The organism is Collinsella sp. AM36-4AA, from assembly GCF_003467795.1.
Lineage (GTDB): Bacteria > Actinomycetota > Coriobacteriia > Coriobacteriales > Coriobacteriaceae > Collinsella.
The window spans coordinates 1-54,691 of record NZ_QSHS01000016.1 but is presented as its reverse complement, the minus strand read 5'-3'; the positions used below and the strand labels follow the sequence as shown (position 1 = coordinate 54,691).

The window sequence follows — 54,691 nt, the reverse complement described above, 5'->3', positions numbered from 1 at the left end:
GGATTGGGTCATAGTGTCTGTCGTTGCCAGAACATCGGGGTACTCATTGGGGACAGACATAAATGAGTAGTCGTAGGGGGACACTCCTTCTCATTGCGCGGGGTGGCGTGTGCCGTTAAGCGGAGGGGGTGTATTCCCGACCCATCGTTTGGGCATACAATGGCTATTGTCTTGCTGCGGTGAAGGCCTGTCCGCTCCGCAGCTGTTTTCTACGGTTAAAGGAGAATGTATGTCCGTTGAGGTCATGAGGTCTGTGATCGAGGCCGCCGAGGGCCGCGTGCCCGTCGACACGCTGTTTACCAATGCGCGGATCGTCGACGTGTATGGCCAGCGTGTGGCGCCCGGTAGCGTTGCCGTCAAGGACGGTGTGATCGTCGGCGTGCTCTACGATGGTCGCGACGATGCCGCTGGCACCTACGAGGCAACTGAGGTCGTCGACTGCCAGGGTCGCTATCTCGCTCCCGGTTTTATTGACGGGCATCTGCACATTGAGTCCTCGAACATCCGTCCCGCCGAGTATGCTCGCATGGCCGCGACGCGCGGTACTACCACCGCCATTGCCGACAGCCACGAGATTGCCAATGTTGCCGGTCTCGACGGCCTGCGCTTTATGATCGAGGATGGTCGTCGTGCGCCCATCTCCATCAAGTACATGATGCCTTCGTGCGTGCCCGCACTGCCCGACGAGCAAGCGGGCGCTGTGATTACCGCCGCTGACATGCAGGCGTTTTTTGCCGAGCATCCGGGCGATGTCTTTGGTCTGGGCGAAATGATGAACCTGCCGGGCGTCTTTATGGCCGACCCCGAGACCTGTGCCCGCATCGATGCTGCCAACCAGACGCCGTCCAAGCAGGTTGACGGCCACGCGCCGCTCGTTGCCGGTATGGACCTCAACGCCTATGCCGCAGCGGGCATTATCGCCGACCACGAGTCGACGATTCCCGAGGAGGCGCTCGACAAGCTGTCCCGCGGCATGTATGTGATGCTGCGTGAGGGCACGTGCAGCCACGACCTGGCCAATTTGTCTCCGATGCTGCTGGAGAACCCTGCCCGCGCCCGCCGCTGCTGCTTTGCGACCGACGACCGCGCTCCCTCCGATGCTCTTTCGACCGGCATGATCGACAATGCCTGCCGCGTGGCCATCGAGGCCGGCATCGACCCGGTGGTCGCCATCTCCATGGCGTCCCTTTCCACGGCTGAGGCATTTGGCCTGGACCACGGCTGTCGCGACCCGCATGAGCTCCGTGGCGCGATCGCCCCGGGCAAACGCGCCGACCTGCTGTTGCTCGATGACCTGACGTTTGCCAAGGCTCCGCATCGCGTATATGCCGCCGGTGCTCTGGTGGCGCAGGACGGCACCTTTGTGGGCGAGATCGCACCCGAGATGGCCGAGGTTGCGGCCCTTGCCGATGAGCTGCGCGCCTCCGTTAAGCTGCCGAAGCTTTCGCTCGACGTGTTTGACTATGCCTTTAAGCCGGGCGAGGCCGTGATTGACGTGGTGCCGGGTAAGGCCATCACGGGCATGGCTCGCCCCGAGAGCGCCGAGGGCCTGCGCCGCATTATGCTGATCGAGCGCCACGGCCGCGGCGTGTCACTGCAGGCCGAGGGCGCCGACGGTGATGGTCCTGCGGGCCTGGGTCTCGTTGGCAAGCACATTGGTCGCGGCTGGGTGCGCGGCTTTACCATCACGGGCGGTGCCATCGCCTCGACGATTGGCCACGATTCGCACAACGTGTGCGTGGTGGGCGACAACGCGGCCGACATGATGGCTGCCGTCGAGGCTGTTGGCCAGGGCGGCCACGTGCTGGTACGCGATGGCGAGGTCGTAGCGCGCATCCCGCTGGCGCTCGGTGGCCTGATGAGCGAGGGCACGGCCGAGGATGTCGCCGCGCAGCACGACGACTTTATGGTCAAGGCGCGCGCCATGGGCATCGAGCCGCCGCTCGACCCCATCATGGGCATCATCTTCCTGCCCCTGCCGGTGATCCCGACGCTCCGCATCCGCCCCGAGGGCATGTTCGACGTCACCACCTTCACCTACGCCGACTAGTCATCGGGGACGTTCTTAAACGACTAGTCGTCGGGGACACTCTTCCGTGTGTCGCCTGCCGCCGCGGTCGTGGGCTCTCTGGCACGCGTGAGCTATTTGCCAGGTCTATGTAACGTTTACGCCCGCGGAGTCTTATTTGAGCTCCCTTTGGGTACGTTGGAATCGGATACACGTTCGATTCCAACAAGCCCGAAGGGAGCTTTTCTATGTTTAAACTGATTGCATCCGATATGGACGGCACACTGCTTGACGAAAACGGCCAGGTGCCTCCCGAGACCTACGAACTGATTCTGGCGCTACACGAGCATGGCGTGCATTTCGCCGCATCGTCAGGTCGTCGCTACGATCGCCTGTGCGAGTTCTTTGCGCCCGTTCGCGACAAGATGGACTTTGTCGCCGCTAACGGCGCCCAAGTCTACGCCGACGGTAAGATGGTAGACCGTGAGGTGTATTCCCACCTGGCGATTCGAAGGCTCGCCCAAGCCGTCAGGACGTTTCCCAATCTGCATCTTGCGCTCTTTGACCGAACCAAGTCCTTCCTGCTCGATGACGAGTGCAAGTTCGTGCGTGAGGTCGATAAGGACCTTCCCAATGCCGAGCGTATTTGGGAGCTGCCCGATCCCAGCGTAAATATCATCAAAGCGAGTATCTTTTGCGACGACAGTGCGGTTATGGACAGTGCGTACGTGCTACAGCGCGAACTTGGTCAGCTCTTTACTTTTGCGCCTTCGGGCAACGCGTGGATCGATGCCATGCAGCCCGGTGTGTCGAAGGCCTCGGGTATCGCGCAGCTCGCGGAGCATTACGGCATTGGTCGCGACGAGGTCATGGCGTTTGGCGACTCGATGAACGACTACGAGATCATTCGCTTTGTCGGCACGGGCTGCGCGATGGAAAACGCGCGCCCCGCGCTTAAGGCGGTGGCCGATCGCGTGGTGGGTTGTAACCGCGACCACGCCGTCCAGCAGGAGCTCCGTCGCGTGCTGGAGAGTCTCTCCTAATCCGGCAGATGGGGACGTTCCTTTTCTGCCGACAGTGGGGGACAGTCCTTGCAGCTTTTTGCGAAGAGTGTCCCCAGTGACTAGTCGTTTAAGAACGTCCCCAATGACTGACCAATGACTAGGCGAGGGCGGCCATAATGGTGCGGGCGACGCCGTCGTGGTCGTTGTCGTATTCGGTGATGGCGTCGGCGGCCTCGCGATCTTCGGGCTCGGCGTTGATCATGGCCATGCCATGGCCCGCTGCCTGCAGCATGGGGATGTCGTTGATGTTGTCGCCGAACGCCCAGGCGTCGGCGAGACGCTCGCCCAGATGCTCACACAGCCACGTGAGGGCCGTTCCCTTGGTGGCGCCTTCGCCCATAACCTCGATATTCATGGCGTACGAACGCGTGACCTCAATGCCTCCGAGCGTGTCGAGCGCCGCCGCGATGGCGTCGCGATCGGCGGGGTCGTGCCAGTACATAGCGATGCGTTCGAGCGTCTCGACCTCGTCGATCTTGCTGTCGATATTCATGTCGATCGGCGTTCGTGTGCGCTTGAGCGAAGCCGCGATGTGGGGGTCGCCGCCACAGAACTCATCCAGACGCCCGTATAGCGAGCGGGGGAGGAAGCACTGCCCATCCGCGAAGATATCGAAGGTCACATCGTGGCCGGCGGCAATGCGATGGATGCGGTGGGCAATGCCACGGTCGAGCGGACGGCTCAAGATGCACGTGGCGCGCGAGGCGTCGGTGGGCGTATCCTCGTCGAGCTGCCAGACGCTGGCGCCGTTGGCACAGACCGCGTAATGCACGGCGGGATGGGCGAGAATGGGCTCAAAGATGCCCGACAGTGGACGTCCCGTGCAGGGAACAAACTCGATGCCACGACGTGCGAGCTCGTCGAGCATCGCCCAGGTGGCATCGCTCATTTGCTTATCGCTCGTCAGCAGCGTCCCATCCATATCGGAAAACACAATCATTTGATGCAGCCCTTTCTACTGGCATAAAAAGCGTGGCCGAGGGCTTGGGTCCCTGGCCACGCTCGAGTTCTATAACGGTTCGCGTCCTAGCGGTCGGCGAGCGGCTTGTACTCCAGCGGCTCGATCACCGGACGATAGGCCGGGCGAATAATACGGTGCGCGCAGAAGAGCTCTTCCATGCGGTGCGCCGACCAGCCGGCCATGCGGGCGACGGCGAATAGCGGCGTAAAAAGCGTCTCGGGCACGCCGAGCATCTTGTAGATAAAGCCCGTGTACAGGTCGATGTTCGCGCAGATGGGCTTGGTCATGCCGTGGTCGCGCATGACCTGGGGTGCCAGGCGCTCGATGCGCTCGATGAGTGCGAACTCTTCGCCCAAGTCCTTCTTGGCTGCCAGTGAGCGCGCGTAACGGCGGCACACCTCGGCACGCGGGTCGCTCAGCGTGTAGACGGCGTGGCCCATACCGTAGATGAGACCCGTGCCGTCGAAGGCCTGCTTGTCGAGAATCTTGCCCAGGTAGGCTGCAACCTCGTCCTCGTCCTCCCAGTTGGAGACATGCGCGCGGATGTCCTCGTGCATAGACACGACCTTGGCATTGGCACCGCCGTGGCGCGGGCCCTTGAGCGAGCCGATAGCCGCGGCGTAAGCGGAATACGGGTCGGTTGCCGAAGAGGACAGCACGCGGCAGGCGAAGGTGGAGTTGTTGCCGCCGCCGTGCTCGGCATGCAGCATGAGCATCACGTCGAGCAGCATGGCTTCGTCGCGGGTGAATGCCATGCCGCCGCGCAACACCTGCAGGATAGTCTCGGCGGTGGAGAGGCCGGGTGTGGGGTGCGGTACATGAACCTCGGAGCCGCGGCGCTTGGCGACCGAGGCCATATGCGCGAAGGCGGCGATGCGGGGGAGACGGGCGAGCATGGAGATGGCGACGTCGATTTCGTGCTCGGGTGTAATGGCGTCGGGCTCGGCGTCGAAGGCGTAGAGCAGCAGCACGGCGCGCTGAAGCACATTCATGATGCTCGACGACACCGTGGTCATGGGGAACTCGCGGACGTATTCGTCGCTCAGATGTCTAAAGGCGCCCAGGCGCTCGCAAAAGCCGTCGAGCTCTTCCTTGTTGGGTAGCGAACCCGTGATAAGCAGATAGGCGACTTCCTCGTAGCCGTAGCGATTCTCGGCCTGGGCATTGTTGACCAGATCCTCGATGCTGTAGCCGCGAAGCGTGAGCTTGCCCTGATCGGGCACGACCTTTCCGTCGACCTTGTTGTAGCCGTGCACATCCGAGATGCGAGTGAGGCCCGCGACCACGCCCGAGCCGTCGGCATTGCGCAGGCCGCGCTTGACATTGTGCTCAACAAACAGGCCCTCGTCATAAGGGTCGGTCGGCAGGCCGTGGTAGAGGTTTTCGCTCTCAGACGAAATCTGGCGGCTTGCTTCGTAATCCAAGACCAGACGGCTCAGGTGGTCGTCGAAGCGGTAGTAGATTTTCTTGGCGTCGTAGGCCATGTGCGCTCCTCTCCGGGCCATGTGGTGACGTTGCGCCTGGGCGCACGTTGGGCCGTCTCCACGCAGCCTGTTCGCTACAGGCGGTACATAAAGTTAAAGACGTCCTCGCGCTGGATGGACACGTTGACGCCCGAAAGCTCGCCGGCCTCGGCCAGGGCCTTCTGCAGCTCGGCGAAATCGAGCTTGGACTCAGCGGTGTCGGCCAGCATGGTCATGGTGAAGATGTCCTCGATAATGGACTGCGTGATGTCGCGGATGTCGACGTTGGCCTCGCCCAGGACACGGGTGACGCCGGCGACGATGCCGGGGCGGTTCTTGCCAAGGACGGTGATGACGATACGGGAGGACGAGATCTCGGCCATGGGAAACCCTTTCGCGTGGTCGCGGCGCGCGCGGGGCGCTCCGCTACGGTACAGTGTTCATCATTGTACCTGTCTGGCGCAAAAAAGGCGCGCTCGCTGCGGCGTTACATGCCTGCAACATGAGCGTAAGGGGGAAGGCCGCACGGGGAAGAGCCGTCTGGCGCGTGTCCGGCTCGTGTTGGGTTGATTTCCGATCTCAGCCGAACACATTGAGCGGACAGGCCGTTCCCGCAGTCAGCCGAACGCCTCCGACGGCTGATTCCGAACTGGAAGCGGAGGGCATCCCCGCCCTTCGGTAGGGGATACCGCTCCGCGGCGCATGCCGCGGGCGGCGCCCCTATCGGACCACCGTGACCTCAGTTGGGATGGGCCCAGCACTGCCGCGTACTCGGTGAGCTAGAGCCAACTGTTCGTCTTCACGTCGCGTATGGCGATATTTCGGTCGTCCGGCTCGGTGATGCCGTAGCCGAACGCCTGGAGCGTCTCGATGGACTCCTGGATCCTCTGTTGGAACATGGGACCCGGATCGACCCTCGGCCCGAGGTGCCCGCGCCAAAGGCACGGCGTGGCGCGCAGCATGTTATGGATTTTGGAGATGGGCTCGATGTCGGCGTAGACGTTGAGCGTCGCCATGGCGTCCTTGTGGCCGAGGATCGATTGGAGCGCCTTGATATCGCCGCCTTGGCGGATCCACTGCGTTGCGAACGTGTGGCGAAGGCCGTGGAACGTGATCAGCTCGTCGTTGGTGCCCATGAGGCCGTTGGTCTCCGAGAACGTCTTGAACGCCCTGCGGATATAGCTTGTCGTCGCGAAGGTCGCGCCCGGCTCCGACAGGATGTAGCAGTCCCCGATCTCGACCGCCCCGGTAAGGCCGCGCAAGCGCAGCTTTCCGCAGTCGATCTCGTGGGTCTCCTTCAGGAAGGGGAGTAGGCCGACCGGGTCGATGGGGATACCCCTGGCGTCATGGGTCTTGGTGTCCTTGATGAACGAACCCATTCCCTTCGCGTACGCCACCGAGTGTCTGATCGAGATCAGGCCCGTCTCGAAATCCACATCGCACCACCGAAGGCCGCAGACCTCGCCGATTCGCATCCCCGTGTGCAGGGCGAGTACGACCGCCCTCTAATCCTCGGCGGACCAATCGAGTCCGAACTCCTTTCGGGCATCCTCTTCGCTCATGACTTCGAGAAGGTCTCCGGGTTGGCAACGAAGGGCGAGGCATAGCTGCTCGAGTGTGTTGAAGCGAATGCCGCGAATATGCCCTTTTTTAATACGGGACAGGTTCACGGGCGTGGTTCCAATCCTTTCGGCAAGTTCGTTCGAGGAAATCTTTCGCTCGGCCATGATCTTGTCGAGGCGAACAATTACGGGCATGGCGTTTCCTTATGCAATCTCGTCGGAGTCGAGGTACAGCTCTCGGGCGTACAAGAAGAGCTGGGAAAGCATGAACAGGACGATGCCGAGAACCAGAGAGGTCCAATCGAATGATGAAGCGATCTCTTGGGCGCCGACGGCCCCCTCGCCGCCAAACATCGAAACGGAGGTTTTGAGTGAGCCGGCGTAGAGGCTGGTGGCAGCTTGAACAACGAAGAGAATGCCGAGCACCTTCAAGCATGTCGCAGACCCTTTCTTGAAGGGGTCTCCGCTCTTGATCGTCCACACGAGAACGGCGCTGAGGATGGTCGTAGCGATACCGATGACGGCAGGGACCAATGTCGAGATCGCAAGGGCTGGATACGCGGGGGAGTCTGCAATTACAGGGTTGTCGAGCACTTCGATTGCTGGCTTTAAGGAGAACGCCACTTGTGCGATGGCGGTGGCGCAAAGGGTCGCAGAGGCTATCGCACATGCGATGCGGAAGGAATGAAGCCGGGGAGTGCGATTGTCGGAACTCATAATAACCTCCGAAGAATTTAAAAAACTCAGGTTACTTTTTAACAGTTTATGTTAAATTGACTTTGCCGGCAAGTAATCACAGCATACTGCAACCGAAACCCCTCTAGATTGGAGAGGATTATGTTCAGTACTGTTAAGTCGTGTAAGCTCTTGGTTTTCCTCGGCCTCGCTCTTTGTCTGTTGCTGCCGGGAGCCCCCGCTTTTGCGGATACCCCGATGCCTCCTTCCCAGGAGAGCAGCCAGTGTGCCCTCGTTGAGCCCCTCGGGTATACGGACGACGTCGTCGATACCTACTGGAGCTACAGCTGTCCTCGCGGCGTAAGCGGGCACAGCATCTCGATGTTCAACATCTCTTACAAGACGATCTCCTACCGAAATGGCTATCGCCGATCCGCGCATCATAGGGAATCCCGCCTCGCTGCAATGTGCTCCTGTGGTGTTCTTGGCACAACTGATAAATGGCAATTTGTCTATAGCACCTACTAGATGCGAGGAAGGACCGAGCATTTTGTTCGGCCCCTCTGTTCCGACTGGATGAGGTTAAGGTTGGCGATGAATATGCTCAAAATCTCGAAGGCGATCTTTAGGTCGCTTCTCTCCTCCAGGTCGCTCTGTGTTGTCGTTGTTGCGTTGATGGTTCTTTGTGCTCTGCCCGTCTTCAGGAGCGCGGCTGGCATCGACGGACGGGTCGAATACCTCGAGTCGGGAATAACCCGTGTTGAGCAGGAATTGTCAGCATCCTATGCGGATGCGCTTGTGAATGCGGGGGAGGACGGTGTCTATACCTCTTCATCAAGCATGCCCGCGCTTCTGTACCCTCTTGCCGCGGGACGTCTTATCTTGGCACCGCTCTCTCCCCTACTTCCGTTTCTGCAGATATCGGATGGAGAGTACACCTATTATGACGGATCGAAGGAGTACTTGCTATGGGTCGCAACGGCCGTTGCCGTCTCGTTCCTTGCCGCGCGTCTTAACAAACGTGAAAAGCTCATCATCCAGGCACCGATGGGCGAGCTGGGTAGACTTGTTGCATCGAGCGTATGGGCGAGTGTTTTTGCAATGCTTGCCGTCCTCGCCATCAATCTTCCAGGGATAATCGCCGCGCTTGTGAAGAATGGCCCGGGCTCGCCGTTCTATCCGATAGGCTACATTCAATATGCGACTCCGGTTATCAAACCGGCTTGGCTGGTGTTCGCGCAGACGGCCATCTTGCAATTCTTGGTGGCAGCGTTCATCTCGCTTGTCGTTCACCTTGCCGTGAAGATTGCCAATAACCCTACGCTTGGAATCGTGTTCGTATGTGCCCTGATGGGGGTGACGATGGTTCCCGGGTATTACGGAAGATCCATCGCTTTACGTGAGTTCGCCCTGTTGAATCCCCTTACGTATGCGAACACTGAGTTGACCGTCGGCGCCTATAGCCCGTACCCGACAACGCAGATAGTGAATCTGCCTGGACTTTGCTTCGAGCGTGGCGCGATTGCCCTCGTATGCGCAATCGGGATCGAGGTGCTGGCAATTAGCCTGCTTTGCGTTGCTGGAAAGAGCGGCTGCGCGTGCCCGATATCCCCGATTTGTCTTGAGAGAGGTTCCTTCACTGCATCGAGAACGGCAACTCGTTCGAGCGCTTGTGCCTCCGCCGTTGCATACGTAAGAACGATGGGGGAAACTGCTCCTGCGTTCTCCTACCCTCGCCGTATGCGCGATTGCAATGTCGACGACGATGCTGGCCCCGGCTCTGGTCGAGATGTTTCCTGACGCTGATAACGTTTCCGCTGTTCGGTATAGGGATGGGGAGCTCCGTTCAATAGATCGGTATCTAGAGCAGAACGCTGCGAATATGGACGTCGAGGGCAAAGCGGCCCTGGAAGACATGCGGGATGCTCTTTCGGGTTTCGTGTACGCGCCTATGCCTGCGGAGGGGTTTCGAAGCCTTGCGACGTACGAGCGCGCTCGAGGTGAGCTGGGCGCGGCAGATGCGACTCTCCTGCAATCGATCGGAATCGAGCCGGAGACTCCTTCTCGTGCGGAGGCGCGTGCCCTTCTGCTTGAGTCGATCGCGAGCTTGCCGGACCCCAAGGTTTACGAGTTAAGTACGAAGATGCCCCCATTAATCCTCCTTTCGTATCTCCAGGCAGCGCTTCCCTCCTTATTTTTGCTGTTGCCCGTGGTTGTCACATCGCTCGCGTGCACCCACCTGCAGTGTCGTTCCCTTCTGGTTCTCCAGATCCCCGCAACAGCGCATGTGCGTTTTCTGACGGCTGTTGCGCTGGCTCTCCTGCTTGGCTTGGTGCTGCTTTTGGTGTCGATGGTTCCCGCTGTCGTTGTGTCCGTGATTAAGAACGGTGCGGGTGGATCGGAGTATCCCGTCGCTCTCATTCGGGCGGGAGCTTCGACAACGTCCATGGTGGGGGAGGCGGTGTTGTGCAGTATTCCGTTGCTGGTCATGGCATACGGCGTGATTTCCGTCGTCGCTGCGTTGACAGCAGCGATTAGCCGCAACCCCGTTGTCACCGGAATGGTTTGCGCGGTTCTCTTGGTGTTGGGTTCGTTGAGCGCTCATGTTGAAAGCGTGGGCATGGGCGTCGCGCTGCTGGCTCCATTCGCCTCGTTTGATCCCGCTTCCCAGGTGGGGACGATTGGGTTCCCTGGGCGAGGGACGAACGCGATGCCTTTTGGAGAGGTCGTCGGCGCATCGGGCGCTCTGCTAGTGGTCTTGGGCGCCGTATCTCCGTTGATGGTGCGCCTGAGTGTTCCAAAGATCGAAAGGGGATGATCTCGATGATTGACCTTCAAACGCTGACGATCTCTTATGGAAAGAAGGTGCTCGTAGATTCGGTGAACGCTGAGTTTGCCCCGGGTACGGTCTACGGTCTCGTCGCTCCGAACGGGCATGGAAAGACGACGTTGCTGCGTGCGATGGCAGGTTTGCCGGGTCCTCGCGTGGACGGGAGCATCGTTCTGGATGAGGTGCAGGGTACGGGTGCGAGAGAGGTCCGTTCTATGATCTTCTATGCACCTGGTGAGGGGACGCTGCTGTATCCCGGATTGCGTGCGGAAGATCACCTCAAGATGGTTTGCGATATGTGGCCGCATGCTCGCGATATCGAAGAGATAGTGGAACAAACGCAGATAGGCGAGTTCGCGAAGATGAGGATCCGCACTCTGAGCCAGGGCATGAAGCAGCAGCTTACCCTGGCGATTGCGTATGCGACGGGCGCGCGGTACCTTCTATTAGATGAGCCCATGAACGCGCTCGACCCCAGCAGGGTGGACTTGCATTCCGAGATTCTCAGGAAGCTGGCCGATTCTGGTACGTGCATCATCATGTCATCCCACATCTTGGATTCGGTCGATAGGCTGTGCGATGAGATTCTGTTTTTGAAGGATGGGAGGCTCATTAGAAGCATTCCGCAAGATGATGCTGCGCCGAAGTCTCCTGGATCCCATTTCGCAAAGCCTGCCGGACGCGCCGAGGGTGCGCTAAGCACGTATCGGCGACTCTACGAAAAGGGCGGGTAGAAATGCAAGTTAAAAATCTATGTGGCCAATGTGATACCGTTGAACCCGCATATCGATACCGCTCAGCCATTCGCCTCGCCCCCGTCGCACGTATCTTCATCCGGTCTGTTACTTTTAATCTAACAATTCTTTGAGGAACGTAGGTGCTTCTAAATGTACTGTCGACTTCTTCTCAAACTAATCCTAAGAGACAAGGCCGTATGGATTTGTACGCTCGTTCTCGCTGCAGCCTTTTCCGTCCCCATTGCGTTCAATTCACCCATCTACGGGCCCTTCTTTATGAAACAGGGCATGCAGAGCTTTGTCGACGCATTCAATACGCGCGCGCCCCAGGCCAGCGGCACAGACCTATCTCCAGAGCAGCAAAATGACGCGGAGCTTGCAAGATACGCGAACGCCGCCCTTGCCGCTCAAACCGACGCCGCCTTTCTCGATTCTGCCGAGAGCTACTACGCGCTCATGGGCGAAGGCTTCCAATCCGGGTCCATCGTGGGAGACCAAGAGACCAATGACGCAGCGCTCGCATATTGCCGTGCCCTGAGCAGCTCCGGCATCACGGATATCCCGGCCTCCGCAAACGACCTGCCATTCCTTTCCTTCCTGCCTTACGCCATTGCCACGGCGCCGTCTTTCCTTCCCTTCATCCCCTTCCTTCTCTCGTCGATACTCGTGCTCGGCGCCACAAGGCCCGGGACCCTGGCGGCAAAGGCGCCCGTGCCCAAATTCCGGCGCCTTATTCAGATCGTGCTTTCGATAATCGTCGCGGGGACCGCGATGCTCCTCGCCGGCCTCGCACCCGGGGGCATTTACGCCTTGGTCCTAAACGGCTTCGGGCAAATTGGGTACCCGATCGCCTTCTTCCATGACGGCGCGCTTACCACCACGACCGCGGGAAACGTCTTCACAGCCCTGCTTCTCGCGCTGCTTGCGGGCGGAACCTTGATATCCGTTTGCTCCGCCGTCATATCGACCGCAACGAGGCGCGTCCTCGCGGGCCCCCTTACCTCCGCGCTGCTTGTCGCGGCCCCGGCATTCCCGTTATTGTCCGATTCGGCACTAGGGCATAATGCCGTGCTCGGGCTCCTGCCACTGCCCGTATTCTCGCCTATCGAGGCAACGGGTTACGTAGGATGCTTCCCGACAGAATTCATTGGCTCCGGTTCAGGCAGCGCATCGATGCTTGCCGTGGCCCTGGCATACGTCGCGGTCTTTTTTACGGTCGGCGCCGTTGCGACACGTTCCCCCAAACAGCCTGGACCCGCGAAAAAGCACCATGGGCTCGAGCTTCTAGACGCGAGCGTGGGATACGGAAGCACGACGATACTTTCAATCGGGTCGCTTTTCCTGAGCCCGGGAACGGCGGCGGGCCTCGTTGCTCCCAACGGCTCGGGGAAAACCACCCTTCTTGAAGCGCTGTCGGGCCAATTTCCCACCCGCATCCGCTCGGGAAGCCTGGCGGCAGACGGAATCTGCCAACGTCGATCAGCCGAATTTGCAGAACTCGTCTACCTGAGCTCTTCGGGCAGCGCGGATCTCTATCCCACGCTATCGGCCATCGAGCACCTTGCTTTCGTTAGGGAGGCGTGGAAATCGGCCGCCGACATCGACTCGCTCTGCGACTCCCTCGGAATCTCCCCATATCTCGACAAGCCGACCCGTAAACTCTCGACAGGAATGAAGCAGCAGGTAAAGCTTGCCATGGCGATAGCGACCGATTGCCCGTACCTCATCCTCGATGAACCGCTGAACGGCCTCGATCCGGGAAAACGGAAAACCTCCTGCGACGCGATGCGCAGCGAGGTGGCGCGGGGACGCAGCGTGCTCATTTCAAGCCATCTGCTCGACGACCTGGCAGACCTTACCAACTCGTTCTACTTCATCGAAGCCGGCACGCTCGTGGAAAAGATCAAGTCGTCCTCGCAGACGCTCAAGCAGGAATACCTCGATACATACGAGAGATGAATGTGGGGGAGTGTTCGGATGAAGTTGATATTTAAGGTCCAGCTCGTGTTGTGCCGAAAAGACCGTGAACCTTTTGTGGGACGCGCGGCGCCGTGGTACCATAGCCGAGTTTGTTGTCTTGGTCGGAAACCAAGACGCCTTATGCGCTGATCGGTAACCAGCGCCTGACCAATAAGGAGTCCTACCATGAAGCAGGGTATCCATCCCCAGTATGTCGAGTGCACGGTGACGTGCTCCTGCGGCAACACCTTCAAGACGCACGCTACCGTGTCCGAGATGAAGGTCGAGCTTTGCAACGAGTGCCACCCGTTCTACACCGGCCAGCAGAAGTTCGTCGACACCGGTGGACGCGTCCAGCGCTTCGCCGACAAGTTCGGTGGCGCCGCTGCCGCCCAGCTCAAGAAGGCTGAGGAGGCCAAGGCTGCCAAGGCCGCCAAGGCTGCTGAGGCCGAGGCCGCTCGCAAGGCCGCCGCTGAGGCTAAGGCTGCCGAGAAGGCTAAGCGTGCCGCTAAGTTTGCCGAGGAGGCTGCCAAGCAGGCCGCAGAGGCTCCCGCAGAGGCTCCCGTCGAGGAGGCCGCTGCCGAGGCCGAGACCACCGAGGCTGCTGAGTAAATAGCTCGCCGCGGAATCGCTCGCATTCATGGCATAAGGGCCGTGCATCCGTTCGGGTGCGCGGCCCTTTTCTTTTTATTGGTGCAAGCTAACCTGTCCCCGTGGCACCAGGTTGGTGCGAAGGGGGCAGGTTGATTTGCACCAAATGGCAGAGAGACAGCGTTTTCCCAGATAGAAGCTGCCAAAATAAACCAGTCCCTTTTTGGCGGGCTGTCGTAGTTATTACGTGGTCGAGCGTGTCGACCGCATAGGCGGCGCCTTGTTTGGCTAAAGTACAAATATCTGTGTTTAACTCGTCCAAGGTTTCATGCCGCGGGCGATGGCCAAAAAGGAAAACCACATGGGATTCATGTCAAAGCTGCTGTCCTTTGGATCCGATAAGGACCTTAAGCGCTACTACAAGATCGTCGACCAGATCAACGGTCTTGAGCCCCAGTTTGAGAAGATGACCGAGGAAGAGCTCCGCGCCCAGACCGATAAGTTCCGTGAGCGCTACGCCAACGGCGAGTCGCTCGACGACATGCTCCCCGAGGCTTTTGCCACCGTGCGCGAGGCTTCCAAGCGCACCATGGGCATGCGCCACTTTGACGTGCAACTCATTGGCGCCATGGCACTGCACGAGGGCCACATCGCCGAGATGAAGACCGGCGAAGGTAAGACCCTCGTCTCCACGTTGGCTGGCTATCTCAACGCTATTGCCGGCAAGGGCGTGCACGTCGTTACTGTCAATGATTACCTTGCCAAGCGCGACTCCGAGTGGATGGGCCGCATCTACAAGTACCTGGGAATGACCGTCGGTCTGCTCCAGAACAACATGCCGCTCGAGCTCAAGCGTCCGGCCTACCAGGCAGACGTCACCTACGGCACCAACTCCGAGTTCGGTTTCGACTACCTGCGCGACAACATGGTTACCCGGCCCGAGCAGCGCGTACAGCGCGGCCACAACTACGCCATCGTCGACGAGGTCGACTCCATCCTGATCGATGAGGCTCGCACCCCGCTGATTATCTCGGGCGCCGGCACCAAGTCCGCCAGCACCTATAAGGACTTCGCGCGCGCCGTGCGCGGCCTGGAGCGCGGTGAGGACGTGTCGCACGACATGCTCACCGCCACCGAGGACGTCGAGCCCACGGGCGACTACGTCATGGACGAGGCCAAGCACACCATCGCCGCCACCGAGCGCGGCCTTAAGAAGATCGAGCGCCGCCTGGGCATCGATGACATCTATGCCGACCTCTCGGGCCAGCTGGTCAACCACCTGCAGCAGGCGCTGAAGGCCCAGTACATGTTCCACCGCGACAAGCAGTATGTGGTCACCAACGGCGAGGTCAAGATCGTCGACGAGTTCACCGGCCGCATTATGGAAGGCCGCCGTTACTCCGAGGGCCTGCACCAGGCCATCGAGGCCAAAGAGGGCGTGCTCGTACGCGAGGAGAACCAGACGCTGGCCACTATCACCTTGCAGAACTACTTCCGTCTGTATGACAAGCTCTCCGGCATGACCGGCACGGCACTCACCGAGGATGCCGAGTTCCGCGAGATCTACAAGCTGCCCGTCGAGGTCATCCCCTCCAACAAACCCGTTCAGCGTGTTGATCACGAGGACCTGGTGTACCGTACCATTCAGGCCAAGTACAACGCCGTCGCCGACGATGTCGAGCAGCGTCACGCCAAGGGCCAGCCGGTCCTGGTGGGCACCGTCTCCATCGAGAGCTCCGAGAAGCTGTCGGCCGCCCTTACCAAGCGCGGCATCGCGCACGAGGTCCTCAACGCCAAGCACCATGAGCGCGAGGCTCATATCGTTGCCCAGGCCGGACGCTACGGCGCCGTGACCATCGCTACCAACATGGCCGGTCGTGGTACCGACATCCTGTTGGGCGGCAACCCCGACGAGCTGGTGCGCGAGCGCCTTGAGTACGAGGGCCTGACCATGGAGGACGTGACGCCCGAGCAGCTTGAGCAGTTTAACGCCGAGGCCAAGGAGACCTGCAAGGCCGAGCGCGAGCGCGTGCTTGCCGCCGGCGGCCTGACCGTTATCGGCACCGAGCGCCACGAGTCCCGTCGTATCGACAACCAGCTGCGCGGCCGCTCCGGCCGTCAGGGCGATCCGGGCGAGACCCAGTTCTACCTGTCGCTCGAGGACGACCTCATGCGCCTGTTCGGCGGCGACAAGATGGACCGCGTCTCCAAGATGATGGTCACGGCCGACATGGGCGACGACATGCCCATCCAGCACAAGATCATCTCCAAGGCCGTCGAGAGCGCCCAGCACAAGGTCGAGAGCATCAACTTCTCCATGCGCAAGAGCGTCCTTGAGTACGACGACGTCATGAACAAGCAGCGCCAGGTCATCTACGCTGAGCGCAATAAGATTCTGGACGGCAAGGACCTGACCGACCACATCACCGAGGTCATGCACGACACCGTGTACCGCTGCGTTCAGGAGTTCTGCACCAAGGACAGTCACGATGGCGAGCGCGACCTGGAGGGCCTGCGCAAGTGGGTTGTGGAGCTCACCGGCCACATCGATACGCCGAAGTTCCCCGACGAGGATTATGAGGCTCTGGCTGCCGATGTCCTGGCTTACGTAGAGAAGTGCTACAACATGAAGGCCGAGCGCTTGGGCGAGGACCTGATGCGCGAGCTCAACACCCAGGTCATGCTGCGCGTCATTGATACCCGCTGGATGAACTACCTGCAGGAGATGGACTATCTCAAGACCGGCATCGGCCTGCGCGGCTTTGGCCAGCGCGACCCGCTGGTCGAGTACAAGACCGAGGCCTACGGCGCGTTCCAGATCCTCGTCGACACCATGTACGAGGATTACCTGCGCACGGTTCTGCGCATCGAGATCAAGGCTGCCCCGCGTGCCGTGGAGCACAAGGAAGAGCCCGCGCTCGAGGGTGCGCGCTTCTCCGGTCCTGCCGAGGTCGATGGCGACAACGGCAACTCGGTGCTGCGCAAGCAGGCGCAGGTGCAGGCCCGCACGGCTGTCCAGGGTGGTCCGGCTGCCGTCAACAACGGTGGCAAGGTGACCACCTATCGCAAGTCCGAGAGCGACGATCCGTACGTCAACGTGGGCCGCAACGACCCGTGCCCCTGCGGTAGCGGCAAGAAGTTTAAGTACTGCCACGGCAGGAATCGTTAATGGCTGAGGCTTTAGAGGTAACGCTCGCCGAGCTGGACGCGTTTGCGGACCGGCTCGGCGAGGGCGAGTCGTATCTCCACTTGGACGAAAAGCGCACGCGCGTGACCGAGCTCGAGGCCAAAAGCGTGGCCCCCGGCTTTTGGGATGACGCCGACGCCGCCCGTGCCACCATGGAGGAAATCGCGCGCACCAAGGAAGATATCGCCGCCGTGGACAACGCGCGCGGCGAGCTTTCCGATGCCCGCGCCGCGCTGGAGCTTGCCGAGGAGATGGGGGATGACCCCGATGCCGCCGCTCTTCGCGAGGAGGCTACAGCCACGGCTGAGCGCCTGGCCCGTGCCATCGATGAGCTTGAGCTTTCGAGCTGGTTTACCGGTGAGTTCGATCACGGCGATGCCATTGTGACCATCAAGCCCGGACAGGGTGGTCTGGAGGCCCAGGACTGGACCTTCATGCTCTTTAAGATGTACATGAAGTACTGCCAGCGTCGCGGCTGGAAGGTCACGATTAACGACTGCCCCGCTGCTGAGGTCATCGGCATCGACCGCGCGACCTTTACCGTCGAGGGCAAGGACGCATTTGGCATGCTGCGCGCCGAGGCCGGCGTCCACCGCTTGGTTCGCATTAGCCCCACCGACGACAAGAAGCGCCGCCAGACCACGTTTGCCGGCGTCGAGGTCATCCCCGTGCTACCCGATGATATCGACATCGAAATCAGTCCCGATGACATCCGCGTGGACGTGTACCACGCGAGCGGCCCGGGCGGTCAGGGCGTTAACACCACCGACTCCGCCGTGCGCGTGACGCATTTCCCCAGCGGCATTGTGGTCACCTGCCAAAACGAGCGCAGCCAGATCCAGAACAAGGCCGCGTGCATGCAGATCCTCAAGGCTCGCCTGTACGAGATTGAGCTCGAGAAGCGCGCCGAGGCCCTGGATGAGATTCGCGGACCCAAAACCACGATTGGTTTTGGCAACCAGATCCGCAGCTACGTGCTCTACCCGTATCAGATGGTTAAGGACCTACGCACGGGCGTTGAGACCAGCAACGTCGAGGCAGTTCTTGACGATGGCGACCTGGACCCGTTTGTTATTGGCTATCATCGCTGGGCCACCGGCAACGCCGATGCAGAAGGCTCGGAGATCTAAAACATCGGGCGGCTTCAAGCCGATGCTAAGCCCAACGGTTGGACGGGTTTGTATCCGGAATAAACCCTGCGCAGGGGTGGTTTTTGTCCGGCGAATCGGTAGAATCGAATACAGCAAGAAGTTCGAAGCGCATCCGTTTGGGTGCGCTTTTTTGAGGGAGGCAGCATGGCATATCGTCTGGACATTAAGCGTATTCTTTCGATGAACTTCTTTCACGACCTGCCCCAGATTATGTTGGGGTGCGCTCTGGCCGCTATTGCGACCGACCTGTTTTTGATTCCCAACGGCCTTGCTGCCGGTGGCGTTACGGGCCTTGCCACCATTATCCAGGCGGTCGGCGCATCGCGCGGTCTATCGCTTCCCGTTGGTATTCAGACGATCGTGATGAACGCCTTGCTGCTGCTGGTCGTTATGCGCGAGGGTGGCATGTTCTACGTGGTGCAGACGGCGACGGGCTTTGTGCTGCTGGGCTTTTTCACCGACCTGTTCGCTCCGTTTGTGGCGCCGCTGGCACATGCCGATCTGATGCTGCCCGCTATGTGGGGCGGCATCATCACGGGCATCGGTTATGGCATGGTGCTGCGCGCCGGCGCCAACACCGGCGGCTCGGACACGATTGGCCAAATCATCTCGCGTAATACCTCGCTGCCCGTGGGCTCGACCGTCATGGCGATCGATGTTGCCGTATGTGCGCTGTCGGCTCCGGTCTTTTCAATCGAAAATGCACTATATGCAGGCCTTTCGATGGTCATTAGCGGCTACGTGATCGATGCCGTGGTCGATGGTGGCAACAAACGCCGTATGGTACTCATCATCTCGGACAAGTTCCCCGATATCGCTGCCGATATCATGTATGGCCTGGGTCGTGGTTGTACCAAGTTTAAGGCGACTGGCATGTATTCGGGTGCCGAGAAGCCGGTGATCATGGTCATCGTGAGCCGTCGGGAGCTCAATACCCTCAAGACGATCGTGCGCGAGCGCGATCCTCACGCCATTGTGACGGTCGCCGACGTTACGGAAGCCTTCGGCGAGGGATTCAAGGACATTAGCGCGTAGGGCCGACCGCGTCCCATCCAAAAGACGTTCACATTGATAAACCGTTTCATCAGCGGTTCTGCCTGCTCAATTGTTCAAATAATGATAAAAACTCTGGTAAAGCCATCAGTTTCCAGCATAATGAATGACGTACGTGCATTGCGGCTGTGTTGGGATTACCTTCGGTGCCGTGCGCATTTTGTCTAATGAGGATGAAAGGAAGGCACAATGAGCGACGAAGAGCTCAAAAAGGTTGCCAACGAGGTAAGGAAGGGCATCGTCACCGGCGTGCACGCTGCCAAGTCCGGCCATCCGGGCGGTTCGCTCGGCGCTGCCGACATCATGACCTATCTGTACTTTGAGGAAATGAACGTCGACCCGTCCGATCCCCGCAAGGCCGATCGCGACCGTTTTGTGCTCTCCAAGGGCCATTGCGCTCCGGGCCTGTACGCCGTGCTCGCCGAGCGCGGGTTCTTCCCCAAGGAGGATCTTGAGACGCTGCGCCACATCGGCAGCCACCTGCAGGGTCACCCCAACATGAACGACACCCCGGGCGTCGACATGTCCACCGGCTCGCTCGGCCAGGGCATTTCCGCCGCCGTGGGCATGGCCGTTGCCGCCAAGCACTGGGGCGATACTTATCGCACGTACGCCCTGCTGGGTGATGGCGAGAGCGAGGAGGGCCAGGTCTGGGAGGCCGCCATGTTTGCCGGCAACCAGCAGCTCGATAACCTCTGCGTGATCGTCGACCACAACGGCCTTCAGATTGACGGTCCCGTCGAGGAGGTCAACGACCCCATGCCGCTCGCCGACAAGTTCCGCGCGTTCAAGTTCCACGTGGTTGAGCTCGCCGACGGCAACGACTTCGACCAGATCCGCGCCGCCTTTGCCGAGGCTCGCGCCACCAAGGGGCAGCCGACCGCCATTATCGCCGAGACCACAAAGGGCAAGGGCGTGTCCTTTATGGAGAACCAGGTTGGCTGGCACGGCAAGGCCCCCAACGATGAACAGTTTGAGCAGGCCATGGCAGAGCTCACGGCCGCCGGAGAGGAGCTCTAGGATGGCAGACGTCAAGAAAATCGCCACGCGTGTAAGCTACGGCGAGGCCCTCGTCGAGCTTGCCAACGAGCACGATGACTTTGTGGTCCTCGACGCCGACCTGGCCGCCGCCACGCAGACCGGTAAGTTTAAGGCCGCTTGCCCCGACCGCTTCTTCGATGTGGGCATTGCCGAGAGCAACCTGATGGGCGTCGCCGCCGGTATCGCGACCACTGGTCGTGTTGCCTTCGCGAGTACCTTTGCCATGTTCGCTGCCGGTCGCGCCTTTGAGCAGGTCCGCAACTCCATCGGCTACCCGCACCTCAACGTCAAGATCGGCGCCACGCACGCCGGTATTTCGGTCGGCGAGGACGGCGCCACGCATCAGTGCTGCGAGGATATCGCCCTCATGCGCGTCATCCCCGGCATGACCGTGATCGTTCCCGCCGACGACGTCGAGGCCCGCGCCGTGACGCGCGCCGCCTACGAGTGCGACGGCCCGGTGTACATGCGCTTCGCCCGTTTGGCCTCGCCGGTTATCAACGACCCCGAGACCTACAAGTTCGAGTTGGGTAAGGGCATTGTCATGCGCGAGGGCGCCGATGTGACCATCATCGCTTGCGGTCTGATGGTCGGCGAGGCCCTCGAGGCCGCCGAGCAGCTCGCTGCCGAGGGCATCGACGCCGAGGTCATCAACATGCACACCATCAAGCCCATCGACGCCGACCTGGTCGTCAAGAGCGCTACCAAGACCGGCCACGTCGTGACCGTCGAGGAGCACTCCGTGATCGGTGGTCTGGGCAGTGCCGTCGCCGACGTCCTGTGCGAGCAGTGCCCGACGCCGCTCAAGAAGATTGGCGTCAACGACACCTTCGGCGAGTCCGGCCCGGGTGCCGAGCTCCTGCACAAGTACGGCCTGGACGCCGCCAACATCGTGGCAACCACCAAGGAGTTCTTGGCATAAGGCAAGACGAGGCAAAGTATCGCGTCGACAACCGCAAACAAGCCAGAACAGGGGTGTCCTCAAAGAGGGCGCCCCTGTTTATGCTGAATTTAAATTAGAGTCCTGCCAAGCAAAGTTCCCATGGGGAAACGGGCCCATCCCAACAAAGTGCAATTCAGACCCTTCCAACTTTGTATGCGCAGCATCTCAAGTTGGTGCGTCGGCCCCATAGTAGCCGCAGGCCGGGCGCAGGGTTACCTCCCAAATCTTTCCGCAGCGCAGGCCGGCGTTTGTCCGCAGCTCCGCAGGAGCAGGACAAATGCCGGCCATGCGCGAGGACGATTTGGGAGGTAACCCTGCGCCCGGCCGGTGAGACCCAAACCCCGCCATGCTTCTTATGTGCAGTAAAGCTAATGCTGCTAAAATACAAAGCGCTCATGTAGTTTAAACGCACGACGATAAGGAGCACCAGTGGGTAACCACTTCCGTACCTCCGGTGCGGGCGACGATGCCCCCAAGACGCAGACAGGCGTCCAGGGCAGTCGTTTCGCCACTCCGGATTCAGAGGGTCAGCCTGTTGCTCAGGCCCCCGCTCAGCCGGCAGATCAGGCACAGCCGGCATCCGATCCCTTTGCCTACAATCCCACCAGCGATGTCGCGCTTTCCGGCACGGCGGGTTTTGAGCCCGTTCAGGCCGTGACCGCTCGCGTGGAGCAGCCTCAGGCTGGTGCCGCCACGCCGCAGCCTACCATGGCCGGCATTCCCGACCCCATGGCCCCTGCGACGCCGGTTCCTCAGCCTGCGCAGTCCGGTCTCTTTGCCGCTATTCCCGATCCCACGCAGCCTGCTGCCCCGGTGGTCGAGAGCGATCAGGCCGCCGAGGTCGCAAGCCTCGATAACGCGCTCAACAACCCCGATTTTACGTCGGTGTTTGCGCCCATCGATCCGCAGGCCAGCCGCAAGAAGATGGCCAAGCAGGCCGGTGTCGAGCCCGTCATCCTTATGGAGCATGTCACCAAGATCTATCCGGCACAGCCCAACAAGCCCGCACTCGACGACATCAACATCGAGATCTATCCGGGCGAGTTCGTCTTCCTGGTCGGTCACTCCGGCTCGGGTAAGACCACGCTGCTGTCGACGCTCAACCGCGACGTCAAGCCGACAAGTGGCCGCATCCTGGTTGCCGGTCAGGACCTCATGAAGATCAAGAACCGCAAGGTTCCGTTCCTTCGCCGCCAGATTGGCGCCGTGTTCCAGGACTTTAAGCTTCTGCCGCAAAAGACCGCCTACGAAAACGTGGCGTTTGCCCTGCAGTGCATCGGCAAGCCCAAGGGCGTCATTCGCAGCCAGGTGCCCGAGGTGCTGCGTCTGGTCGGTCTGGCCGATCAGATGGACTCGCTGCCCGACCAGCTTTCCGGTGGCGAGCAGCAGCGCGTCGCCGTCGCCCGCGCTATGGTCAACCGTCCGCCGCTGCTGATCTGCGACGAGCCCACGGGTAACCTCGACCCGGCGATCTCGCTGGGCATCATGAAGCTGCTCGAGCGTATTAACCGCACCGGCACCACCGTGATCGTCGCCACGCACGACCGCGAGATGGTCGATAGCATGCACCGTCGCGTGATCGCCCTCGAGGGCGGCCACGTTATCCGCGACCAGGAGAGGGGAGGTTACGGCAACTATGGCACCAACTAACGTGGGCTACTCCTTCAAAGAGGCAATCAGTCACTTCTTCCGTAACTGGACTACCTCGCTCGGCGCCGTCATCACGATCTTCCTTTCGCTGTTTATCATCGGCCTGTTCATCATGGGCTCCGCGATGCTGAACTCCGTGATCGGCACCGTCGAGGATCAGGTTGTCATCAACGCGTTCATTAGCGATGACGCCGATCAGGCCGATGTTCAGGCTTTTGAGGCCGAGCTTAAGACGTGGAATAACGTCAAGTCCGTTACCTATAAGGACAAGGACGACGCGCTGGCCGAGTATACGAGCAAGATGTCGGGCAACGCCGACGCCACCATGAGCGCGCTCGATGGCCAGAACCCGCTGCCGGCTTCGTTTGCAATTGAGATGGACGATCCGTCCAAGGTCGAGAGCACGGCAGAGAAGCTCAAGAAGAACGCCGACTTCCAGAAGATCGCGGATGACGGCGACGTCAACGCGAGCGTGCTGTACGGCCAGGAGGAAGTGAGCCGCCTGTTCCAGGTGACCAACTACATCCGCATCGCCGCCGTGGTGCTCGTTGGCCTTCTGACCTTTATCGCATTCATCTTCATCAACAACACGATTCGCCTGTCCATCACGGCGCGTCGTCGTGAGATTGCGATTATGCGTCTGGTCGGCGCCAGCAACGGCTTCATTCGTGGCCCGTTTATCACCGAGGGCGTACTGCAGGCCATTTTGGGCTCGCTGCTTTCCATCGGCGTTCTGGAGCTGCTGCGTAATCTGATGATTCCGCGTCTGCAGGAGAGCATCGGCTGGATGTCGTTTGCCCTGCCGATGCAGTACTACCTGGTGACCTATGCTGCGCTGATTCTGGTCGGCGTGATTATCGGTCTCTTTGGTTCTGCCATCGCCATGCGCCGCTACCTGCGCGTGTAGGCATGCCTGGAATTCATCCCTTCCAACGGGTCGTCTCTTATGGGGCGGCCCGTTTTTTGATCTCTAGGGGACGGCAGGAAAGCGAATCATTTGGGTAGACTCTTTGGAGTTCGTCATCGATAGCAAGGAGGCGCCATGGGGCGCAATAACAAGCATAAGCGCGGTGCTCGCAATAAGCGTGGGCCGGTGCGCAGCGAACGCCGTCCGAGCCTGACCGGGCGCGTGCAGCTCCATGAGCATGGCGCCTATGTCATAACCGAGAGCGGCGACTACAAGGTTATGGGCCGCGGTAAGCGCGAGATCATGGATGGCGATACCGTTGCCGTGAGCATTAAGAACAGCCCGCACGGTGAGCGGCGCGCCGTGATCGAAGGCGTGGTTGAGCGCGCAGCCATAAGCGTGGTGGGTACGTACCAGACCGCTGGTCCGCTCGGTGTGATCGAGCCGCTCGATTCGCGCCTGAAGGCCGACTTCTTCATTCTGCCCGAGGATACCTCGGCGGATCGTCTGGGCGTCCACCCGGGTGATGCCGTTGTCGTGCGCATTTTGACCTACCCGACGCGCCTGGAATCGGGCACCGTGACGATCGAGCGCCGCATTGGCGGAGATGACGCGCCCGATTTGGGCGTTCAATACGTGATGGCGCGTTACGGCTATACCGATAGCTATCCCGAGGCCGCGCTGGACGAGGCCGAGGGGCTTTCGCTCGATGTGTCCGCGGCGCTTAAGGACCCGCTCCGCCGCGATCTGCGCGACCGCTTTGTCATCACGATCGACCCGGTCGACGCGCGCGACTTTGACGATGCCATTTCGCTTGAGCGCACGCCCGAGGGTGGCTACAAGCTGGGTGTGCATATCGCTGACGTTTCTCACTATGTGGCTTGGGACGGGCATATCGATCTTGAGGCTCGCCATCGTACGACATCGGTGTATCTGGCCGATCGCGTGCTTCCCATGCTGCCCGAACGCCTGTCCTGTGACCTATGCTCGCTTCGCCCTGACGAGGACCGTCTTGCGTTTACCGTTGACATTGAGCTCGATGCGCAGGGTCGCGTGCGGCATTACGATCCTTACCCCAGCGTGATTCGCTCGCGTGTGCGTATGGACTATGACGGCGCCGAGGCGCTGCTGGTGCGTGCCGGCGCGGTTGAGTATTCGGTGCTGGAAGGCGCCGCTGAGGATGTTGCGGCTGCTGAGGCCTCGCGCGAGGAGGCGCTTGAGCGCGGTCTTGCGTGCGAGGAAACTGCTCGCGGCTATAACGTCGACCTCGGCGATTTCCTTGTCGCCGCCAACGAACTCGCCGAACTTCGCCGTCGTATTCGTCGTGCCCGCGGCTCAGTCGATTTTGACACGGCCGAGATTCGCGCTCTATTGGATGAGGACGGAGTACCCGTGCAGATTGTGGCGCGCGAGCGTTCGTGTGCCACGTCGCTTATCGAGGAAGCCATGCTACTCGCCAACGAGTGCGTTGCAGAGTGGCTGGCAGACCGTGATATCGAGGCCTGCTATCGCGTGCATGAGGATCCGAGCCCCGATAGCCTGCACGGTGCCGCCGTTGCGCTGGCGCAGCTAGGCATCATCGACGATCGCCGTGCTGCCGGTATCGCCCTGGGGAGTCCCGATGAGCTACAGGCTGCAGTTGATGCTGCCGCCGGTACGGCCAACGCACCGCTCGTCAACACGCTGCTTCTGCGCAGCATGCAGCGCGCACTGTACAAGCCGCGCAACGAGGGCCACTTTGCGCTCGCCGCGCCGTGCTACTGTCACTTTACGAGTCCCATCCGTCGCTACCCCGATCTGGTGGTGCACCGCGTGCTCAAACTGCAGTTGGCCTATGAGCAGCTCGGCGGCAAGGACGCCCTGGTCCGTACGCCGCGGCTGATCGGCAAGGGGCGCGAGTCGCTGCCGCGCATTCTGCCGCAGATCTGCCGCGCATGCAGCGATGCCGAGCGCGCGGCAGATGCCGCTAGCCATGCGACGCAAAAGATCAAGATTGCCCAGTACTATGAGGACCGTCTGGGCGAGCGCTATGCCGGAACCGTCTCGTGGGTTAGCAGTATGGGCCTGTTCGTACGCCTGGATTTGACGCAGGTCGAGGGCCTGGTTTCAATTAAGAGCCTGGGCAACGAGTGGTTCGAGTTCGACGAGGACGCGCTTACGCTGACGGGCGCCGACACGGGGACTCGCTATGAACTGGGCCAGCGCGTGATTATCGAGGTCTCGCGCGTCAATACCACGCGTGGACACTTGGACTTTAAGCTTATCCACTAGCTAAATCCCGACTCGTGGCGGGAGAGCGGAGGGCGGTCTTTCGGGGCCGCCCTCCGCATTTGAATCGTGGCTACCTTGCCGTCTGCTCGGCTGCCCGCTTACCTGCTATTTGAGAGGTAAAACCTACCAAAATAAACCTGTCCCTTTTTGGCAGGTTTACAAGAAAGCGGGGATGAGATGGCGACGGTGTACGGTTATGCGCGGGTGAGTTCGCGCGATCAGAACCTTAATCGGCAGCTGGATGCGCTGGGCGCCTATGGCGTGGGCTCGGCGAATATTTATGCCGACCATGCGAGCGGCAAGGACTTCGATCGACCGCGTTATCGCGAGCTGCTACACGTCCTGGGAGACGGGGACGTGCTGGTGGTGCTTTCTATCGACCGACTTGGCCGTAATTACTCCGAGATTCTTGAGGAATGGCGACGCATTACCAAGGAGCTCGGGGTTGCCATTGTGGTGTTGGACATGCCATTGCTTGACACGCGCGCTAGGGCCAGCGGCGCGCCGGATGTGACCAACGCTCTGATTGCCGATATTGTGCTGCAACTGCTGAGCTACGTGGCGCAGGTGGAGCGCGAGAATATCCATCGGCGCCAGGCGGAGGGAATTGCAGCGGCGCGGGCGCGAGGGGTTCGTTTCGGTCGACCTCGCAAGCCGTGCCCTCCTCAGTTTGAGCTGGTGCGCGATAGCTATGAGGCAGGCGATATTACCCGCAGCCAGGCAGCAAAGTGCCTGGGCGTGTGCGTAGGGACGTTCGATCGCTGGATGCGCGAGGCGGGGTAGGGGTTTGCGTCGCTTTGTCGCTTCCTGTTGCGATTCAAATTTTGATACGGTGACGATGCCATTTGGGGCTACACTCGCTGATATTCAAAAAAGGAGGCTGGCCCTTGACGCGCGTAAAACAAATAATCGGATGGACCGCGATCGTTCTGTTCGCTGCAACGCTGGCGGGCATCTGGGCGCTGACGGAGCAAAATGCGGTGGAGACGTCGTTGCTGAGCGAGTCCATCGCGCGTGTGGTGGAGGGCCGGGCTACGGGCGTTCAGGCTGTCGATGCCACGGGTGAAGCCCAGACGGAGAACGGAATGACCGGGGGCACCGATTCGGCTGCCTCGAATGTCCAGTCTGGCCGACTTGTTTCCATTCGCATGTGGGTGGGCACAAACGTCCGTCGCGTTGCCCATACCGTAGAGTTTTTCTTCGTCGGATTGTTCGCCTCGGTGGTCGTGGTTTGCTTTTCCAGGCGTCCGTGGAGCGTATGCTCCCGTTGCGTGCCCGTATTGCTCTTTTGCGCCGCCTGCTCCGTTGGCGATCAGGTACATAAGATCTTTGTTCCCGGCAGGCATTTCGACGTTATCGATTTAGGATTCGATGCTGCGGGCTATGTCACCGCCATGCTGTTGGTATTGCTGGCAGCGGCGTTGGTGCGCCATGCGACTCGGCCGATCGGCGCCCATGCGAGGCGCTAGCCTTAAGACGAGGCATCGCGACTGCCTATGCTTCGACATTGACTACAATAACGGCTGCAATCGCGAGTGGCCGTCGATGTGCAGTTTTCCAGACACCTGTTTTCTCTAAGAAAGGAAATCCCATGACCGTACTGTTTGTTGAATATCCCAAGTGCTCGACCTGTAAGAAGGCAAGGCATGGCTGGACGAACACGGGGTAGAGTATATCGACCGCGATATCGTTTTGGACAATCCCACGGCTGATGAGCTTGCGACCTGGATTGCTCGTTCGGGACTGCCGGTGCGGCGCTTCTTTAATTCGTCGGGCATGAAATATCGAGAGCTGGGCCTGAAGGCGCGTCTAGATGCGGGCATGACGGATCGGGAGTGCTACGAGCTGCTGGCGACCGACGGCATGCTGGTCAAGCGTCCGCTGTTGGTGGGCGACGACTTTGCGATTCCCGGCTTTAGGGAATCGGCTTGGGTCGAGGCGTTGCTGTAGCGGCTGCGGAAAGTGCGACCCGTTTTGAGTGCTCAGGGTGGGACGTGTTTTCCATCGGCGGGCTCGCTCGGCTCAATCATCGAGCTGTGCCCATTCGTGCGGATCGTAGACCTTTACGTGCTTGTTGGGCTTGCCGCTCCAGTACTCCTCGTCCATAAAGGGCAGATATGCCTGAACGCCGGGGCAGATAAAGGGAATCCGCTGCTGTTGCAGTCGCTCGCGCTGTCGCTGCTCCAGGTGCGCCTCGGATATGACAGTCGGCATACCGGACAGCTCGACGAGGCTTGCCTGGATTCGCTTAAGGTCGGGGAGTCCCGCGTGCCATGACATCCGCATGATCAAAAAGGATGCACGGCGGTAGTTTGCCTGCATCACCGTGATGGCGGGGCGCAGAGTGGGATGGATTTTGTCCCGTTCGGGCCAAAGGTCAGCAGTGATCTCGAGGCCCAGGGTCTCCCATAGGTAATCAAGCTCTTCGTCCATGGCGCCTCGATATCCGTGCAATGATGACGGTTCGATTGTGCCATCAGCCGTGAGTGCTGCATTGTTGTAATCTACCAGCGGTAGATGCGGGATGTTTTACGGGCTTTGGCGCCGTACGTGTCGCTGGCGCTTCACAGGTCCTTCACGTGTCGGCCGTATTTGACTGAATTTCAAAAAAGTCAAAATTGGGGCTTGCGTCACGGCCGGACTTCCCGTATATTTCTTTCTTGCGCAAAGGCACAGCCGAGCGCAGCGATGCAGTCATTGGGATGTCGTCTAATGGCAGGACAGCGGATTCTGGTTCCGTCAATGGGGGTTCGACTCCCTCCATCCCAGCCATTGCATTTGCTACATATGGCCCGTTCGTCTAGCGGTTTAGGACGCCGCCCTCTCAAGGCGGAGATCACCAGTTCGAATCTGGTACGGGCTACCAAAATTGAACGCCCGGGCCTCGTAAGAGACCCGGGTTTTGTGTATTGACCGATATTTAAGGCGCGCGTTGAGTCTGCCGCCCGGACCGAGGAGTTGTCATGGACCTGCCTATCAGCTTGGAAGACATCACGTATGCCGAGAACTATCTGGCGCAGGGCGACCTGGCTACGGCGACGCCGCTGCTTGAGCGTCTGGTGGAGCTCGCCGAGGAGTATATCGACGCTGAGTGCAAGACGGAGGAGAAGCGCCAGTACTTTAGCTTCGACAGCAAGTTTGAGCGCCTGGCCTATCGCCGTGTGGAGAAGGATCCGCGCGAGCTGGTGCAGGTCGAGGTTCCCTTTGACCGCCTGTACTCCGACATGGCGTTTGCCTACATTCGCCAGCAGGATTATGTGAGTGCTCGGAATGCCCTGATGCAGGCCGTGCGTTGGGATCCCATGAACTGCAACTATCGCTTGGACTTGGCCGAGCTGTTCCGCGCGCTCGAGGACAAGCAGGAGTGGGCATCGCTCTCGTTCTCGGTGCTGGAGCGCGCGAGCGACGGTAAGTGCGCCGCACGCGCCTACACCAACTTGGGTCAGTACTTCTTGGAGCCCGAGACCGAGAACATTTCGGCTGCCGTGGGCTGCGCGCGTCTGGCGCTGCGCCTGGCACCCAATGATGCGCATACGACGCGCCTGCTCAACAAGATCCATACCACCTATCCGGATGCCGCGGACGAGAGTGACGACCATGTGATGGGTGAGCTCGCCCTGCAGGGCGTGCCGACCTCGCCTTCGGCCGAGATCGCCATCTGCCTGATCATGTGCGCGACCGATGCTGCAAGCGACGGCGACAAGCAGGAGGCTACGCGTCTGACGGTCCGTGCCCGCGACCTGGTGGGCGAGGAGGCATGCGCGGCGATCATTAAGCTGGTGCGCGAGAGCGATGCCGAGCTTAATGCCGAGCGCAGGGCAAAGCGCGAGGCTGCGGGCTCAAACGCCAATGGCGCCAAGGAGGCCGGCGATGCCCAGTAAGCGCGAGCGCAAGCTCATTTCCAAGAATCGCTCGGCACATCACGAGTACTTTATCGATGAGACGTTTGAGTGCGGTATTGAGCTGAGCGGTACCGAGGTCAAGTCGATTCGCGAGCGCGCGTGCCAGATTACCGATACCTTTGCACTGATTCGTGGCGGGGAGTGCTGGCTCGTCGGCCTGCATATCCACCCTTATAGCCATGGTGGCGTGTGGAATCGCGATCCCGACCGTCGGCGCCGTCTGCTGCTGCACCGCAAGGAGATCGACTTTCTTGACGGCAAACTTCGCAACCGTGGTTATGCGCTGGTTCCGTTGGAGCTCTACTTTAATACCGACGGTCGCGTAAAACTGCTGCTGGGCCTGGGTCGCGGCAAGAAGCTCTACGACAAGCGCGAGGACATGGCCAAGCGTGATGTCCAACGCGAGATCGACCGCGCCCTCAAGGAACGCAACCGCTGACCGTCCTTCATAAGTTGCGGTGGAATACGGACTGTTTTGCCTGTTTGAGGGGCTATTCAGTCCTTATTTCACCGCAACTGCGGGCGTCTCATCTTGCTTATACTGTTTTGACACATATGTCTCAAAGGTGGTGTCCGTTGTGGGCGCCGCCTTTTTGTGGGTACATACATCCATGAGGTTCCAACCCGGGTTAGGGGAGTGATTGTTATGGACAAAACTGCGTTCTTTACCATGCCGAGCGGTCTGTACGTGGTGAGCGCCGCGGCAGACGGGCTGCGCGCCGGCTGCGTCATCAACACTGCGGTGCAGGTGACGTCCATGCCGCCGCGCATTTCGGTTGCCGTGAACAAGGACAACGTCACCTCGGGCGTCATCGCTTCGGCCAAAGCGTTCGCGCTGACCGTGATCGATCAGACCGCCGATATGCTCTACATCGGTAACTTTGGGTTCCGCACCAGCAGCGATTATGACAAGTTTGCCAAATACGAGACCCGCGAGACGGCTCTGGGCATGCCCTATGTGCCCGAGCACGCGGCGGCCCTGTTTAGCTGCCATTTGATCGACACTGTGGATGTTGGCACGCATCTACTGTTTATCGGCGAGGTCGAGGATGCCGAGCGCTTGAGTGACGAGACGCCGCTCACCTACGATTACTACCATAAGGTCCTGAAGGGCAAGACGCCTCCGAAGGCGTCCTCGTATCAAGGCTAGAAATGTTTTAAAAGTACTTGCATTATATTATTGAGAATCTATACTGATAAATGAAGTACATCACCAGTCGCGTTTGAGAGGAGAACATCATGGCTGAGGAGAAGAAGACGTATAAGTTCGTGTGCGTCGTTTGCGGTTACGAGGTTGAGGTCGATACGCCCGAGCTGCCCGAGGATTATGTGTGCCCGGTGTGCGGCGTCGGTCCCGATCAGTTTGAGCTCGTCGAGGAGTAGCTCGCAGACACACGGCGAAAGCCGAACATAGCTCTGTCCAAGGGCCTCGGTCGAATTCTCGGCCGGGGCCCTTTTCCTCCGCCCCCAAGGGATCACGGTTGCTGTTGGCCGATCCTGTCTGTTGTGAGTCCGGCCGACCTTTTGTCTTAACCCGCCACATCTAACGGTGGAAATTGGGCCCACTTGTTACATATCGAGACAAACCAAAACCGTCCGGCAGAAGATCTCAATCTGTAACATCTAGACATCGAAAGCGGGTCTAGATGTTGCAGATCGAGACGTTTGCCTGAGTAGGTGCCCCGCCCCATTACATCCCTGTCAACAACACGACATCGAGAATCGTCACGATGGCACCGATCCCTACGAGCAGCGCGTTGAGCGGGCGCGAATTGGCATATTTGCCCATGACGCGGCGTGAGCTGGTGAGCCGTATGAGCACAAAGACCGTAATCGGCAGCTGAAGCGACAGCAGCGCCTGACTCCAGATGAGACCTTCAAAAGGATTTGGAACGACCAGGCACGCCGCCACTGCTCCGGCGAAACAGGCCGCCACCCCGACCGAGGAATGTCGGTCGTGGATGTCGTATTCCTCGTCGAACATGCCCGCGGTGATGGTGCCCGCCGCCATGCCCGCCGTCACACTACTCGAGAGGCCCGCAAACAGCAGCGCTACCGCAAAGATGGTCGAGCTCGCCGGGCCCAAGATGGGGGAGAGCGTGGCCGCTGCGACGGCGAGGTCGTCTACGACCATGCCGTGCGCAAAGAAGGTCGTTGCGGCCAGGATGACCATGGCCGAGTTGATTGCCCAGCCCACGCCCATCGAAAAGAGCGTGTCGAAGAGCTCGTAGCGCAGACGCTCTTCGATAACCTGCTCGCCTTGGCCTTCGAAGTGCATGGATTGGATGACCTCGGAGTGCAGAAAAAGGTTGTGTGGCATAACGACCGCACCCAGAACGCTCACGATAATCGCGGCAGAGCCAGTGGGCATACTGGGCGTGATCCAGCTTGCGGCGGCTTGCGGCCAGTCGACCTTGACTAGTGCAAGCTCGGCCAAAAACGAGAGTCCTACCACGCCTACGAAGGCGATGATCCAGCGTTCGGCTCGCTTGTAGGAGTTCGTCATGAGCATCGCCATCGATACTGCCGCCACGATGACGCAGCCCGCACGCACGGGCAGCCCAAAGAGCATTTGAAGGGCAATCGCGCCGCCCAGGACTTCGGCCATGGCGGTGGCGATAGTCGCGAGATAGGCGCTGCCGAGCACCGCGCGTCCCACGATGCGGGGGAGAAAGCGGGTCGTGGCCTCGGCAAGGCAGGCGCCCGTGGCGATGCCCAAGTGCGCCGCGTTGTGCTGCAGCACGATGAGCATAATCGTGGACAGCGTGACGATCCACAGCAGCGCGTAGCCAAACTGCGAGCCCGCGGCCATATTGGAGGCCCAGTTGCCCGGGTCGATAAAGCCGACGGTCACGAGCAGCCCGGGGCCGATATGCCGCGCAATGTCTAGGCCTCCGTGACCACCGGTGCGTCGGGAGCCAAAGTGTTGTTTGAGATGGTTGAGCATGGTGCGCTCCTGCGTATGGGCGGCGTGACGTCGCATCTGGGTCGTGCGGCGCCACGCGTCGGATTTGGGTTGGGGCTACTTGTGCGCTTTGCCCTGATTGGCCACGGCGTCGATCTTGGCGGCGATGGTCGCCGGGTCGCCGATGTAGCGCTTGTCGAGGACATTGAAATCGGTATCGAAGGTGTAGACGAGCGGCACGCCGGTGGGGATGTTGACCTTGAGGATCTCCTCGGGCGTGAGGTGCTCGAGCTTCATGACGAGTGAGCGCAGGGAGTTGCCGTGTGCGGCGATGAGTACGCGCTTGCCGGCGAGCATCTGGGGGCGAATCTCGTCTTCGAAATAGGGCCAGGCGCGGGCGATCGTGTCCTTGAGGCATTCGGTATAGGGCAGCTGATCGGGCGCGACATCACGGTATTGCTCCTGGGTGTGGGGATCGCGCGCGTCGTTCGGCTCGAGTGCCGGCGGGCAGATATCGAAGGAGCGGCGCCAGATGAGCACCTGCTCGTCGCCGTGCTCCGCCGCGGCATCGGCCTTGTTGAGACCCTGCAACGCTCCGTAGTGGCGCTCGTTGAGCTTCCAGGATTTGATGACGGGCAGCCACTCGCGATCCATTTGGCCGAGCACGATGTTGAGGGTGTGGATCGCGCGCTTGAGGCGCGAAGTGTAGCAGACGTCAAAGTCGAAACCGGCTTCTTTGAGGGCTCGACCGCCTGCTGCGGCTTCTTCGCGGCCCGTGTCGGTGAGCTCAACATCGGTCCAGCCGGTGAACAGGTTGAGCTTGTTCCACTCGGACTCTCCGTGACGGATGAGGACGAGTTGCATCGTCTGCTGGTCTGCTTGGTGCGCCATAGGGGCCTCCTTGATCTGGCACGGTGTGCGTGCCGTTTGCTTGACGCCGCAAAGGATACCCGTTTTAGGCTTAAAAGTTAACCGAGACTAACAAAATTGTTGTATTTGAATGGGATGGTGAAGGGGGCTGCCGAAATGTCTCGATCTGTAACAACTAGGGATGGAAATTGGGCCTAGGTGTTACAGATCAAGACAGGAAGAAATGGTCCTATGGAAAATCTCGATCTGTAACAGCTGACCGCCAAAACCGGCCCTTCATGTTACAGATTGAGATGTTTGAAGTGGTGAGCTAACAGGCCGAACTTGGGGCCTATGTTGTCGCCCTTGAGGTCGGCGGTGTCCACTCGTAGGGCGTGCGTTACGCGATTGTTTCGAAACGGGTGGGAAACACAACGGGCCGACGATGCTCCTACTATGCCTATTCAACTGACTGTCTAAATATCTAGGGGAGGATCGCGATGCAGGCAGATTCCGCTCAGCAGCAGGGCCTTTATCGCCCCGAATTCGACCACGATGCATGTGGCATCGGCGCGCTTGCCGATATCAACGGTGAGCGCCATCACCAGATTCTGGACGACGCACTGTCCATTCTGGTCAACTTGGAGCACCGCGGCGGCACGGGACTCGAGAAGAATACCGGCGATGGCGCTGGCATCCTGTTCCAGGTTCCGCATCACTTTTTCCGTAAAGAGGCTCAAAAGTGCGGTCAGATTCTGCCGGCAGAGGGCGACTATGGCGTGGCCATGCTGTTCTTCCCGCAGGACGACAAGGGCGTAGAGGATGCCCGCCGCGTGTTTGAGGAGGGCTGTGCCGAGGCCGGCGTGCCGCTGCTCTTTTGGCGCGAGGTGCCCGTCGACCCGCACGACCTGGGCGAGACGGCCCGCGCCTGCATGCCCACTATCCTGCAGGCCTTCCTGGGCCGTCCGGACGACACGCCCGCCGGCGATGCCTTTGAGCGTCGCCTGTACGTGTGCCGCCGCACCATCGAAAAGAAGGCCGATGCCGAGTTTGCCCTGCGAGACAAGATCTTCTACGTGTGCTCCATGAGCTCGCGCACCATCGTGTACAAGGGCATGCTGGTCGCCACGCAGATGCGCCGCTTCTTCATCGACCTCAACGACGCCGCCGTCAAAACGGCCGTGGCGCTCGTCCACTCGCGCTACTCCACCAACACCACGCCCAGCTGGGAGCGTGCGCACCCCAACCGCTTTATCATCCATAACGGCGAGATCAACACCCTCAAGGGCAACGTCAACTGGATTCGCGCCCGCGAACCCAACCTGTACAGCCCCGTGCTGCAGCACGATCTTGAGCGCGTGATGCCCATCATCAACCGCGAGGGTTCCGACTCCGCGATTCTGGACAACGTGCTCGAATTCTTGGTCATGAACGGTCGCCCGCTCACGCGTGCCGCGTCCATGTTGCTGCCCGAGCCGTGGGACCACAACGATAGCCTGAGTGAGGAGCGCCGCGCCTACGACGCTTACCAGTCCATGCTCATGGAGCCCTGGGACGGCCCGGCGGCCATCGCCTTTACCGACGGTCGCACGCTGGGCGCCGCCCTCGACCGCAACGGCTTGCGCCCCGCCCGCTACTACGTGACGCGCGATGGCCGCTTTATGCTGGCAAGCGAGGTGGGCACCATCGAGGTGAGCCCCGAGAACATCCTGACGAGCGGCTGCCTGGGACCGGGCCAGATGCTCGAGGTCGATTTTGCCCGCGGCCGCGTGATCTACAACGACGAGCTGCGCGCCCGCTATGCCAAGGAGAAGCCCTACCGCGACTGGATTGCCGAGGAGACACTGACCGTCGACGCGCTCGATGAGCCCGCCGCGCCCGCGCCCGCCGAGGATGCCGAGGTGCCCGCCGCCGTGCGCATGGCCAAGCTCGGCTATCACTGGGATGATGTTGACGAGGTCGTGCGCCCCATGGCCCAGCAGGGCAAGGCCCCGCTCGCCTCGATGGGTATCGATGCGCCGTTGGCCTGCCTGTCCAAGAAGACGCGTTCGTTCTTTGACTACTTCTATCAGCTGTTCGCTCAGGTCACGAATCCTCCGATCGATGCCCTGCGCGAGCACATGGTGACTTCGACCACGCTCTACCTGGGCAACCACGGCAACCTGCTCGAGGATTCCCGCACGGCCTGTCAGCTGGTGCGCTTGGAGCGCCCATTGCTCAACGAGGAAGAGCTCGAGCATATCTGTGCCATCGACCGTGTTGGCTTTAAGACCCGTCGTTTCCGTGCCGTCTACCGCCGCGATGCCGGCGAGGGCGCGCTGCAGGCTGCGCTCAAACAGCTTGCCGAGGACGTTGAGGCTGCGGTCCGCGACGGCGTGAACATTGTGGTGTTGAGCGATCGTGCCGCTGCGGGCGAGGTGCCCGTGCCGTCGCTGCTCGCCGTGGGCTGTGTGCACAACCACCTGATTCGCGCTGGCGTGCGTACCTTTGCCGACATCGTGGTGGAGTGCGGCGATGCCGTGTCTCCGCACGACTTTGCGGCACTGGTGGGCTACTCCGCGAGCGGCATCTATCCGTACAACGCACATGCGTGCATCCGCGATCTGGCGGCACGCGGCGACCTGGACGTGACGGCCGAGCAGGGCATCGCCAACTACAACAAGGCTGCGACCGCCGGTATCGTCTCCATCATGTCCAAGATGGGCATCTCCACGGTGCAGAGCTACCATTCGGCGCAGATCTTCGAGGCCGTGGGCTTTACGCCGGAGTTCGTCAACGCGTACTTCGCCGGCACGGTGAGCCGTGTGGGCGGTATGGGTGTCGAGGACGTTGAGTGCGAGCAAAACGAGCGCTACGACGCCGCGCTCGCTATCCTTAAGAGCCCGGCTCCCGATCAGCTGCCCACACTGGGTCTGACCAAGTGGCGCCCGCTCGGCGGCGAGGATCACCTCATCGATCCGCAGACTGTCTACTTGCTGCAGACCGCCTGCCGTGAGGACAGCTACGACACCTTTAAGGAGTACAGCGCCCGCCTGCACCGCACCGGCCGCGCCGTGCGCCTGCGCGACCTGCTGGACTTTGATGCCAGCGGTCGCACTCCGGTGGCACTCGACGAGGTCGAACCCGCACTCAACATCGTCCGCCGCTTTAACACCGGCGCCATGTCGTATGGCTCCATCAGCAAAGAGGCGCACGAGTGCATGGCCATCGCCATGAACCGCCTGCACGGCCGTTCCAACTCCGGCGAGGGCGGTGAGGACCCGCGTCGCGAGACCCCGCTGGCTAACGGTGATTCCAAGAACTCCGCGATCAAGCAGGTGGCAAGTGCGCGCTTTGGCGTGACGAGCCGCTACCTGTGCAGCGCCTTCGAGATTCAGATCAAGATGGCCCAGGGCGCCAAGCCCGGCGAGGGTGGCCACCTGCCCGGCAAGAAGGTCTACCCCTGGATTGCCGAGGTCCGTCAGTCTACGCCCGGCATCGGCCTGATCTCGCCTCCGCCGCATCACGACATCTACTCCATCGAAGACCTGGCCGAGCTCGTCTTTGACCTTAAGAACGCCAACCCTGGCGCACGCGTGTCGGTCAAGCTGGTCAGCGAGGCCGGCGTCGGCACCATCGCAACCGGTGTGGCCAAGGGCGCTGCCGACAAGATCTTGATCAGCGGCCACAATGGCGGCTCGGGTGCCGCTGCTCGCGATTCGATCTGGCACGCCGGTCTGCCGCTGGAGCTTGGCCTTGCCGAGGCCCAGCAGACGCTGCTGCAAAACGGCCTGCGCTCGCGCGTGGTGCTCGAGGCCGACGGCAAGCTCATGGACGGCACCGATGTTGCCGTCGCCTGCCTGCTGGGCGCCGAGGAGTTTGGCTTTGCGACCATGCCGCTCATCTCGATGGGCTGCCTCATGCAGCGCGACTGCCAGCAGGATACCTGCCCCGCCGGCATCGCCACGCAAAACTGCCGCCTGCGTCGCGGCTTCCGCGGCAAGCCCGAACACGTCGAGCACTTTATGCTCTTTGTTGCCGAGCAACTGCGCGAGGTCATGGCGAGCCTGGGCTTCCGCACCGTCGACGAGATGGTCGGCCATCCCGAGTGCTTGCGCCAGATTGAGGTCCCGGGCAACCGTAAGGCCAACCTGCTCGATCTGTCGCCCGTGCTGGCGAGCGCGACCTGCGAGTTCGGTGCCCATATCCCGGGTGCCGACGGTCGTCACTTCCTGCCGCAGATGGCCGCGGACAGCGAGCTCGACAAGACGCTCGACTCCACGCTGTTCGTGCCCTATACGGCCGATGCCCGTGCGCACCTGCGTCCGATTCGCTTCCGCGCCGATATCGCCAACGTCAACCGTTGCGTGGGCACCATCCTGGGCAACGCGGTGACCAAGGCACATCCCGAGGGCTTGCCCGCCGGCTCCATCACCGTCGATTGCGATGGTTCGGCCGGTCAGAGCTTTGGCGCGTTCCTGCCGCGCGGCATTACGCTCAACGTGTGCGGCGACGCCAACGACTACTTTGGAAAGGGCCTTTCGGGCGGCGAGGTGTCGGTGCGCCCCAACCCGCATGCGACCTACAAGTTCGACGAGAACATCATCGTGGGCAACGTTGCGTTCTTTGGCGCCACGAGCGGCCGCGGCTTCATTAACGGTCTGGCAGGCCAGCGCTTTGGCGTGCGCAACTCCGGTGCCACCGTGGTGGTCGAGGGCTGCGGCAACCATGGCTGCGAGTACATGACGGGCGGTCTGGCGCTCATCCTGGGCGAGGTCGGGCAGAACTTCGCCGCCGGTATGACGGGTGGCGTGGCCTATGTCTTTGACCAGTACGGCACGCTCAGTGCCCGCGTGAACCACGAGAGCGTGGAGCTCAAGGCCCCGACGGCCGGCGAGCTGGCACAGATTCGCGAGCTCATCCAGGAGCACGTGGACGCGACGCAGAGCCCGCGCGGCATCAAGCTGCTCTACAGCTTTGAGACGATGAGCAAGCACTTCGTGAAGGTCATTCCGACCGAGTACGAGCGTGTGCTGGCGATTGTCGCCGCCGCCGAGGCCGTCGGCAAGACGCATGCGCAGGCAGAGGAGCTGGCGTTTGACATCGTGACCGGTCGCGCGAGCGCTGCGGATCTCGCTCGCTTCGATGCTGCGGGCGGTGCTGCGGGCGCTGCGTCCGTGGCTGCCAGCCCTGTTGCTTCGACCAAGAAGGAGGCGTAAGTGCCATGGGTAAGCCCGGTGCTTTTCTTGATATCGATCGCGTGACCCACGAGCTGCGCCCCGTGGAGGAGCGCAGCCATGATTTTGATCCGCTGTACGTTGAGCTCGATGACGATGCACGTCGCGCCCAGGCGAGCCGCTGCATGATGTGCGGCGTGGCGTTTTGCCAGATGGGCGCGAGCTTTGGCAAGGCACGTCCGAGCGGCTGCCCGCTGCACAACTTGATTCCCGAGTGGAACGAGCTGGTGTACCGCGGCCGCTGGGACGAGGCTGCCGAGCGTCTGTCGCTCACCTCGCCCATGCCCGAGTTCACGAGTCGTGTGTGCCCGGCGCTGTGCGAGGCCGCGTGCAACCTGGGTTCGGTCGATGGCCAGCCCACGACGATCCATGACAACGAACGTGCGATCAGCGACCACGAATGGGCAAATGGCGGTCCGCGTCGCTTTGAGCCGGCGGGGGAGGACGCGCCCTCGGTCGCCGTGGTTGGTTCTGGCCCGGCTGGCCTGGTGGCTGCGTGGGAGCTCGCGCGTCGCGGTGCCCGCGTGACGGTGTTTGAGCGTGACGACCGCCCGGGCGGCCTGCTCATGTACGGCATTCCCAACATGAAGCTCGAGAAGTCCGTGGTCGAGCGTCGCGTGGCGCTCATGCGCGAGCTGGGTATCGTCTTTGAGCTGAGCGCCGATGTGACGGACCCTGCGGTGGCAGCCAAGCTCAATGGCTTTGACGCCGTTGTGGTGGCTGCTGGTGCTCGTGCGCCCCGCGGTCTTTCGGCTACGAATGTGGATGCCCCGGGCGTGGTGTATGCCGTGGATTACCTGACGGCTTCGACTGTGTCGGTACTCGACGGCGGCGAGCCCGCTATTGACGCGCGCGGCCTGGACGTTGTGGTCATTGGCGGTGGCGATACGGGCAACGACTGCGTGGGTACCGCCGTACGTCAGGGCGCGCGCAGCGTGCGTCAGTTTGAGTTCTTGCCGGCGGCGCCCGATAAGCGTACGGCGAGCAACCCCTGGCCGCAGTGGCCCAATGTGAAGAAGACCGACTATGGCCAGCAAGAGGCCATTGCCGCCATGGGTGGCGAGATGCGCGCCTGGGGTGTGGATACCCTCGAGGTGTTGCTGGACAAGAAGGGCGCGGCCGCGGGTCTGCGCGTAGTCGATCTAGATTGGTCGGCCGGCAAGCCCGAACGCATTGCGGGCTCCGAGCACGAGGTGCCGGCGCAGCTGGTGCTCATCGCCTGTGGCTTTACGGGTCCCGAGCATGGCGTGTTCGATGTGGTGAGCGTGCCTGTTGCCACCGCTGGTCGTCCGCTGCCGGTGATGGCTGCCGAGGGCTCGCACCTCGCGGCCCGCGTGGATGGCGTTGCTGCGGATGCCGCGCCGGTGTATGTGGCCGGCGACGCCCGCAACGGCAGCTCGCTCGTGGTGAGTGCCATGGCCGATGCCCTCGCCTGCGCTGCCGAGGTTGCCGAGGCACTGGAACTGTAAAGTAGTCACGGAGATATTCAACAATCGAATCGGCAAGGGCTGTCCCTAACTGCCGGCACAAAAGGAACGTCCCTAAGTGCCGACAGTTAGGGACGTTCCTTTTGTGCCGGCATTCGGGGACACTCCTTGCGGATTTGCGAGCAGTTTGCTCGTTTGTCGACGTGCGGGTGTTCATTTGTCGACTTCTTGGGCTGTGGTCACCTGTTGTTTCTGTGGTGGCTGCGGGCATCTGGCTCAAAAGGGCGGGTTGGCCGTCTATGTTTGCCTGCGGTTTTGTTGCGGTGCGCATTTTCGGTCAAGCTTTTCGTCAAGTGTTTGGTCAGCATCTGGTTTGCAGCCGGAGGCCTATTTTGCCCGCGCTGGTCGTGGCTGCCCACCCTCCTCGTAAGCTCAAATTGAGGTCCATCAGTTTGAGGAGGATGCCATGACTGACCACGCTTTTGACCGAGCAGAGCTTGCTGAAGCCGTCGGCAACGATATTGCCGACATGGCTCACTTTTGGATGCTGCGGAAGTTTCAATTCCTGGAGCCGGCACGCGAACAGTTCGAGGTCATTGTCGACCCGTGGCTCAGCTATTGCGAGGGGCCTTCTCAAAACGAAATCATGGCCTACAACATGGCGTTTACCGATTGGCTGCTGTTTGAGCGCCCCTATCGCCATGGCAAAACGCTGCTCGAGCTATATGTTGACGAGCCGCCGGCATCGCTTTCGCCTGCCTCGCTCAAGCGGCTCGAGCAGGTACGCGACACGCAGTATTTCTCGCGCTTTGGCATTTTGGACAAGAATCCTGCGTCCGGCATGGTCGTGCTGAAGGACACGCGCACCGATCATCGCTTTGATGTCTACGACCCGCATATCGTGCAGAAGGAGCATTGGAACGACGGCGCGATTGCGGTGCGCCTCGCCTGCGTCGACGATGTCTGGCTTACGGCGGGACAGCTCTACCTGTATGACATCGCGCGCCTGAACGACACGGCGGTCGACGGACCGGGTGCGGTGCATCCCGAGGATCTGCAGGACGGCTTTGACACCTCGTGCATCAGCTTCTTCTTGCGTCTGGTCCGCGACATCATGGGCGCCCAGGGGCGGTACGTAAAGTCCCTCAACATCTACGAACAGGAATGGGGGTAGAGGATGGGCGGTTGTCGCCTGCCTTGCCTTCTGCCCTTTTGTCTCGATCTGTAACGTTTGGGGACAAAAACCAGTCTATCTGTTACAGATCGAGACGAATGCTTGGGCGCCGCTGGTTTGTCTAAATCTGTAACGTTTAGGGGCCTGGAGAACGTCTTACTGGTACAGATCGAGACGTTTGGCACCTGGCTGGGGGGGGATGTCTCAATCTGTAACATCTACAGTCCAAAAATCGGTCTTCCTGTTACAGGTCGAAACGTTTGTCGGCGGAGGCAACGGTGACGATGGTCCATTTGTCCGATGTGGTGGTGATGGAAGTGTCTAATACCGTTTTCAAGCACAAGCATACGACTCGCAACACGTTGGCGCGGAATAGGATGCTCGCGCGACTCACGGAGGCGACCGAGCAAGGTGCGCTGCTCGCAACGCATGACAATGCCGAGCTCATGTGGCTGCGGCGTCATGTTGGAACCGACGATATCGCGGAACCCGAGCCGTATTTGTTCTGCTTTCAACATGATTGGGGTGTGCTGACGCCGGCGGAGCGAACGCTGCGTACCATCAAAGGGCTTGCAGAGTTTCATCCCGATTGGGCGTTTTGGGGCTATGACGCGGCGCTTTTGTGGGGTCTGGAGGTGCCGAATGATCTGCTTGGGTCGCGTTTTCTTGTTAAGACGGGTTGTTCGGTGGCGTTGAGCGGCGGGTGCAGGTTGTTGCGTCCGCAGATGGCGGGCGCACTCGAGCATGTTGATGGCGTGCGGGTGACGTCGTTTTGGCGCACGGTGGAGGATTGCCTACTGCGTGCGCCGTTCTCCTACGGGTTGGCGATTGCCGATTCTGCACTGCGGGCGAAAGGCGTATCACGTGGGGATTTGTGCGAGCGCCTCCGCGCCGATTGCGAGGGCAGGCGAGGGTATCGCAGGGCACAGGTGATTGCGTCGTATGCGGACGGGCTGTTTGAAAACGGCGGCGAGTCTCGGTTCCGAGCATTCTTTATTGCGTACGGCTTTCCGGTTCCGGAGCTGCAGGTGGAGTTTCGCGACCCGCTCGATCCGAGCCAGGTGTTTCGCGTCGACTATTTTTGGCGGCTCGAGGACGGGACGTGTGTCATCGGCGAGCTCGACGGAAAGGGGAAGTACACCTTGCAGAGCGGCGAGGGTCGGGAGTCGGTTGACCCATTCGTGGCAGAGCGTCAGCGGGAATCTCATCTGACAATGCTCGGGCATAAGGTGCTTCGGTTTACGTTTAACGAACTCAAGAACCCGGGGAACCTGGCTGAAAAGATGAGACTGGCGGGAATTCCACAGCGGGCCGATCTGGCTGAGGAATGGAAGCGTCAGTGGTATGGGTGCTAAGGGGTGCAACTGACGCGAATGTGGTTGTTCCTGCCGAGTTTGTCTCGATCTGTAACAACAAGGGGCCGTTTGGCCTCGTAGCTGTTACAGATCGAGACAGAAGGTTGGCTGCCGCTAAAAGATCTCAATCTGTAACATCTAGAGGCCGAAAACCTGTCTAACTGTTACAGATTTAGACGTTTGACGACAGGGCTGGAGAATATCTTAATCTGTAACATCTAACGGCCAAAAACCGCTCTAACTGTTACAGATCGAGACAAAGGTTGGACGCGGTGCCGAAAGATCTCGATCTGTAACATCTGGCTGCTAAAACCCGGTCTACCTGTTACAGATCTAGACATTTCCCGGATGTCGCTGGGATGGGACTGCAATGCATTCCGTTCTCCGTGTCTCATCCTTTCTCCGTTAACCGATATGTCCGCAGCAACCCTGCCGCACTGGGTGATAATGGACAAATGTTCAAGTTAATCGTGAGGGAGGAGCTCGATATGGCATCTGCCGATCGTTCCACGTTGTTTATCAATGCGACCATTCTGGACGGTTCGGAGCATATGGAGCCGCAACCCGATATGGCCGTGACTGTTGAGCGCGGCGTCATCACCTGGATGGGGCCGAGTGCTGTGGCGCAGGCGCCCGCGGGGGCCGAGGTCATCGACCTGGCAGGGGCGTTTCTCATGCCGGGTCTCATCAATATGCACGTGCATCTGTGCGGCTCGGGCAGGCCGGTTTCGGCGGGCGATGCGGGCGCGCTGATGAAGAATCTCGATAATCCCGTGGGCCGCGCCATCGTGCGCCACATCCTCAAAGGCAGTGCCCAGCAACAGTTGGCAAGTGGCGTGACTACGGTGCGCGGTGCGGGCGACCCGCTGTTCGCCGACATCGCCGTGCGCAACGCCATCGACGCCGGCAAGTATCAGGGTCCGCGCCTGGTGGCGCCGGGAACGGGCGTCACGGTGCCGGGTGGTCACGGTGCGGGGCTGTTCGCGCAGGTTGCCAATACCCCCGGCGAGGCGGCCGAACAGGTGCGCGATCTGTATGCACGAGGTGCCGACGTCATCAAGCTGTTCGTGACGGGCGGCGTGTTCGACGCGACCGAAGTAGGCGAGCCGGGCGTGCTGCGCATGCCGGTCGATGTCGCCGCGGCGGCGTGCAAGGCGGCACACGAGGTTGGCCTTCCGGTCATGGCCCATGTCGAGAGCACCGAAGGTGTGAAGGCCGCGCTTCAGGCTGGCGTCGACACAATCGAGCACGGCGCTCCGATGACGCCTGAGGTTCTGGAGCTGTACCGCGGCGCCGCGGGAACACAGCTCGAGGGACGCGCGCCGAGCGTGACCTGCACGATTAGTCCGGCGCTGCCGTTTGTGTTGCTCGATCCGGAAAAGACCCATTCAACCGACACGCAAAAGAAGAACGGTGACATCGTGTGCTCGGGCATTATCGAGAGCGCCCGCGCCGCCCTGGATGCCGGCGTTAAGGTGGGCCTGGGCACGGACTCGAGTTGCCCGTTCGTGACGCAGTACGACATGTGGCGCGAGGTGGCTTACTTCGCCAAGTACGTGGGCGCGAGCAATGCCTTTGCACTGCATACAGCCACGCAGGTCAATGCCGAGCTGCTGGGGCTGGGCGGCGAGACCGGTACGATCGAGTGCGGCAAGGCCGCCGATATCCTGGTGACGCGCAAGAATCCGCTCGATGGCCTATGCGCTCTGCGTGAGCCGATGCATGTGATGTGCCGTGGCGATCTGGTGCGCAAGTTGAAGGTCAAGCGCATTCCCGAGGTGGACGCCGAGCTCGACACGATTATGGCCATGCCGGCAGAAGCCCTGGCAGAGGAGCTCGCTCGCGATGGTGTAGCGTAGGCGCTGGTGTGACGGGGCAACAGCTTTATCGAATGATGTCGCCCCATGCAAAAAGCCGGGGTCTCAACACGAGGCCTCGGCTTTTAGTATTCCTATGGTGTAGCTGCTAGGAGCGCGTTTCCATCTTGGCGTGGCACTTGGGGCAGGTGACGCGGATCTTGCCCTTGCCCTTGGGGACGGACAGCATCTGGCCGCAGTTAGGGCACTTGAGGTAGGCCGTGGTCTTGCGGCCCTTCCACATCTTCTTTGCCGTGCGCTTGGCACGCTCAAAGTCTTCCTTGCTCGTTCCAGCTGCGCGCGAGGTGCTGGCCGCTGCAGTTCCACCGCCCAGGCTGGCGACGAATTTGCCCAGGCAGGGGACGTTGGCAGTCGCGGCAACGAAGGCATCATTTTCCTTGCGGCGGGCGTCGATGTTTTTGGACAGGCCGCGCAGCACGCCGAGTACGATTACGGCGATGGCGATCCAGCTGAGCCACTGGATACGGGCCATCGATCCGACCATCGCGAAAATAATTCCTATGAAGCCCAGCACGATGGTGAGCTCGTCGGCGCCGTTACGACCCTTCATAAAGTCATTCATGCGAAGTGCCTTTCGTTCGATATGCTGCACGCCTTTATACCCCTTTTGGTGCAAACGTACCTGCCCCCCCTGCACCAATTACTTGGCGAGCTTGTCGACGACGCGCTCTATCTCGGCGAGCTTGGCGGCCTTGAGCTTCTCGTCGCCCGATTCGATGGCCGACGCGACACAGCCCTCGATATGCGCCTTGAGCACGTCGGCGTTAATGCGGGCGATGAGTGCCTGCGTGGCCATGAGTTGCGTGGAGATATCGACGCAATAGCGATCCTCCTCGACCATCCGCAAGATGCCGTCAATCTGGCCGCGCGCCGTCTTGAGCATGCGGGTTACCGATTTGTGGTCTGCCATCATGGCGGGTCCTCGTTTCTGGTCGATGGGGTCGAATGCCTCTGGTAGCTGCTACGCAGCGGTCACAGACAGGGCGTGGAACTTCTCGCCCGCGCCCTCGACGGCGTCGGCGAGCTGCTCGGCGGTCACGGTGTCGGCGCACTCTACCTGGACGGTCTGGGTCTCGTGATCGGCGTCGGCATCGGTCACGCCTGCTACGCTGAGCAGCGCGGTCTCGACAGTAGCGTCGCAGTGGCCGCACATGAGGCCGGAAGTCTTGATTGTGTATCGCATGGGTGTACTCCTTATCGATTGAGATTATCTGACAGTTTAGTCGTGAACAGCGTCATCTTAAAGGTGCGCTGAGGTGCCCGAGATTGCCCCGAAAGAGGAGCGAAGCGTACTTGGGTACGCGAGCGACGGTTTGAGGGGCAAGGTCGGGTGCATCAGCGCGCCGTCTTAGGCTTAAAGGATTTCAGGCGCAGAGCATTGCTTACGACGCAGACGCTTGACAGGCTCATGGCCGCGGCGCCAAACATCGGCGAGAGCTGCCAGCCGGTGAGGGGGAAGAACACACCCGCGGCGAGTGGAATGCCGATACCGTTGTAGAACAGCGCCCAGAACAGATCCTGCTTGATGTTGCGAATCGTGGCGCGCGACAGCTCGATGGCGTGGGCGACGTCCATGAGGTCGCTGCGCATGAGCACCACGTCGGCGCCCTCCTTGGCGATGTCGGCGCCGGTGCCGATAGCGAGGCCAACGTCGGCGCGCGCCAGGGCGGGGGAGTCGTTGATGCCGTCGCCCACCATGGCGACCTTGCTGCCCGCGTCCTGCAGTTCGCGCACGTGGCGTTCCTTGTCGGCGGGAAGAACGTCGGCGATAACCTGCTCACTGGTGAGTCCCACGCGGCGGGCGATGGCCTCGGCCGTCACGCGGTTGTCGCCGGTGAGCATGCGCACATCGACGCCGAGCGAGCGCAGCGCGGTAACGGCCTCGGCACTTGTCTCCTTAACCTCGTCGGCCACGGCGACGATACCGGCAAGCTCACCGTTTTTGGCAAAGAACAGCGGCGTCTTGCCATCGGCGGCAAATCGCCCCGCAAGTCCTGCGGGCACGGTGATACCCAGCTCGCTCATCAGGCGCACGTTGCCGGCTGCGATGACATTCTGCCCCTCGCGTGCCGTAACGCCTCGCCCGGGCACGGCGGCAAAGTCCTCGACCATGCGTGCGACGATTCCGCGCGTCTCGCACTCGGCCATAATCGCCTCGGCCAGTGGGTGTTCGCTCTGGCGTTCCAGCGCGGCGGCCAGCTTGAGCAGCGCCTTTTCGCTCATGGCGGGCGAGCCGTCAGTGCGCGTGGCCACCACGATATCGGTCACAGTCGGTTTGCCGCGGGTGACGGTGCCGGTCTTATCGAGCACCACGGTGCCCACGTTGCGCAGATTCTCCAGCGCTTCGGCGCTCTTAAACAGAATGCCCATCTCGGCGCCCTTGCCGGTGCCAACCATAATGGCGACGGGCGTGGCCAGGCCCAGCGCACACGGGCAGCTGATCACCAGCACGGCCACGGCGGAGGTGAGCGCCTCGTTTACGCTGCCGGTCAGCGCCATCCACGCCACAAAGGTCACGGCCGAGATCGCAAACGCCACGGGCACAAACACGCCGGCGACCTTATCGGCCATGCGGGCGATGGGCGCCTTGGTGGCGTTGGCGTCCTCGACGAGCTGGATGATTTTGGCGAGCGACGTGTCGGCGCCCACGCGCGTGGCACGGAAGGTAAACGATCCGGTGCGGTTGACCGTGGCGGCGTTGACGGTGTCGCCGGCGGTCTTTTCCACGGGGATGGACTCGCCGGTGAGCGCACTCTCGTCCACGGCCGATGCGCCCTCGAGTACCACGCCGTCGACAGGGATGGATTCGCCGGGGCGCACACGCAGCACCTGGCCGGGAAGGATACTGTCGACGTCAACGGTGGCCTCGGTACCGTCCTCGGCCACGACGGTCGCGGTCTTGGGCGCCAGGTCAATGAGCGCCTCGATGGCGCCGCCGGTCTTGGATTTGCTGCGCGTCTCGAGGTATTTGCCCACGGTGACGAGCGACAGAATCGTGCCGGCGCTCTCAAAGTACAGGTTGCTCATGCCCGTCATCATGGCCTCGTGCACCTGCCCGGCGGCCAGCTGGTCGGCCATGATAAACATGGCGTAGAGCGACCAGGCAATGGAAGCGGTGGCGCCCACGGCGATGAGCGCGTCCATGGTGGGTGCGCCGTGTACGAGCGACTTGAAGCCGTTGATAAAGTACGCGTCGTTGACGTTGACGATGGGGATGAGCAGGACGAGCTCGGTGAGCGCCAACGTCATGCTGTGGGTGTGGTCGGTGAAGACGCTGGGCAGCGGCCAGCCAAGCATGTGTCCCATGCCTATGTAGAACAGCGGGATGAGGAAGATGATCGAGATGATGAGGCGGGTGCGCATGGCGGAGGCGACGGCCTCCAGCTTTTTGGTGGGCGACTCCATATGGGCGGCGCCGTACCTGGCTTGCGCGTTGCCGTTGGGGGCGGTTTCGGTGCCCGTACTGACGGGCGAGGCCGAGTAACCCGCGCGATCGACAGCGGTGCAGATGTCGTCGGGGGAGACCTGTGCGGGGTCATAGTCCACCAACATGGAGCCGGCGAGTAGGTTGACGGCGACGCTTTGGACGCCCTCGAGCTTGCTGACGGCGCGGTCCACGTGTGCCTGGCAAGCGGCGCACGTCATGCCGCCCACGTCGAACGTATCTTGAGCCATGGCTTCTCCTTTCTGTGGCGTAGTGTTGGAAATGTTTACCTGCCGATACTATACACCCATACCCCCTGGGGGTGTCCAGTGATAGTTGGAATGTATGACTTTTCATTACAGATGAGGGTGGCGGCTCGATCAATGGTCGCCTCTGCCAAACATCTCAATCTGTAACGTCTGGACCGGTTTTTGAACCATAGCTGTTACAGATTTAGACAAACATTTCAGCCGAAAACTAACGTCTCGATCTGTAACAACTAGACCCCGTTTTACCGAGTATTTGTTACAGATCAATACAAACAGTTGGCGGGAAACTCAATGTCTCGATCTGTAACATCTAGCACCAAATATGACTTCTAACTGTTACAGATCGAGACAATTGCCGGGGAGGGGTCCCGTCACGGCAAGACGCCCGCCGCCTAGATGCAGAATCCGGGAATCACGCAGGTCCGTTTATCGGGCTTGCTTGCAGACGTGGCGTAATTAAAGACATCGCCGTCGTCGCCCACGCGGTTCATATAGAGCGTGCCCTCGTTCTCCGACGTGTCGGGGCTCGCCGTACGCTCCCACCAACAGACATCCTTGCCCTTCCACTGGCGAATCATCATGCTGTTCGTGGTAAAGGGGCTCACCTTAAGCTCGCGGAACAGCTGGTATTCCTTGCCCTCGCCGTTGTAGATGCCGGATAGGTAATGGCAGTCCTCGCTAAAGTCCTTGGGCGCCTGTCCGCCGCAGAGCTCGACCATGGCGGGCAGCCAAAGGGTCGCGGGCAGCTCGCTCAGGCACGAAGTGCTTTTGGTGGCGCCGACGTTGTTCGAGATCTTCTTGACCGGACTGATAACCGATTGCAGTTCCTTGGGAAGCAGCTTAATGCCGTCCTCATCGAGCCATGTGCGCAGCTCGCAGTCTTCCCAGCCACCGTTGAGCGGGTGCTCTGAGGCATCGCGCTCGGCAATACCTGCGTCAAAGATAAATGACAGACCGGCCTTGCCGTTGGTATCCGCCAGGTCGTCGTGAAGAATGCCCACGAGTTGCGCCCCGACCTCCAGCCCGTTGGTGAGCGTAACGCGCTTGGTGCTCGGGTAGGGAATACGGCCGTCGTCGTCGAGCAGATGATAACGCTTGGCGATCTTGCGAGCTTCGGCGTTGCTCTTCGCCGCCTTAATCTTGAGCGAAATCTCTTGCAGCTGATCCCAGGTGTAGTCGTCAAGCGTACCGCGGATGCCGTCCAGGTAGTCGGGGATGCCGAAGCCATGGGTTGCGGCTCCGATAACGCCGAGCCCCGCAACGGCTGCGACAACGCCACCGATAATAAAGCGGCGGCGGGTCATGGCATCGTGCCGGGCCTGCTCCAGAATCTCTCGCGCTCGCTCGCCGGCGACGTCGACCTTAAGGTGCGTGCCGGAATCGATATCAATTGCAGCCTCGTCTCCTGTGCCTTCGCGGCCCTCGGATTCGGCGTCGGTGAGGTATGCCGAGAGCACCTCGAGCATCTGCTGCTCGGTAGGGCGATCGCCCTGTTCGACCGAGATGCCTTTCATGATGATCTGGACGAGCGCTTCATCGCCCTCGCAGCGCGGCTCGAGCGGTGCCGGATTGGTCTTGGTCTTTACGAGATAGAACGAGCCGGTTGCAGCGGCGTCCGTCGACTCAAAGTCAAACGGTTTGCGACCGCTGTAGAGCTGGTACAGAATGCTCGAAAGCGCATAGACGTCGATTGCCGGCGAACGGCGAAGGGCCGCGATTCCTTCGATATCCTGCGTGAGCATCTCGGGCGCGGCGTATGCGGGCGTGGCAAAGCGCCAGATGTCGGCGCGCCGGGTGATTGTGGCGTCGCCGAGAGCCATGGTCGCGGAGCCCATGTCGATGAGGCAGGGGTCAAAGGAGCAATCGGCAATCTGCTGCTCGAGCGTTCGGCTGGTGGTGCGGAACATGATATTGGCAGGCGACAGGTCGCGATGGATGACCGGATTCACGAGGCCTTGGGTCATCAAGAGCGCACGAAGCACGGCGTTTCCGACGGCGGCGACCATCTGGGTGGTCAGCCCGCCCAAGGCGTCATGCGGAAGCAGGGGCAGCGCCTGTTTGAGTGAGGTGCCCTCGACCCACTCCATGAGGATGAGCGGGTCGTTCTCGCACGATCCGTAGCCATAGACGCGCGGAAATCCGCGCAGGTGCGAGACGGTACACAGATGACGGTACTCCTCGAACAGCGCGGCGGTGTTGGCCAGGTGCGCGGCCGATTGCTCGGCGGAGCGGTCGGGGGCAGCGGGGGAAAGGATGGCGTTGTCCTTGAGTAGCTTGACGGCAAAGACCTCGCCGCTCGTGTTGGTCGCGCGCAGCACGTGCCCGATGTTGCCGTTGTCGCGGTGGGCCGTCTGGAGAATAAGCGTCATAAACCGACGCTTGGCGTCGTCCTTGGCGCTGGGGTCGACCGCCACGGCGGTGTCGAACGTGTCAAGACGAATGAGTTTGTCGCCATAGGCGCTATCGGTAGTATCCATGGCGTTCCTTTGTCTGGCATGGGTTGCCGCGCGTATACGTGGGCAGTGCGGATATCGGTAAAATACCATGATAACCGCACTGTCCACGTATGCCGCTGAGTATTGTCGTTTACGACGCAGAAGGTAGAAGACGAAAGACGGACGGCGACCGTCTTTCGATCGCCGTCCGCGCTAGTCCACAATGACAAGGAATGTCGTGTAGAGACCCAGATGGAGCCTGTCGCTGTTTTCGATTTCCACCGGGGGATAGATCTTGCCGGGCTCGCGTTGGTCGCGCGGCGGCTCAATCACAATATCGCCGTCGCCCGCGCCCGATTCGAGCACTGTGCCGTTGGTCGATCCAAGGCCCTGGGCGTACCAGTGCTCACCCTCAAGCCAAATGCGAAGATGCTCGCGCGATGCGTCGGCGCCCACATCGGTGATGCTGGGCGAGGTTTTGGGCAAAGAACCAATCACGGTGCCGCGCGGATCGCGTGTGAGGGGATGGATTTGCATGTCGACGCAGTTGTCGGCATGTGTCCTGAGCAGACCGAGGTTGGGGGCGACGGTGCGCGGCTGCTCCAGGTTGCCCATAAAGCCACGTCCGACGGTAGTTTCGGTGGTGCCAAAGTGCCCGCCTGTCTTGCTGTCGCAAAAGCGCTCGACGGTAGCCACGCCTTGGATGGGGTCGGCGAGCGCCCCCGTTGCCACAAAGAGCATAAGGTAAAGCGTACTCTTCTCGCGCACGGCATTGCCGTCAAAGTTGTCGATGTGATTGAGGGCATTTGCATATAGGCGGCTGTCCAACTTGTAGCTGGCGAGAGTCGACATCATTTCGTTGGCGGCCGGGCCGCGATAGTGCTCGGCGATTGCCTGATAGGCGGACTCGCCGCCGCCGAGCTTGCTGCAGATTGCCGCGGAAAGATTGAGCGTGGTGACGGCAAAGTCGCTGTAGATGGCGGGCGCGCACTGGTCAGGCTCGCGATGGACGATGTAACGGGTGAGATACGAGCGGTTGGAAGAGCATTTCTCGAGCAGGGTACTGCCGAGATAAGAGTTTCCATTGATGAGCATTCGGGCGATCTCGAGATGTTTAAGACCGCCGAACGAGCGAATATCGTTATAGAGGACCGAGCAAGGCGTCTCTGCTGCCACGGATACCTCCTTTGATTGCTTCCTAGCCAATATGGCGATAGGAATTAATGGCCCCCGGTGGGCGACGTATTAAATGGCTGCGCAATATATAGCGTAACCAAAGCAACATTATAGGCCACATGTTCGAAATTGCAGGAAGACTGAGAGATTTGGTTTGGACTGGACGGAAATTCCCCTCTGTCTTGATCTGTAACAATTGGGGCCGGTTTTGCTCCGTAACTGTTACAGATTGAGACGTTTGTAGGCCGTGTCGACCGTTTGTCTCGATCTGTAACACGTAGAGGAAGATTTGCCCTGTAGATGTTACAGATTGAGATGTTAGCCAAGGGGCTGACTGAATGTCTCGATCTGTAACAGTAGGAACCTGGTTTTGCCCCGTAACTGTTACAGATTGAGACAATCGACCCAGGCCCACTCCTCCTGCACCGTCATCTGTGGTTTACGTGGGGGCATGCGAAGCACGGGTATACTAACCGGCGGCGAATCTGCTCCATCGCTTAGAGCTGCTGCGTCTGGACGGCGCGTGATAGGGCTGCCAAAGCGATCGCCAGCGTGCTGAGCAACGTCCTCTCTGTGCGCACCCGTTTTTGTATGTATTAGCGCACTACCAAGCACGCCCGCGCGGCCGCATGCCGTGCCCATTGCGCGTGCAGATAAGGAACAACAACATATGCGTAATTCTGTATCCGACGTCACCGACGCCGAGATCCTGGACGAGACCCGTGAGGCCATGACCCAGGCTGCCTTCGATGCCGCCGATGAGGCCAATGCTGCCCAGGCCGTCGAGTCCACTACCGAGAGCCTGCCCGCCTTTGACGAGCTGGGACTTTCGGACGAGATACTTCGTGCTATCGAGAACCTGGGCTACACGGCGCCGACGCCCGTTCAGGCCGGCTCGATCCCTGTGGTGCTCGAAGGCCGAGACCTGCTTGCCGCCGCTCAGACCGGCACCGGCAAGACGGCTGCCTTTTTGCTGCCGACCATGAACAACCTGGAGCACATCGCTCCTCCCAAACCCGTGCGCGAGCGCAGCGGCCGCAACCGTCGTCGCGGTGCTAAAAAGCCCGAGGGCAACGGCCGCGGCCCTGTGATGCTCGTCATCACCCCTACGCGCGAGCTTGCCCAGCAGATCGACGAGGTCGCAAGCAAAATCGCCGACGTCACCGGTCATGTTGCCGTGACCGTCGTGGGCGGCGTGAGCTACAAGCCGCAGACCGCGGCACTTAAGTACGGCTGCGACATCCTGGTCGCAACGCCGGGCCGTCTGGTCGATCTGATCGAGCAGGGTGCCTGCCACCTGGGCGAGGTCAAAGTGCTGGTACTCGACGAGGCCGACCGCATGCTCGACATGGGCTTTTTGCCCGCCGTCCGCCGCATTGTGCGCGAGACGCCGGCCGAGCGCCAGACGCTGCTGTTCTCGGCGACACTCGACGAGGAGGCCGTGGGCGAGATCACCGACCTGGTGAGCGACCCGGCTCGCGTGGAGATCGCGCCCGCCACGTCGACCGCCGACACCGTCGACCAGTTTGTGTTCCCGGTGTCCATAGAGGCCAAGAACAACCTGCTGCCCGAGTTCCTCAAGAAGGAGGGTCCGGAGCGCACTATCGTCTTTATGCGCACCAAGCACCGCGCCGACAGTTGCTGCCGTCGTCTGGAGCGCAAGGGCATCAAGGCCGCCGCAATCCACGGCAACCGCAGCCAGGCCCAGCGCGAGCGCGCGCTTTCTGCCTTCCGCGATGGCACCGTCGACGTGCTGGTGGCGACCGACGTGCTTGCCCGCGGCATCGACATTAGCGACGTGCGCTACGTCGTGAACTTTGACGTGCCGGCCGAGCCGACCGACTATATCCACCGCATTGGCCGTACAGGCCGCGCCGGCGAGCTGGGCTGGGCCATCACGTTTGTGACCGAGCAGGACGTGGACGAGTTCTACGAGATCGAGAAGCTCATGGACAAGACCGCCGACATCTACGAGGCCGGCGACCTGCACGTGGGTCCCAACCCGCCCGCGGTTGATCCCGAGCGCGACCCTGCGGCCTTTAAGGCGAAGAAGAAGACCAAGCGCGGCAAGTCCAAGAGCAAGAAGAAGCTTGAGCAGGCGCGTCGCGACGGCAAGCGCAACGGCGACGATTACGGCGATGTTGCCGGTCGTTCCAACCGCGGTCGCGACGAGCGCCGCGGCGACGGCGAGCGTCCGAGCCGTCCCAAGCGCGGCGGCAAGACCCGCGTGCGCGAGGGCGTTCAGGCTCGCGTAGACGAGGCTGTTGAGAGCGTGGCCCGCGAGGTAGCTGCCGAGGAGCGCGGCGGTGCTGGTGCCGCTGAGCAGCCTGCGCGCGGTAACCGTGCCGAGCGTCGTGCCAAGCAGTTCCAGGGCGAGGCACATCGCCGCCGTCGCGAGGATGAGGATCGCGGTGGCCGTCGTCGTGTCGAGCGCGAGGACGAGGGCCGCGGTTCGCGCGGTGGCAAGCGCGGTGCGGGCGACCGCCGTCGTTCCGGTCGTGATGACGAGCGCGGTGGCCGTGATGAGCGTCGCGGCGGCGAGGGTCGCGGTGAGCGAGGTTCCCGTGGCGGCGAGTCTCGCGGCGGCAAGCGCTTTGACGAGCGCGGAGGCCGCGAGGGCGGCCGCGGT

At 61.0% G+C, this 54,691-nt stretch carries 42 protein-coding genes, 2 tRNA genes and 1 pseudogene; 30 read left to right on the top strand and 15 right to left on the bottom strand.

Annotated features, from left to right (window positions below; translation table 11 throughout):
* Positions 1-229: 229 nt before the first annotated feature.
* On the top strand, positions 230-2,050 hold the full coding sequence (locus tag DW850_RS06280; RefSeq protein ID WP_117786565.1) for an adenine deaminase: 1,821 nt from the start codon (positions 230-232) through the stop codon (positions 2,048-2,050).
* 206 nt (positions 2,051-2,256) lie between these two features.
* Positions 2,257-3,051 carry a Cof-type HAD-IIB family hydrolase gene (locus DW850_RS06275; RefSeq protein WP_006235286.1) on the top strand — a complete coding sequence of 265 codons (795 nt, stop codon included), beginning with the start codon at positions 2,257-2,259 and terminating at the stop codon, positions 3,049-3,051.
* 118 nt (positions 3,052-3,169) lie between these two features.
* On the opposite strand, the gene DW850_RS06270 is transcribed toward DW850_RS06275, so the two are convergent.
* The 6 genes from DW850_RS06270 to DW850_RS06245 all read right to left on the bottom strand — a co-directional run bounded on the left by DW850_RS06270 (position 3,170) and on the right by DW850_RS06245 (position 7,775).
* On the bottom strand, positions 3,170-4,012 hold the full coding sequence (locus tag DW850_RS06270; protein ID WP_117786564.1) for a Cof-type HAD-IIB family hydrolase: 843 nt from the start codon (positions 4,010-4,012) through the stop codon (positions 3,170-3,172).
* A gap of 86 nt (positions 4,013-4,098) precedes the next feature.
* Complete coding sequence (locus tag DW850_RS06265; protein WP_117786563.1) at positions 4,099-5,517, bottom strand: citrate synthase; 1,419 nt, start codon at positions 5,515-5,517, stop codon at positions 4,099-4,101.
* A 74-nt stretch (positions 5,518-5,591) separates the two neighbouring features.
* A complete protein-coding gene (locus tag DW850_RS06260) occupies positions 5,592-5,879 on the bottom strand; it encodes an ACT domain-containing protein (RefSeq protein ID WP_006235289.1) in 288 nt (95 codons plus the stop codon).
* Between the two features lie 396 nt (positions 5,880-6,275).
* Positions 6,276-6,983, bottom strand: coding sequence for a site-specific integrase (locus DW850_RS06255; protein WP_255360342.1), 708 nt, complete (start codon positions 6,981-6,983; stop codon positions 6,276-6,278).
* 18 nt (positions 6,984-7,001) lie between these two features.
* Positions 7,002-7,253, bottom strand: a complete 252-nt coding sequence (locus DW850_RS06250) for a helix-turn-helix transcriptional regulator (protein ID WP_006235292.1) — start codon at positions 7,251-7,253, stop codon at positions 7,002-7,004.
* Positions 7,254-7,262: 9 nt separating this feature from the next.
* Positions 7,263-7,775 (bottom strand): DUF2975 domain-containing protein, encoded by a 513-nt coding sequence (locus DW850_RS06245; protein ID WP_006235293.1) that lies wholly within the window; start codon positions 7,773-7,775, stop codon positions 7,263-7,265.
* A gap of 552 nt (positions 7,776-8,327) precedes the next feature.
* Here DW850_RS06245 and DW850_RS06235 point away from each other — a divergent pair.
* The 16 genes and pseudogenes from DW850_RS06235 (at position 8,328) to DW850_RS06160 (ending at position 28,003) form a co-directional block, all read left to right on the top strand.
* Positions 8,328-9,533, top strand: coding sequence for a hypothetical protein (locus DW850_RS06235; RefSeq protein WP_147349598.1), 1,206 nt, complete (start codon positions 8,328-8,330; stop codon positions 9,531-9,533).
* 82 nt (positions 9,534-9,615) lie between these two features.
* Positions 9,616-10,551, top strand: coding sequence for a hypothetical protein (locus DW850_RS06230; protein ID WP_147349597.1), 936 nt, complete (start codon positions 9,616-9,618; stop codon positions 10,549-10,551).
* A gap of 5 nt (positions 10,552-10,556) precedes the next feature.
* Positions 10,557-11,297 (top strand): ATP-binding cassette domain-containing protein, encoded by a 741-nt coding sequence (locus tag DW850_RS06225; protein ID WP_117769450.1) that lies wholly within the window; start codon positions 10,557-10,559, stop codon positions 11,295-11,297.
* A gap of 279 nt (positions 11,298-11,576) precedes the next feature.
* Positions 11,577-13,259: an ATP-binding cassette domain-containing protein gene (locus tag DW850_RS06220; RefSeq protein ID WP_158565233.1), complete on the top strand. Its 1,683-nt coding sequence runs from the start codon at positions 11,577-11,579 to the stop codon at positions 13,257-13,259.
* A 186-nt stretch (positions 13,260-13,445) separates the two neighbouring features.
* Positions 13,446-13,871 carry a 50S ribosomal protein L31 gene (rpmE, locus tag DW850_RS06215; protein WP_006235303.1) on the top strand — a complete coding sequence of 142 codons (426 nt, stop codon included), beginning with the start codon at positions 13,446-13,448 and terminating at the stop codon, positions 13,869-13,871.
* A 340-nt stretch (positions 13,872-14,211) separates the two neighbouring features.
* Complete coding sequence (gene secA, locus DW850_RS06210) at positions 14,212-17,019, top strand: preprotein translocase subunit SecA (protein WP_117786559.1); 2,808 nt, start codon at positions 14,212-14,214, stop codon at positions 17,017-17,019.
* The gene (prfB, locus tag DW850_RS06205) at positions 17,019-18,167 is read left to right on the top strand and encodes a peptide chain release factor 2 (RefSeq protein WP_117786558.1); all 1,149 of its coding nucleotides are present in this window, start codon (positions 17,019-17,021) and stop codon (positions 18,165-18,167) included. Before secA ends, prfB begins: the two co-directional genes overlap by 1 nt.
* 165 nt (positions 18,168-18,332) lie before the next feature.
* Positions 18,333-19,223, top strand: a complete 891-nt coding sequence (locus tag DW850_RS06200) for a YitT family protein (protein WP_117564199.1) — start codon at positions 18,333-18,335, stop codon at positions 19,221-19,223.
* 207 nt (positions 19,224-19,430) lie between these two features.
* A complete protein-coding gene (locus DW850_RS06195) occupies positions 19,431-20,261 on the top strand; it encodes a transketolase (protein WP_117638068.1) in 831 nt (276 codons plus the stop codon).
* A gap of 1 nt (position 20,262) precedes the next feature.
* Positions 20,263-21,204, top strand: coding sequence for a transketolase family protein (locus DW850_RS06190; RefSeq protein WP_117786557.1), 942 nt, complete (start codon positions 20,263-20,265; stop codon positions 21,202-21,204).
* 450 nt (positions 21,205-21,654) lie between these two features.
* Positions 21,655-22,875 (top strand): cell division ATP-binding protein FtsE, encoded by a 1,221-nt coding sequence (gene ftsE / locus DW850_RS06185; protein ID WP_117583023.1) that lies wholly within the window; start codon positions 21,655-21,657, stop codon positions 22,873-22,875.
* Positions 22,862-23,782, top strand: a complete 921-nt coding sequence (ftsX, locus tag DW850_RS06180) for a permease-like cell division protein FtsX (protein ID WP_117778507.1) — start codon at positions 22,862-22,864, stop codon at positions 23,780-23,782. Before ftsE ends, ftsX begins: the two co-directional genes overlap by 14 nt.
* Before the next feature lie 135 nt (positions 23,783-23,917).
* Positions 23,918-26,053, top strand: a complete 2,136-nt coding sequence (locus tag DW850_RS06175; protein WP_117786556.1) for a ribonuclease R family protein — start codon at positions 23,918-23,920, stop codon at positions 26,051-26,053.
* Between the two features lie 177 nt (positions 26,054-26,230).
* On the top strand, positions 26,231-26,836 hold the full coding sequence (locus tag DW850_RS06170; RefSeq protein WP_117786555.1) for a recombinase family protein: 606 nt from the start codon (positions 26,231-26,233) through the stop codon (positions 26,834-26,836).
* A 104-nt stretch (positions 26,837-26,940) separates the two neighbouring features.
* Positions 26,941-27,522 (top strand): VanZ family protein, encoded by a 582-nt coding sequence (locus DW850_RS06165; protein ID WP_158565232.1) that lies wholly within the window; start codon positions 26,941-26,943, stop codon positions 27,520-27,522.
* 122 nt (positions 27,523-27,644) lie between these two features.
* Positions 27,645-28,003 (top strand): annotated as a pseudogene (locus DW850_RS06160) (arsenate reductase family protein).
* Between the two features lie 72 nt (positions 28,004-28,075).
* Here DW850_RS06160 and DW850_RS06155 read toward each other — a convergent pair.
* Positions 28,076-28,486 carry a hypothetical protein gene (locus DW850_RS06155; RefSeq protein WP_089572222.1) on the bottom strand — a complete coding sequence of 137 codons (411 nt, stop codon included), beginning with the start codon at positions 28,484-28,486 and terminating at the stop codon, positions 28,076-28,078.
* A 265-nt stretch (positions 28,487-28,751) separates the two neighbouring features.
* Here DW850_RS06155 and DW850_RS06150 point away from each other — a divergent pair.
* The 6 genes from DW850_RS06150 to DW850_RS06125 all read left to right on the top strand — a co-directional run bounded on the left by DW850_RS06150 (position 28,752) and on the right by DW850_RS06125 (position 31,338).
* Positions 28,752-28,825: transfer RNA gene (locus DW850_RS06150), tRNA-Gln, on the top strand.
* A gap of 17 nt (positions 28,826-28,842) precedes the next feature.
* A tRNA-Glu gene (locus DW850_RS06145) sits at positions 28,843-28,919 on the top strand.
* A 97-nt stretch (positions 28,920-29,016) separates the two neighbouring features.
* Positions 29,017-29,934 carry a hypothetical protein gene (locus tag DW850_RS06140; RefSeq protein ID WP_117641023.1) on the top strand — a complete coding sequence of 306 codons (918 nt, stop codon included), beginning with the start codon at positions 29,017-29,019 and terminating at the stop codon, positions 29,932-29,934.
* Positions 29,924-30,394 (top strand): SsrA-binding protein SmpB, encoded by a 471-nt coding sequence (gene smpB / locus DW850_RS06135; protein WP_006235325.1) that lies wholly within the window; start codon positions 29,924-29,926, stop codon positions 30,392-30,394. The genes DW850_RS06140 and smpB overlap by 11 nt, the downstream gene beginning before the upstream one ends.
* 207 nt (positions 30,395-30,601) lie before the next feature.
* Entirely contained in the window at positions 30,602-31,105 is a 504-nt protein-coding gene (locus tag DW850_RS06130; protein WP_055251877.1) for a flavin reductase family protein, read from the top strand.
* Positions 31,106-31,194: 89 nt separating this feature from the next.
* Entirely contained in the window at positions 31,195-31,338 is a 144-nt protein-coding gene (locus DW850_RS06125; RefSeq protein ID WP_055251878.1) for a rubredoxin-like domain-containing protein, read from the top strand.
* Positions 31,339-31,645: 307 nt separating this feature from the next.
* On the opposite strand, the gene DW850_RS06120 is transcribed toward DW850_RS06125, so the two are convergent.
* Both DW850_RS06120 and gpmA read right to left on the bottom strand, forming a co-directional pair.
* On the bottom strand, positions 31,646-32,902 hold the full coding sequence (locus tag DW850_RS06120; RefSeq protein WP_117639824.1) for an Nramp family divalent metal transporter: 1,257 nt from the start codon (positions 32,900-32,902) through the stop codon (positions 31,646-31,648).
* 75 nt (positions 32,903-32,977) lie between these two features.
* Positions 32,978-33,724, bottom strand: a complete 747-nt coding sequence (gpmA, locus tag DW850_RS06115) for a 2,3-diphosphoglycerate-dependent phosphoglycerate mutase (RefSeq protein ID WP_192934503.1) — start codon at positions 33,722-33,724, stop codon at positions 32,978-32,980.
* Between the two features lie 485 nt (positions 33,725-34,209).
* Here gpmA and gltB point away from each other — a divergent pair, with 485 nt between their 5' ends.
* The 5 genes from gltB (at position 34,210) to DW850_RS06090 (ending at position 44,740) form a co-directional block, all read left to right on the top strand.
* Positions 34,210-38,907: a glutamate synthase large subunit gene (gltB, locus tag DW850_RS06110; RefSeq protein WP_117786553.1), complete on the top strand. Its 4,698-nt coding sequence runs from the start codon at positions 34,210-34,212 to the stop codon at positions 38,905-38,907.
* A gap of 5 nt (positions 38,908-38,912) precedes the next feature.
* Positions 38,913-40,394, top strand: a complete 1,482-nt coding sequence (locus DW850_RS06105) for a glutamate synthase subunit beta (protein ID WP_117639820.1) — start codon at positions 38,913-38,915, stop codon at positions 40,392-40,394.
* Positions 40,395-40,818: 424 nt separating this feature from the next.
* The gene (locus tag DW850_RS06100; protein WP_117639818.1) at positions 40,819-41,526 is read left to right on the top strand and encodes a hypothetical protein; all 708 of its coding nucleotides are present in this window, start codon (positions 40,819-40,821) and stop codon (positions 41,524-41,526) included.
* A 278-nt stretch (positions 41,527-41,804) separates the two neighbouring features.
* On the top strand, positions 41,805-42,881 hold the full coding sequence (locus DW850_RS06095) for a hypothetical protein (RefSeq protein ID WP_147349596.1): 1,077 nt from the start codon (positions 41,805-41,807) through the stop codon (positions 42,879-42,881).
* Positions 42,882-43,369: 488 nt separating this feature from the next.
* Positions 43,370-44,740, top strand: coding sequence for an amidohydrolase family protein (locus tag DW850_RS06090; protein WP_233540634.1), 1,371 nt, complete (start codon positions 43,370-43,372; stop codon positions 44,738-44,740).
* Between the two features lie 106 nt (positions 44,741-44,846).
* On the opposite strand, the gene DW850_RS06085 is transcribed toward DW850_RS06090, so the two are convergent.
* From DW850_RS06085 to DW850_RS06060, 6 genes are all read right to left on the bottom strand, one after another.
* Positions 44,847-45,350 (bottom strand): hypothetical protein, encoded by a 504-nt coding sequence (locus tag DW850_RS06085; RefSeq protein WP_233540633.1) that lies wholly within the window; start codon positions 45,348-45,350, stop codon positions 44,847-44,849.
* A 48-nt stretch (positions 45,351-45,398) separates the two neighbouring features.
* A complete protein-coding gene (locus DW850_RS06080) occupies positions 45,399-45,671 on the bottom strand; it encodes a metal-sensing transcriptional repressor (protein ID WP_117786549.1) in 273 nt (90 codons plus the stop codon).
* Between the two features lie 48 nt (positions 45,672-45,719).
* The gene (locus DW850_RS06075; protein ID WP_117786548.1) at positions 45,720-45,941 is read right to left on the bottom strand and encodes a heavy-metal-associated domain-containing protein; all 222 of its coding nucleotides are present in this window, start codon (positions 45,939-45,941) and stop codon (positions 45,720-45,722) included.
* 152 nt (positions 45,942-46,093) lie between these two features.
* Positions 46,094-48,433 (bottom strand): cation-translocating P-type ATPase, encoded by a 2,340-nt coding sequence (locus DW850_RS06070; RefSeq protein ID WP_117786547.1) that lies wholly within the window; start codon positions 48,431-48,433, stop codon positions 46,094-46,096.
* A gap of 410 nt (positions 48,434-48,843) precedes the next feature.
* The gene (locus DW850_RS06065; protein ID WP_158565231.1) at positions 48,844-50,928 is read right to left on the bottom strand and encodes a DUF6273 domain-containing protein; all 2,085 of its coding nucleotides are present in this window, start codon (positions 50,926-50,928) and stop codon (positions 48,844-48,846) included.
* 171 nt (positions 50,929-51,099) lie between these two features.
* On the bottom strand, positions 51,100-52,062 hold the full coding sequence (locus DW850_RS06060; RefSeq protein ID WP_117786545.1) for an FHA domain-containing protein: 963 nt from the start codon (positions 52,060-52,062) through the stop codon (positions 51,100-51,102).
* Between the two features lie 670 nt (positions 52,063-52,732).
* On the opposite strand from DW850_RS06060, the gene DW850_RS06055 reads away from it, so the two are divergent.
* Positions 52,733-54,691: DEAD/DEAH box helicase (locus DW850_RS06055; protein ID WP_147349595.1), on the top strand; the 1,959-nt coding region annotated here is incomplete at its 3' end.

Excerpts from the sequence above, each read along its gene's own strand:
- DW850_RS06275 (WP_006235286.1), top strand. The coding sequence starts at position 2,257 with ATGTTTAAACTGATTGCATCCGATATGGACGGCACACTGCTTGACGAA.
- DW850_RS06105 (WP_117639820.1), top strand. The coding sequence starts at position 38,913 with ATGGGTAAGCCCGGTGCTTTTCTTGATATCGATCGCGTGACCCACGAG.
- DW850_RS06080 (WP_117786549.1), bottom strand. The coding sequence starts at position 45,671 with ATGATGGCAGACCACAAATCGGTAACCCGCATGCTCAAGACGGCGCGC.
- DW850_RS06265 (WP_117786563.1), bottom strand. The coding sequence starts at position 5,517 with ATGGCCTACGACGCCAAGAAAATCTACTACCGCTTCGACGACCACCTG.
- smpB (WP_006235325.1), top strand. The coding sequence starts at position 29,924 with ATGCCCAGTAAGCGCGAGCGCAAGCTCATTTCCAAGAATCGCTCGGCA.
- DW850_RS06070 (WP_117786547.1), bottom strand. The coding sequence starts at position 48,433 with ATGGCTCAAGATACGTTCGACGTGGGCGGCATGACGTGCGCCGCTTGC.
- DW850_RS06120 (WP_117639824.1), bottom strand. The coding sequence starts at position 32,902 with ATGCTCAACCATCTCAAACAACACTTTGGCTCCCGACGCACCGGTGGT.
- DW850_RS06190 (WP_117786557.1), top strand. The coding sequence starts at position 20,263 with ATGGCAGACGTCAAGAAAATCGCCACGCGTGTAAGCTACGGCGAGGCC.
- DW850_RS06090 (WP_233540634.1), top strand. The coding sequence starts at position 43,370 with ATGGCATCTGCCGATCGTTCCACGTTGTTTATCAATGCGACCATTCTG.
- DW850_RS06125 (WP_055251878.1), top strand. The coding sequence starts at position 31,195 with ATGGCTGAGGAGAAGAAGACGTATAAGTTCGTGTGCGTCGTTTGCGGT.
- DW850_RS06230 (WP_147349597.1), top strand. The coding sequence starts at position 9,616 with ATGGACGTCGAGGGCAAAGCGGCCCTGGAAGACATGCGGGATGCTCTT.
- DW850_RS06220 (WP_158565233.1), top strand. The coding sequence starts at position 11,577 with ATGAAACAGGGCATGCAGAGCTTTGTCGACGCATTCAATACGCGCGCG.
- DW850_RS06260 (WP_006235289.1), bottom strand. The coding sequence starts at position 5,879 with ATGGCCGAGATCTCGTCCTCCCGTATCGTCATCACCGTCCTTGGCAAG.
- DW850_RS06235 (WP_147349598.1), top strand. The coding sequence starts at position 8,328 with ATGAATATGCTCAAAATCTCGAAGGCGATCTTTAGGTCGCTTCTCTCC.
- DW850_RS06075 (WP_117786548.1), bottom strand. The coding sequence starts at position 45,941 with ATGCGATACACAATCAAGACTTCCGGCCTCATGTGCGGCCACTGCGAC.
- DW850_RS06155 (WP_089572222.1), bottom strand. The coding sequence starts at position 28,486 with ATGGACGAAGAGCTTGATTACCTATGGGAGACCCTGGGCCTCGAGATC.
- DW850_RS06100 (WP_117639818.1), top strand. The coding sequence starts at position 40,819 with ATGACTGACCACGCTTTTGACCGAGCAGAGCTTGCTGAAGCCGTCGGC.
- DW850_RS06200 (WP_117564199.1), top strand. The coding sequence starts at position 18,333 with ATGGCATATCGTCTGGACATTAAGCGTATTCTTTCGATGAACTTCTTT.
- DW850_RS06065 (WP_158565231.1), bottom strand. The coding sequence starts at position 50,928 with ATGGATACTACCGATAGCGCCTATGGCGACAAACTCATTCGTCTTGAC.
- DW850_RS06130 (WP_055251877.1), top strand. The coding sequence starts at position 30,602 with ATGGACAAAACTGCGTTCTTTACCATGCCGAGCGGTCTGTACGTGGTG.
- DW850_RS06270 (WP_117786564.1), bottom strand. The coding sequence starts at position 4,012 with ATGATTGTGTTTTCCGATATGGATGGGACGCTGCTGACGAGCGATAAG.
- DW850_RS06245 (WP_006235293.1), bottom strand. The coding sequence starts at position 7,775 with ATGAGTTCCGACAATCGCACTCCCCGGCTTCATTCCTTCCGCATCGCA.
- DW850_RS06225 (WP_117769450.1), top strand. The coding sequence starts at position 10,557 with ATGATTGACCTTCAAACGCTGACGATCTCTTATGGAAAGAAGGTGCTC.
- gpmA (WP_192934503.1), bottom strand. The coding sequence starts at position 33,724 with ATGCAACTCGTCCTCATCCGTCACGGAGAGTCCGAGTGGAACAAGCTC.
- rpmE (WP_006235303.1), top strand. The coding sequence starts at position 13,446 with ATGAAGCAGGGTATCCATCCCCAGTATGTCGAGTGCACGGTGACGTGC.
- DW850_RS06170 (WP_117786555.1), top strand. The coding sequence starts at position 26,231 with ATGGCGACGGTGTACGGTTATGCGCGGGTGAGTTCGCGCGATCAGAAC.
- gltB (WP_117786553.1), top strand. The coding sequence starts at position 34,210 with ATGCAGGCAGATTCCGCTCAGCAGCAGGGCCTTTATCGCCCCGAATTC.
- DW850_RS06280 (WP_117786565.1), top strand. The coding sequence starts at position 230 with ATGTCCGTTGAGGTCATGAGGTCTGTGATCGAGGCCGCCGAGGGCCGC.
- secA (WP_117786559.1), top strand. The coding sequence starts at position 14,212 with ATGGGATTCATGTCAAAGCTGCTGTCCTTTGGATCCGATAAGGACCTT.
- DW850_RS06175 (WP_117786556.1), top strand. The coding sequence starts at position 23,918 with ATGGGGCGCAATAACAAGCATAAGCGCGGTGCTCGCAATAAGCGTGGG.
- prfB (WP_117786558.1), top strand. The coding sequence starts at position 17,019 with ATGGCTGAGGCTTTAGAGGTAACGCTCGCCGAGCTGGACGCGTTTGCG.
- DW850_RS06195 (WP_117638068.1), top strand. The coding sequence starts at position 19,431 with ATGAGCGACGAAGAGCTCAAAAAGGTTGCCAACGAGGTAAGGAAGGGC.
- DW850_RS06250 (WP_006235292.1), bottom strand. The coding sequence starts at position 7,253 with ATGCCCGTAATTGTTCGCCTCGACAAGATCATGGCCGAGCGAAAGATT.
- DW850_RS06140 (WP_117641023.1), top strand. The coding sequence starts at position 29,017 with ATGGACCTGCCTATCAGCTTGGAAGACATCACGTATGCCGAGAACTAT.
- ftsX (WP_117778507.1), top strand. The coding sequence starts at position 22,862 with ATGGCACCAACTAACGTGGGCTACTCCTTCAAAGAGGCAATCAGTCAC.